This is a genomic window from Burkholderia sp. APQ4-4ca, from assembly GCF_057837105.1.
Map to the genome: position 1 here is coordinate 1 of NZ_JBYQCG010000140.1, position 42,870 is coordinate 42,870.

At 66.2% G+C, this 42,870-nt stretch carries 46 protein-coding genes, 1 tRNA gene, 1 pseudogene and 1 riboswitch; of the genes and pseudogenes, 7 read left to right on the forward strand and 41 right to left on the reverse strand.

What is annotated here, in order from left to right:
- Nucleotides 1–173: 173 nt before the first annotated feature.
- The 8 genes from AC3IFE_RS17485 to AC3IFE_RS17520 all read right to left on the reverse strand — a co-directional run bounded on the left by AC3IFE_RS17485 (nt 174) and on the right by AC3IFE_RS17520 (nt 6,704).
- Entirely contained in the window at nt 174–1,391 is a 1,218-nt protein-coding gene (locus tag AC3IFE_RS17485; protein ID WP_025404679.1) for a tyrosine-type recombinase/integrase, read from the reverse strand.
- A gap of 174 nt (nt 1,392–1,565) precedes the next feature.
- A tRNA-Thr gene (locus AC3IFE_RS17490) sits at nt 1,566–1,641 on the reverse strand.
- An 18-nt stretch (nt 1,642–1,659) separates the two neighbouring features.
- Entirely contained in the window at nt 1,660–2,181 is a 522-nt protein-coding gene (locus tag AC3IFE_RS17495; protein ID WP_489191336.1) for a ClpXP protease specificity-enhancing factor, read from the reverse strand.
- 69 nt (nt 2,182–2,250) lie between these two features.
- Nucleotides 2,251–2,862 (reverse strand): glutathione S-transferase N-terminal domain-containing protein, encoded by a 612-nt coding sequence (locus tag AC3IFE_RS17500; RefSeq protein WP_006400565.1) that lies wholly within the window; start codon nt 2,860–2,862, stop codon nt 2,251–2,253.
- A gap of 94 nt (nt 2,863–2,956) precedes the next feature.
- Nucleotides 2,957–3,715: a cytochrome c1 gene (locus AC3IFE_RS17505; protein ID WP_301738951.1), complete on the reverse strand. Its 759-nt coding sequence runs from the start codon at nt 3,713–3,715 to the stop codon at nt 2,957–2,959.
- A gap of 21 nt (nt 3,716–3,736) precedes the next feature.
- The gene (locus tag AC3IFE_RS17510; RefSeq protein WP_089466507.1) at nt 3,737–5,119 is read right to left on the reverse strand and encodes a cytochrome b; all 1,383 of its coding nucleotides are present in this window, start codon (nt 5,117–5,119) and stop codon (nt 3,737–3,739) included.
- On the reverse strand, nt 5,119–5,739 hold the full coding sequence (petA, locus tag AC3IFE_RS17515) for a ubiquinol-cytochrome c reductase iron-sulfur subunit (protein ID WP_089466506.1): 621 nt from the start codon (nt 5,737–5,739) through the stop codon (nt 5,119–5,121). The genes AC3IFE_RS17510 and petA overlap by 1 nt, the downstream gene beginning before the upstream one ends.
- A 218-nt stretch (nt 5,740–5,957) precedes the next feature.
- Nucleotides 5,958–6,704, reverse strand: coding sequence for a Nif3-like dinuclear metal center hexameric protein (locus AC3IFE_RS17520; protein WP_089466505.1), 747 nt, complete (start codon nt 6,702–6,704; stop codon nt 5,958–5,960).
- Between the two features lie 21 nt (nt 6,705–6,725).
- Between AC3IFE_RS17520 and AC3IFE_RS17525 the strand changes: the two genes are divergently transcribed.
- Nucleotides 6,726–7,931 (forward strand): Do family serine endopeptidase, encoded by a 1,206-nt coding sequence (locus tag AC3IFE_RS17525; protein WP_089466504.1) that lies wholly within the window; start codon nt 6,726–6,728, stop codon nt 7,929–7,931.
- A gap of 195 nt (nt 7,932–8,126) precedes the next feature.
- Here AC3IFE_RS17525 and tatC read toward each other — a convergent pair whose 3' ends face one another.
- From tatC to AC3IFE_RS17670, 29 genes are all read right to left on the reverse strand, one after another.
- Nucleotides 8,127–8,915 carry a twin-arginine translocase subunit TatC gene (gene tatC, locus AC3IFE_RS17530; RefSeq protein WP_301738949.1) on the reverse strand — a complete coding sequence of 263 codons (789 nt, stop codon included), beginning with the start codon at nt 8,913–8,915 and terminating at the stop codon, nt 8,127–8,129.
- 41 nt (nt 8,916–8,956) lie between these two features.
- Nucleotides 8,957–9,490 (reverse strand): Sec-independent protein translocase protein TatB, encoded by a 534-nt coding sequence (gene tatB / locus AC3IFE_RS17535; RefSeq protein ID WP_489191338.1) that lies wholly within the window; start codon nt 9,488–9,490, stop codon nt 8,957–8,959.
- A gap of 26 nt (nt 9,491–9,516) precedes the next feature.
- Nucleotides 9,517–9,747 carry a Sec-independent protein translocase subunit TatA gene (tatA, locus tag AC3IFE_RS17540; protein WP_006477115.1) on the reverse strand — a complete coding sequence of 77 codons (231 nt, stop codon included), beginning with the start codon at nt 9,745–9,747 and terminating at the stop codon, nt 9,517–9,519.
- A 93-nt stretch (nt 9,748–9,840) separates the two neighbouring features.
- On the reverse strand, nt 9,841–10,206 hold the full coding sequence (locus AC3IFE_RS17545) for a histidine triad nucleotide-binding protein (RefSeq protein WP_489191339.1): 366 nt from the start codon (nt 10,204–10,206) through the stop codon (nt 9,841–9,843).
- Between the two features lie 31 nt (nt 10,207–10,237).
- On the reverse strand, nt 10,238–10,630 hold the full coding sequence (locus tag AC3IFE_RS17550) for a DUF4870 family protein (RefSeq protein WP_089466501.1): 393 nt from the start codon (nt 10,628–10,630) through the stop codon (nt 10,238–10,240).
- A gap of 69 nt (nt 10,631–10,699) precedes the next feature.
- A complete protein-coding gene (locus AC3IFE_RS17555; protein WP_011546603.1) occupies nt 10,700–11,065 on the reverse strand; it encodes a phosphoribosyl-ATP diphosphatase in 366 nt (121 codons plus the stop codon).
- On the reverse strand, nt 11,062–11,478 hold the full coding sequence (gene hisI, locus AC3IFE_RS17560; protein ID WP_069619436.1) for a phosphoribosyl-AMP cyclohydrolase: 417 nt from the start codon (nt 11,476–11,478) through the stop codon (nt 11,062–11,064). The genes AC3IFE_RS17555 and hisI overlap by 4 nt, the downstream gene beginning before the upstream one ends.
- A complete protein-coding gene (hisF, locus tag AC3IFE_RS17565) occupies nt 11,478–12,251 on the reverse strand; it encodes an imidazole glycerol phosphate synthase subunit HisF (RefSeq protein ID WP_089466500.1) in 774 nt (257 codons plus the stop codon). The genes hisI and hisF overlap by 1 nt, the downstream gene beginning before the upstream one ends.
- Nucleotides 12,252–12,357: 106 nt before the next feature.
- Nucleotides 12,358–13,113, reverse strand: coding sequence for a 1-(5-phosphoribosyl)-5-[(5-phosphoribosylamino)methylideneamino]imidazole-4-carboxamide isomerase (gene hisA, locus AC3IFE_RS17570; protein ID WP_006477123.1), 756 nt, complete (start codon nt 13,111–13,113; stop codon nt 12,358–12,360).
- Between the two features lie 164 nt (nt 13,114–13,277).
- Complete coding sequence (gene hisH / locus AC3IFE_RS17575; RefSeq protein ID WP_301738947.1) at nt 13,278–13,919, reverse strand: imidazole glycerol phosphate synthase subunit HisH; 642 nt, start codon at nt 13,917–13,919, stop codon at nt 13,278–13,280.
- On the reverse strand, nt 13,916–14,536 hold the full coding sequence (locus AC3IFE_RS17580; RefSeq protein WP_050013125.1) for a YchE family NAAT transporter: 621 nt from the start codon (nt 14,534–14,536) through the stop codon (nt 13,916–13,918). Before AC3IFE_RS17580 ends, hisH begins: the two co-directional genes overlap by 4 nt.
- Before the next feature lie 60 nt (nt 14,537–14,596).
- Nucleotides 14,597–15,184, reverse strand: coding sequence for an imidazoleglycerol-phosphate dehydratase HisB (gene hisB / locus AC3IFE_RS17585; RefSeq protein WP_006477126.1), 588 nt, complete (start codon nt 15,182–15,184; stop codon nt 14,597–14,599).
- Between the two features lie 65 nt (nt 15,185–15,249).
- The gene (gene hisC / locus AC3IFE_RS17590) at nt 15,250–16,323 is read right to left on the reverse strand and encodes a histidinol-phosphate transaminase (RefSeq protein WP_489191342.1); all 1,074 of its coding nucleotides are present in this window, start codon (nt 16,321–16,323) and stop codon (nt 15,250–15,252) included.
- Between the two features lie 134 nt (nt 16,324–16,457).
- Complete coding sequence (gene hisD / locus AC3IFE_RS17595; protein ID WP_489191343.1) at nt 16,458–17,774, reverse strand: histidinol dehydrogenase; 1,317 nt, start codon at nt 17,772–17,774, stop codon at nt 16,458–16,460.
- 24 nt (nt 17,775–17,798) lie between these two features.
- Complete coding sequence (gene hisG / locus AC3IFE_RS17600) at nt 17,799–18,452, reverse strand: ATP phosphoribosyltransferase (RefSeq protein ID WP_050013128.1); 654 nt, start codon at nt 18,450–18,452, stop codon at nt 17,799–17,801.
- On the reverse strand, nt 18,449–19,711 hold the full coding sequence (gene murA / locus AC3IFE_RS17605; protein WP_489191355.1) for a UDP-N-acetylglucosamine 1-carboxyvinyltransferase: 1,263 nt from the start codon (nt 19,709–19,711) through the stop codon (nt 18,449–18,451). The genes hisG and murA overlap by 4 nt, the downstream gene beginning before the upstream one ends.
- A gap of 101 nt (nt 19,712–19,812) precedes the next feature.
- Entirely contained in the window at nt 19,813–20,052 is a 240-nt protein-coding gene (locus AC3IFE_RS17610; RefSeq protein WP_006477131.1) for a BolA family protein, read from the reverse strand.
- A 55-nt stretch (nt 20,053–20,107) separates the two neighbouring features.
- Nucleotides 20,108–20,929 (reverse strand): ABC transporter permease, encoded by an 822-nt coding sequence (locus AC3IFE_RS17615; protein ID WP_256979550.1) that lies wholly within the window; start codon nt 20,927–20,929, stop codon nt 20,108–20,110.
- On the reverse strand, nt 20,926–21,852 hold the full coding sequence (locus tag AC3IFE_RS17620; RefSeq protein WP_089466494.1) for an ABC transporter ATP-binding protein: 927 nt from the start codon (nt 21,850–21,852) through the stop codon (nt 20,926–20,928). Before AC3IFE_RS17620 ends, AC3IFE_RS17615 begins: the two co-directional genes overlap by 4 nt.
- Nucleotides 21,853–22,044: 192 nt before the next feature.
- On the reverse strand, nt 22,045–22,320 hold the full coding sequence (locus AC3IFE_RS17625) for an STAS domain-containing protein (RefSeq protein ID WP_011546610.1): 276 nt from the start codon (nt 22,318–22,320) through the stop codon (nt 22,045–22,047).
- Entirely contained in the window at nt 22,317–22,946 is a 630-nt protein-coding gene (locus AC3IFE_RS17630; protein WP_489191346.1) for an MlaC/ttg2D family ABC transporter substrate-binding protein, read from the reverse strand. The genes AC3IFE_RS17625 and AC3IFE_RS17630 overlap by 4 nt, the downstream gene beginning before the upstream one ends.
- A gap of 111 nt (nt 22,947–23,057) precedes the next feature.
- Nucleotides 23,058–24,014 carry an MlaA family lipoprotein gene (locus AC3IFE_RS17635; RefSeq protein ID WP_489191356.1) on the reverse strand — a complete coding sequence of 319 codons (957 nt, stop codon included), beginning with the start codon at nt 24,012–24,014 and terminating at the stop codon, nt 23,058–23,060.
- Between the two features lie 30 nt (nt 24,015–24,044).
- Nucleotides 24,045–24,608: an outer membrane lipid asymmetry maintenance protein MlaD gene (mlaD, locus tag AC3IFE_RS17640; protein WP_301738943.1), complete on the reverse strand. Its 564-nt coding sequence runs from the start codon at nt 24,606–24,608 to the stop codon at nt 24,045–24,047.
- A 24-nt stretch (nt 24,609–24,632) separates the two neighbouring features.
- Entirely contained in the window at nt 24,633–25,400 is a 768-nt protein-coding gene (mlaE, locus tag AC3IFE_RS17645; protein ID WP_089466492.1) for a lipid asymmetry maintenance ABC transporter permease subunit MlaE, read from the reverse strand.
- The gene (locus AC3IFE_RS17650) at nt 25,397–26,218 is read right to left on the reverse strand and encodes an ABC transporter ATP-binding protein (protein ID WP_301738942.1); all 822 of its coding nucleotides are present in this window, start codon (nt 26,216–26,218) and stop codon (nt 25,397–25,399) included. The genes mlaE and AC3IFE_RS17650 overlap by 4 nt, the downstream gene beginning before the upstream one ends.
- Before the next feature lie 84 nt (nt 26,219–26,302).
- Entirely contained in the window at nt 26,303–27,427 is a 1,125-nt protein-coding gene (gene thiE / locus AC3IFE_RS17655) for a thiamine phosphate synthase (protein ID WP_301738941.1), read from the reverse strand.
- Nucleotides 27,424–28,239, reverse strand: a complete 816-nt coding sequence (locus AC3IFE_RS17660) for a thiazole synthase (RefSeq protein WP_069619428.1) — start codon at nt 28,237–28,239, stop codon at nt 27,424–27,426. Before AC3IFE_RS17660 ends, thiE begins: the two co-directional genes overlap by 4 nt.
- 38 nt (nt 28,240–28,277) lie before the next feature.
- Nucleotides 28,278–28,475 carry a sulfur carrier protein ThiS gene (gene thiS, locus AC3IFE_RS17665; RefSeq protein ID WP_027783340.1) on the reverse strand — a complete coding sequence of 66 codons (198 nt, stop codon included), beginning with the start codon at nt 28,473–28,475 and terminating at the stop codon, nt 28,278–28,280.
- 32 nt (nt 28,476–28,507) lie between these two features.
- Nucleotides 28,508–29,644, reverse strand: a complete 1,137-nt coding sequence (locus AC3IFE_RS17670) for an FAD-dependent oxidoreductase (protein ID WP_489191348.1) — start codon at nt 29,642–29,644, stop codon at nt 28,508–28,510.
- A 231-nt stretch (nt 29,645–29,875) separates the two neighbouring features.
- Nucleotides 29,876–29,999: riboswitch (TPP riboswitch) on the reverse strand.
- Nucleotides 30,000–30,269: 270 nt separating this feature from the next.
- On the opposite strand from AC3IFE_RS17670, the gene AC3IFE_RS17675 reads away from it, so the two are divergent.
- The 4 genes from AC3IFE_RS17675 to AC3IFE_RS17690 all read left to right on the forward strand — a co-directional run bounded on the left by AC3IFE_RS17675 (nt 30,270) and on the right by AC3IFE_RS17690 (nt 35,512).
- Nucleotides 30,270–32,039: an ABC transporter ATP-binding protein/permease gene (locus AC3IFE_RS17675; RefSeq protein ID WP_089466487.1), complete on the forward strand. Its 1,770-nt coding sequence runs from the start codon at nt 30,270–30,272 to the stop codon at nt 32,037–32,039.
- Nucleotides 32,036–32,812 (forward strand): SDR family NAD(P)-dependent oxidoreductase, encoded by a 777-nt coding sequence (locus tag AC3IFE_RS17680; RefSeq protein WP_489191349.1) that lies wholly within the window; start codon nt 32,036–32,038, stop codon nt 32,810–32,812. The genes AC3IFE_RS17675 and AC3IFE_RS17680 overlap by 4 nt, the downstream gene beginning before the upstream one ends.
- Nucleotides 32,813–32,940: 128 nt before the next feature.
- On the forward strand, nt 32,941–34,203 hold the full coding sequence (locus AC3IFE_RS17685; RefSeq protein WP_489191350.1) for an MFS transporter: 1,263 nt from the start codon (nt 32,941–32,943) through the stop codon (nt 34,201–34,203).
- A gap of 25 nt (nt 34,204–34,228) precedes the next feature.
- Entirely contained in the window at nt 34,229–35,512 is a 1,284-nt protein-coding gene (locus tag AC3IFE_RS17690; protein WP_489191351.1) for a D-amino acid dehydrogenase, read from the forward strand.
- 78 nt (nt 35,513–35,590) lie between these two features.
- Here AC3IFE_RS17690 and AC3IFE_RS17695 read toward each other — a convergent pair.
- Nucleotides 35,591–35,844, reverse strand: a pseudogene (locus AC3IFE_RS17695) (hypothetical protein).
- Nucleotides 35,841–37,331, reverse strand: coding sequence for an alanine/glycine:cation symporter family protein (locus AC3IFE_RS17700; protein WP_489191352.1), 1,491 nt, complete (start codon nt 37,329–37,331; stop codon nt 35,841–35,843). The pseudogene AC3IFE_RS17695 and the gene AC3IFE_RS17700 overlap by 4 nt, the downstream one beginning before the upstream one ends.
- 882 nt (nt 37,332–38,213) lie before the next feature.
- Between AC3IFE_RS17700 and AC3IFE_RS17705 the strand changes: the two genes are divergently transcribed.
- Both AC3IFE_RS17705 and AC3IFE_RS17710 read left to right on the forward strand, forming a co-directional pair.
- Nucleotides 38,214–39,110, forward strand: a complete 897-nt coding sequence (locus AC3IFE_RS17705) for a lipid II-degrading bacteriocin (protein ID WP_301738934.1) — start codon at nt 38,214–38,216, stop codon at nt 39,108–39,110.
- Between the two features lie 50 nt (nt 39,111–39,160).
- Nucleotides 39,161–39,535, forward strand: a complete 375-nt coding sequence (locus tag AC3IFE_RS17710) for a hypothetical protein (protein ID WP_301738932.1) — start codon at nt 39,161–39,163, stop codon at nt 39,533–39,535.
- Between the two features lie 123 nt (nt 39,536–39,658).
- Here AC3IFE_RS17710 and AC3IFE_RS17715 read toward each other — a convergent pair whose 3' ends face one another.
- Both AC3IFE_RS17715 and AC3IFE_RS17720 read right to left on the reverse strand, forming a co-directional pair.
- A complete protein-coding gene (locus tag AC3IFE_RS17715) occupies nt 39,659–41,125 on the reverse strand; it encodes a glutamate synthase subunit beta (RefSeq protein WP_301738930.1) in 1,467 nt (488 codons plus the stop codon).
- Between the two features lie 85 nt (nt 41,126–41,210).
- On the reverse strand, nt 41,211–42,870 hold a 1,660-nt coding region (locus AC3IFE_RS17720), incomplete at its 5' end, for a GltB/FmdC/FwdC-like GXGXG domain-containing protein (RefSeq protein WP_489191353.1).

Here is a 42,870-nt window from a genome sequence, read left to right on the forward strand (position 1 = left end):
CCTGCGTCTAGGGCAAAGACGCGGGGGCTCACACCCGCGCTTTTTCTCTACCCCAGAGACGCCAAGGGGGGTCATATTCATACCGAAATGCAGGGAGTCGGTAGCGTCTGACCAAGTACTGGACAATGGTGGGAGGGGCGTGACAAGGGGGTCATACGTGTGGCGGCACGGGTCTATCTTGCCGCCGCGATTGGGATGATCTTCGCCCCACCCTGTTTGTCGAGATAGTCCGCCCACCACTGCATCATGCGATGGCGCTCGGACAGATACTCGGCGTGGTTGTATGCCGCCCGCACACCGTCCTGCTCGGAGTGCGCGAGCTGACGCTCGATCCAGTCAGAATTGAAGCCCTTCTCGTTCAAGATCGTTGAGGCAAGGCCACGGAACCCGTGCCCGGTCATGCGACTGCGATAGCCCATCCGGTATAGAGCGTACAGAATCGTGTTCTCGCTCATCTGCTGCAACGGTCTACGGCTGTTCGGGAACAGCCAGCGACGGTGGCCCGTCAGCGCGCGCAGCTCGGAAAGCAGTGCGATCGTCTGCTCGGCGAGCGGCACGATATGCACGCGGCGCATCTTCATCTTCTCGGCCGGAATGCGCCACTCTCGGCGCTCTAAGTCGATCTCCGTCCACTCGGCCTGCCGCAGCTCGATGGTGCGAACGAACGTCAATGCCAGGAATCGCAGAGCGAGCCGGGTCTCGGGCTCGCCTTCATAGGAAGCGATCGAGCGAAGCAACTCCGGCAACTCGTTTTCGCCGACTCGCGCCATATGCTTGACGGGCACCGCCTTCAATGCACCTCGCAGGTCCGGCGACGGATCTCGCTCGGCACGGCTCGTTGCAACGGCATAGCGAAAGACTTGGCCGCATGTCTGCAACGTCTTGCGTGCAGTCTCGAACGCCTCTCGACCTTCGATTCGTCGAATGACCGCGAGCAAATCCGGTGCGCCGATCGAAGAAATCGGACGCTGGCCGATCAGGGGAAACACCTCGCGATCGAGCTGTTTCTTGACTCGGTTCGCGTGCGAAGCACTCCATGTCGCTTGCTGCGCCTCGTACCACTCGAGCGCGACGGCCTCGAAGGTGTTCTGTGCGGCAATGGCGCGAGTCTGCTTCTCGACGTCACGCTCGAACGCAGGGTTCTTCCCTTCCGCTAACAGCCGCTTCGCTTCGTCACGCCTCGACCGAGCATCGGCGAGCGACGTCGCGGGATAGTCGCCGAACGTCAGCAGGTTTTCTTTGCCATTGAACCGGTATTTGAGCCGCCATTTCTTCGAACCACTGGAGCGCAGATCGAGATACAGGCCGCCGCCGTCGAAGAGTTTGTTTCCCCCCGCCTCATCGAATCTAGCGTTGCGGCACTTGGCGTCGGTAAGAGGTTTGGTTTTCATTATTCGTCGGGGGTACGGCATACCCCCAAATCCGGGAAGTCATACCCCGAATCTTACCCCCAAATTTTCGGGATGCCCCGGTTCCACTCGGCACTTCCAGAAACGAAAAACCCGCGTCAGCGCTAGGCTGGACGCGGGTTTTGGGACTTCCCGGAACTACTTGATACTAGTGTTTGGTGCCGGCTGCAGGACTCGAACCCGCCACCTGATGATTACAAATCAACTGCTCTACCAGATGAGCTAAGCCGGCGTAGCGCGAGATTCTACCTCATTTCACGATCTTGAGGCGAGGTCTGCTGCCGCCTTTCGAGCCGTCGCCGTCGGTTTTCGGCGGTTCGTCGGCGCCTTCGGACGGTTCCTCGTTCGCGCCGCTGTCGGCGACGGGCGCCAACGGCGATACGGACTCGTCACGCTGCGCGTCATCAGCTTGCACGGCATCATCGTCGAACGCGCCCGAATCCTCGCCTTCGCCTGCGACCGCATCGACCTGGAACGCCATGCCCTGCCCGTTCTCGCGCGCATAGATCGCGAGCACGTTGGCAACCGGAATCTCGATCTTGTGCGCCTTCCCGGAGAACCGGGCCGTGAACTCGATCCACTCGTTACCCATCTGCAACTGGCTCGTCGCCTCGAAGCTGATGTTGAGCACGATCTCGCCGTCACGCACGAACTGACGCGGCACGCGCGTCGAGTTGTCGACCCTCACCGCGATATGCGGCGTGTAACCGTTATCGGTGCACCACTCGTACAACGCGCGCAGCAGATAAGGCTTCGTTGAAATCTCTTGCATCACAATCCTCGAACCCGGAGCGGGTGCGCGGCACGCCGCCACCCGCTCCGTCATGCCTTCATTGCAACATTAACGACGCATGACCTTTTCGGACGGCGTCAGTGCTTCGATGTAGGCCGGACGGCTGAAGATCCGTTCGGCGTACTTCATCAGCGGCGCGGCGTTCTTCGACAGCTCGATGCCGTAGTGATCCAGGCGCCACAGCAGCGGTGCGATCGCGACGTCGAGCATCGAGAACTCTTCGCCGAGCATGTACTTGTTCTTCACGAAGATCGGCGCGAGCTGCGTCAGGCGATCGCGGATCGCGAGGCGTGCCTTCTCGTGATTCTTCTCCGCCGCCTTGCCCTTCTCGTTCTCGAGCGTGCTGACGTGGACGAACAGTTCTTTCTCGAAGTTGAGCAGGAACAGGCGCGCACGGGCGCGCTGCACCGGGTCGGCCGGCATCAGTTGCGGATGCGGGAAGCGCTCGTCGATGTACTCGTTGATGATGTTCGATTCGTACAGGATCAGGTCGCGCTCGACCAGGATCGGCACCTGACCGTACGGGTTCATCACCGAAATGTCTTCCGGCTTGTTGAACAGGTCGACGTCGCGGATTTCGAAGTCCATGCCCTTCTCGAACAGCACCAGCCGGCAACGCTGGGAGAACGGGCAAGTTGTGCCGGAATACAGAACCATCATATTTGCGTTTCCTCAAAAAAGCCGAGGGCCGGCACGCGGCGAAACCCCTTTCACGGGTTCCGCCTTGCGCCGGCCCCACGCCGGTCAGGCGTGTTTACTTGATATCTTTCCAGTACGCGGCATTCAGCCGCCAGGCCAGGAAAGTCAGGACACCGAGAAAGATCAGCACCCACACGCCGAGGCGTTTGCGGGTCTGCTGGGCCGGCTCGGACATCCATGTCATATAGGCCACCAAGTCGGCCACCGCAGCATCGTAGTCGGGCGACGACAGCGTGCCCGGCGTGACCTGCTGGAAGCCGACGAGCGTGTGGACCTTCTCGCCCGTCTCCTCGTCCGTCTTGTCTTCGAATTTGGCAACGCGCTGCCCCTGCAGTTGCCACAACACATGGGGCATGCCGACATTCTCGAACACCGCGTTGTTCCAGCCGGTCGGCCGCGTATCGTCGCGGTAGAAGCTTCGCAGATACGTGTACAGCCAGTCGCGGCCGCGCGCCCGCTCCTCGACCGACAGGTCGGGCGGCGTGGTGCCGAGCCAGTTCTTCGCGTCGTCGGGCCGCATCGCGACGGACATCGTGTTCCCGACCTTGTCGGTCGTGAACAGGAGATTCGTTTCGATCTCCTTCTGGGATATGCCCAGATCCGTCAGACGGTTGTAGCGCATCAGGTTCGCGCTGTGGCAGTTCAGGCAATAGTTTACAAACAATTGCGCGCCGTGCTGAAGCGAAACGAGATTTTCCGTGTTATCGGGCGCCCGGTCGAGCGGAAAATTACCTTCCGCCCGCACGGCCGGCGCCGCCAGCAGCGCACAGGCGGTCGCCCCGATCAGCGCGAGTGTCGAAAGCAGTTTCTTCATGTCGTTCTCTCCTCGCTCACGTTAATGGGGCTTGAAGCGCACCCGTTCCGGCGGCTGCTTGAACGTGCCAAGCGGCGTCCAGACGGGCATGCCGAGGAAGAACGCGAAGTAGATCAACGCGCAGAACTGCGCGATCAGCGTCGCCGCCGGCGAGGGCGGCCGCGTGCCGAGGAACGCAAGGGTCAGGAACGCCGCGACGAAGATCCCGAGGAACACCTTGTGGAACAGCGGCCGGTAGCGGATCGACTTCACCGGGCTGCGGTCGAGCCACGGCAGGAAGAACAGCGTGATCACCGCCGAGCCCATCACGACGACGCCCCAGAACTTCGACTCCGTCAGATACATGAACACGACGATCGCGGCGGCCAGCACCGGCAGCCCGATCTTCCACTTGCCGCGCGCGCGGATCAGCGCGAGCACGCCGAGCAGCGCGATCACGATCATCAGCACGATCTTGAACGGGTCGGTGGTGGCGCGCAGCATCGCGTAGAACGCGGTGAAGTACCAGACCGGCGCGATCTCGGGCGGCGTCTGCAGCGGGTTCGCCGGGACGAAGTTGTTCGCCTCGAGGAAGTAGCCGCCCATCTCCGGCGAGAAGAACACGATCAGCGCGAACACCATCAGGAACACGCACACGCCGAGGAAATCGTGCACCGAGTAGTACGGGTGGAACGGGATGCCGTCGAGCGGGATGCCGTTCTCGTCCTTCTTCGCCTTGATTTCGATGCCGTCCGGGTTGTTCGACCCGACTTCGTGCAGCGCGACCAGGTGCGCGACGACGAGGCCGACCAGCACGAGCGGGATCGCGATCACGTGGAACGCGAAGAAGCGGTTCAGCGTGACGTCGGACACGACGTAGTCACCGCGAATCCACAGCGACAGGTCCGGGCCGACGAACGGGATCGCCGAGAACAGGTTCACGATCACCTGCGCGCCCCAGAACGACATCTGGCCCCACGGCAGCAGATAGCCGAAGAACGCCTCGGCCATCAGGCACAGGAAGATCGCGCAGCCGAAGATCCAGACGAGCTCGCGCGGCTTGCGGTACGAGCCGTACAGCAGCCCGCGGAACATGTGCAGGTACACGACCACGAAGAACATCGATGCACCGGTCGAGTGCATGTAGCGGATCAGCCAGCCCCACGGCACCTCGCGCATGATGTACTCGACCGACGCGAACGCGAGCGTCGAGTCGGGCTTGTAGTTCATCGTCAGGAAGATGCCCGTGACGATCTGGTTGACGAGCACCAGCAGCGCGAGGGAGCCGAAGAAGTACCAGAAGTTGAAGTTCTTCGGCGCGTAGTACTCGGATACGTGCTTCTTCCAGGTGGAGGTGAGCGGGAAGCGCTGGTCGATCCAGCCGGTGAAACCTGTCGTGGAGACTTCCTTGTTGTCGGCGGCCATCACGCTTCTCCTTTCTCGTCCTTGCCGATCACGAGGGTCGTCGCCGACGTGAACATGTAGGGCGGGATGTCGAGATTCTGAGGCGCCGGCTTGTTCTTGAACACGCGGCCGGCGAGATCGTAGGTCGAACCGTGGCACGGGCACAGGAAGCCGCCCGGCCAGTCGTCCGGCAGGTTCGGCTGCGGACCCGGCGTGAAGCGTTGGCTGGGCGTGCAGCCGAGATGCGTACACACGGCCATCACGACGAGAATGTTCTTGCGATCGGCCCGCGACCGATATTCGTTCGCGCAATACGCGGGCAACGGCATCGAATACGGGGATTTCGTGGTCGGATCGGCCACTTCCTTGTCGGCCTTGACCACGTCGGACAGCATCGCATCGGTGCGATTCAGGATCCAGACGGGTTTGCCGCGCCACGGCACGGTGACCATTTCGCCGGGCTTCAGGCCGCTGATATCGACCTCGACCGGTGCACCGGCCGCTTTCGCTTTCGCGGACGGCGCAAGCGACGCCGCGAAAGGTATGACGGTGGCGACGCCTCCTACGCCACCTGCTACGGATGTCGCAATCAGCCAGGTACGGCGGCCGCTGTCGACGCGTTTCTCTTCCTTGTCTCGCATCACACGCCCCACTTCTGAGTTGGATTTTCCGTCACGACTTTCCATTCCGCCGCTAGTTTGCGCGAATGGAGTCGCCATTTACAAGGCCCGGAGATGAAAATCCCTTCGAAGTGTTTGATAGTTAAGGGTTATCCCCCACTATCGGAGCGATTAAATCATTTCTCTTTTAAGTGGATGCTACATTGAGAAATTTCGATGCACCGCCGCAAATCCGTCGCTCAGACCGGATTATGAATATCGATAAAAAGGTGTTCGAGATCGAATTCCTCGGACAAGTGGCGCCCCAGCGCCTGGATTCCGTAGCGCTCGGTCGCATGGTGCCCCGCCGCAACGAACGCGACACCGCTCTCGGCCGCCGCGTGCGTGGTCGACTCGGACACCTCGCCGGTCAGGAACACGTCGGCGCCGGCATCGATCGCCGCGTCGAAATAGCTCTGCGCGGCGCCCGTGCACCACGCGATGCGGCGCAGCTGCGTGTCGGGATCGCCGAGCACGAGCGGCGTGCGGCCCAGCGTGCGCTCGACCTTCGCGACGAAGTGCTCGAGCGTGACGGGCATCGGCAGCGTCGCCATCCAGCCGAGATCGCCTTCGCCGAAACGCTGCTCGCCGATCAGGCCGAGCTTTTCGCCGAGCTGCGCGTTGTTGCCGAACTGGGGATGCGCGTCGAGCGGCAGGTGAAACGCGAACAGGTTCAGGTCGTTCGCGAGCAGCAGCTTCAGCCGCTGATACTTGCGGCCGGTGATCTGCGGCGCCTCGTTGCGCCAGAAATAGCCGTGATGGACGAGCACGGCATCCGCCCCCCATTCGAGCGCGGCTTCGAGAAACGCGACCGACGCCGTCACGCCGGTGGCGATCTTCTCGATCTTGCGGCGCCCTTCGACCTGGAGGCCGTTCGGGCAATAGTCCTTGAAGCGCGCGGTTTCAAGGGTATTGTTCAAGTACAATTCGAGTTCGATCCGATCCATATAAACCTCTAATCCATTCAGATGCTTAGACGCTTCTGGCTGTTCTTCGCGCAGGCGGTGACCGTACTGCTCGCGCTGATGTTCATCGTCGTGACGCTCAAGCCGCAATGGCTGCAACGGCAAGGACAGCTCGGCAAGCAGCTCGCCACGCCGATCGTCGCGCTGCGCGAAGTCGCGCCCGGTATCGGCGGCGCACCGGCGACCACGTCGTATGCCGAAGCCGCGCAGAAGGCGATGCCGGCCGTCGTCAACGTGTTCTCCAGCAAGGACGGCTCGCTGCCGCCCGACCCGCGCGCGAAGGATCCGCTGTTCCGTTACTTCTTCGGCGACCGCAACGCCCGCAAACAGCAGGACGAGCCGGCCGCCAACCTCGGCTCGGGCGTTATCGTGAGCCCTGAAGGTTACATTCTAACGAACCAGCACGTCGTCGACGGCGCCGACCAGATCGAAGTCGCGCTCGCCGATGGCCGCACGAGCACCGCGAAAGTGATCGGCAGCGATCCCGAAACCGATCTCGCGGTGCTGAAGATCAACATGACGAACCTGCCGACGATCACGCTCGGCCGCTCCGACCAGTCGCGCGTCGGCGACGTCGTGCTCGCGATCGGCAACCCGTTCGGCGTCGGCCAGACGGTCACGATGGGGATCATCAGCGCGCTCGGCCGCAACCACCTCGGCATCAACACGTTCGAGAACTTCATCCAGACCGACGCGCCGATCAACCCCGGCAACTCCGGCGGCGCGCTGGTCGACGTGAACGGCAACCTGCTCGGCATCAACACGGCGATCTACTCGCGCTCGGGCGGCTCGCTCGGCATCGGTTTCGCGATTCCGGTCTCGACCGCGCGCACGGTGCTTGAAAGCATCATCACGTCGGGCTCGGTCACGCGCGGCTGGATCGGCGTCGAGCCGCAGGACGTTACGCCGGAGATCGCCGAGTCGTTCGGGCTCCAGCAGAAATCGGGCGCGATCGTCGCGGGCGTGCTGCAGGGCGGCCCGGCCGACAAGGCCGGCATCAAGCCGGGCGACATCCTGGTGAGCGTCAACGGCGACGAAATCACCGACACGACCAAGCTGCTGAACACCGTCGCGCAGATCAAGCCTGGCACGCCGACCAAGGTGCACGTCGTACGCAAGGGTAAGCAATTCGACTTGAACGTCGTGATCGGCAAGCGCCCGCCGCCGCCGAAACAGACGCTCGACGAGCAGGACGGCGATAGCGAATGAGGTTCAGCGGGCGGCACCGCCTGCCGGTCATGACGCGACGCGGAAACGGAAAAGGGCAGCCGGGGCTGCCCTTTTGCTTTGCTTCAAACGACGACCGGTGCCGGAAGGTCGCTTCGCGATGCGCTGGCTGGCGGCCCAGCGCGGTGCCGGGCCCTTCGGCCGGGCCGGAAAGCCGCCCCGGCGCCGCGCCCCCCGTCAACTCGCGGCTTCGCCGTTGCCCGCCTCACCCTCTTCTACCGGCTTCTTCGGCACGAAGAATCGCGCGGCCAGGAGCCCGATCTCGAACAGCACGATCAGCGGCAGCGCGAGCATCAGTTGCGAGAACACGTCCGGCGGGGTCACGACCGCCGCGACCACGAATGCGCCGACGATCACGTACGGCCGCATCTCCTTCAGCTTCTTCAGGGACAGCACGCCCATCCGGACGAGCAGCACGACGACGATCGGCACCTCGAACGTGACCCCGAACGCGATGAACATCCCCAGCACGAAGCTCAGGTAGTTGTCGATGTCGGTGGTCATCTCGGCACCGAGCGGCGCGTTGTAGTGCGCCATCACGCGGAAGATCGTCGGGAACACGAGGAAGTACGCGAACGCCATCCCGCACAGGAACAGCACGTAGCTGCTGCCGACGAGCGGCGTGACGAGCTTCTTCTCGTGCTGGTACAGCCCCGGCGCGACGAACGCCCAGATCTGGTACAGCACGACCGGCAGCGCGATCACGAGCGCGACGAGCATCGTGACCTTCATCGGCACGAAGAACGAGCCGGTGACGTCGGTGACGATCATCTTGCCGTCTTTCGGCAGGTTCTCCATCAACGGCCGCGCGAGCAGCCTGAAGATGTCCGGCGCCCAGTAGACGAGCCCGACGAACACGACGATCACGGCCAGCCCCGCGCGAATGATGCGATCGCGAAGCTCGACGAGATGGGAAATGAAGGTTTCTTCCGGGGCGTCGCCCGGGTTCTGCTGGGGGTCGCTCACACCGGCCCTCGGTAGGATTGACGAGCGAGCATGCGCTCGGCTCAGAAGAAGCGCGTCGGCCGGCGCAGGCTGGCCGGCTGGTGGCGCGCGACACGCGCGGCGCCCGACTGCACGTGCGTGCGGCGGGTGGTCGCGCGCTTGTACCAGACAGGCGTCGCCGCCTGCTTGACGCGCCAGTTGCGACGCTTCGGCGCAAGCGCGGCCGTGCTGCCGCCACGCCACGACGGCGCCGCGGGCGTGTCGCTACCGTACGTGCCGGCATCGACCGAGCCTTCTTCGACACCGCCGACCGCGGAATGCCACGTGTCGTTCAGTGCCTTCTCGTGCTCGCGCAGGTTGTCGTGAATCGTCGTCTCGACATTGCGCGCGGCCGATTCGAAATCGGTCTTCATCGTCCGCAGCGCGTCGAGTTCGATTTCGCGCGAGACCTCGGCCTTCACGTCGTTGATGTACCGCTGCGCGCGGCCGAACAGCGCGCCCGCCGTACGCGCGACGCGCGGCAGGCGCTCGGGGCCGAGCACCACGAGCGCGACGACGCCGATCAGCGCCATCTTCGAAAGACCGAGATCCAGCATCGCGAATGCCTGTCAGCGTGCCGGCGTTACGCCTTGTTCGAATCGGAACGCGTCGTTTCCTTCGCGTTGACGTCGACCGCGCCCGAGCGCGGCAGTTGCTGCGCATCGGCCGGCGTCTCGCCTTCCTTCATGCCGTCCTTGAAACCCTTCACGGCGCTGCCGAGGTCGTTGCCGATGTTGCGCAGCTTCTTCGTACCGAAAACCAGCGCGACGATCAGCAGCACGATCAGCCAGTGCCAAATGCTCAATCCACCCATGATGAAACCTCTCCTCAACCACGCCGCGGTGCGGCGTAAATCGCCGGCGACGCGCCGGCTTCGACTATCGATGCGGGGAAACGCCCCGCTGCGTCAACCCATCCGCTGCCACGGGCGCGGGCCAGCCAGGATATGCGCGTGCAAGTGGTAGACCTCCTGCCCGCCGCCCGGGCCCGTGTTGATCACCGTGCGAAAACCGGTTTCGCCGCCCGTATACGCGACGCCGAGCTGGTCGGCCAGACGCGCGACGAGCAACATCAGCCGGCCGAGCATCGGCGCATCGGCGTCGACCGCCGCGGACAGCGTCGGCAGGTGCCGGCGCGGAATCACGAGCACGTGCGTGTCGGCCGCCGGGCGGATGTCGCGGAACGCGACGAATTCGTCGTCCTCGTACACCTTCGTGCTCGGGATCTCGCCTGCCGCGATCTTGCAGAACAGGCAATTCGGATCATGACTCATGTTGCTCCTGCAAACGCCCGCGTGCCGCCGGTCAGAACCACGCCTGCGGATCGAGCGTCTTGTTGTCGTTCAGGTACAGCCAACCCTTGATGATACGGTACAGCGTCCAAATCCACGTGACAAACATGATCACGAATCCCACCACCACGAACATCAGCGCGAACCCGATCACGTAAGCGATCAGCGCGCGCCAGAACGTGCGGATCTGCCACTCGAAGTGATCGGCGTACGGCGTGCCGGCCACGTCGCCGCGCTTCACGTAGTTGATGATGATCGCGATGATGCCCGTGACGCCGCCCGTCAGCCAGTGAATCGCATAGAGGCCGTACAGCACGTGGGTCAGCGTGCGCAAACCGTTCAGGCGTTCGGCATCCGCGGCCCCCGCCACCGCCGGCGTCGGAAACTGATTCGACGTATCGTTCATGATGCTACCCCCGTTAGATGACAATTCTTACAGCTTACCGCACTGTTGCCACCGCGGCGGGCCTGTTCGTCATCCGCCGTTTTCCTCGCGCTCGCGGCGCTTGCGCAGCGCTTTTTCCTCGATGCCCGACAAGCCTTCGCGGCGCTCGAGTTCGGCGATCACGTCCGCCGGGCTGAGGTCGAAATGCGACAGCATCACGAGGCAGTGGAACCACAGGTCGGCCACCTCGCCGACGAGCGCGCTCGGCGCGCCGCCCTGGCGCACGTCCTTCGCGGCCAGCACGACTTCCGTCGCCTCTTCGCCGATCTTCTTCAGCACCGCGTCGTCGCCCTTGTGGAACAGGCGCGATACGTACGATTGATCGGGATCGCCGCCCTTGCGGCTGTCGATCACGGCCGCGAGGCGCAGCAGCGTGTCTTCGGTCGATTGCGTCATTTGTAGATGTGTTCGGGGTCTTTCAGCACCGGCTCGACCGCGACCCAGTCGCCGCTGTCCACCGTACCTTCGAATTTCTGGAAGAAGCACGAATGCCGGCCGGTGTGGCACGCGATGCCCGACACCTGCTCGACCTTCAGCAGCACGACGTCCTCGTCGCAGTCGAGCCGCACCTCGTGCACGTGCTGCACGTGGCCCGACTCCTCGCCCTTGAACCACAGGCGCTTGCGCGAACGCGAATAGTAGACCGCGCGCTGCGTCTCGATCGTCTTCGCGAGCGCCTCCCGGTTCATCCACGCGAACATCAGCACGTCGTTCGTCGACGCTTCCTGCGCGATCACCGGCACGAGGCCGTTGTCGTCCCAGCGGACCTTGTCGAGCCACGCGGGCACGGATTTCGTTTCGGTATTCATCACAGCCTCACCGCGATGCCCTGGTCGGCCATGAAGCGCTTCGCCTCGCCGACCGTGTGCTCGCCGTAGTGGAAGATGCTCGCGGCCAGCACCGCGTCGGCGCGGCCGTCCTTGATGCCGTCCGCGAGATCCTGCAGGCAGCCGACGCCGCCCGATGCGATCACCGGCACCGGCACCGCGTCCGACACGCCGCGCGTGAGCGCGAGGTCGAAGCCCGATTTCGTGCCGTCGCGGTCCATGCTCGTGAGCAGGATCTCGCCCGCGCCGAGCTCGGCCATCTTGCGCGCCCATTCGATCGCGTCGAGGCCCGTGTTCTTGCGGCCGCCGTGCGTGAACACTTCCCAGCGCGGCGTCTCGCCGTCGGCCGACACGCGCTTCGCGTCGATCGCGACGACGATGCACTGCGAGCCGTACTTGTCGGCCGCATCGCGCACGAGCTGCGGGTTCGCGACCGCCGACGAATTCATGCTGACCTTGTCCGCGCCCGCGTTCAGCAGGCGCCGCACGTCCTCGACGGCGCGCACGCCGCCGCCGACGGTCAGCGGAATGAAGACCTGCGACGCGACGGCTTCGATGATCGGCAGGATCAGGTCGCGCTGGTCGGACGTCGCGGTGATGTCGAGGAAGGTCAGTTCGTCGGCACCCTGGTCGTCGTAGCGGCGGGCGATTTCGACCGGGTCGCCGGCGTCGCGCAGCTCGACGAAATTGACGCCCTTGACGACACGCCCGGCGGTCACGTCCAGGCAGGGGATGATGCGTTTAGCTAGAGCCATGATGTTGCGCCAAATGCCGCGCTGGGACGGCCGGTTGCGGAAGCCTCGCGCGAGGCTTCCGGTCGGGGCCGCCCGCGGGCAGCCCCGGCGAACGGGACGATCGCGGTTACGCGTTGTCGAGTTCGCCGTTCAGTTCGTCCGCGCGCTTTTGCGCGGCCGCGAAATCGAGATCGCCGGAATAGATCGCCCGGCCGCAGATCACGCCTTCGACGCCGTGCTCTTCCACTTCGCACAGGCTCTCGATGTCCGTGAGGTTCGACAGGCCGCCCGACGCGATCACCGGGATGCCGACCGCCTGCGCGAGCTTCACGGTCGCGTCGATGTTGATGCCCTGCAGCATCCCGTCGCGGCCGATGTCCGTGTAGACGATCGATTCGACGCCGTAGTCCTCGAACTTCTTCGCGAGATCGATCACCTCGTGGCCGGTCAGCTTGCTCCAGCCGTCGGTCGCGACCTTGCCGTCCTTCGCGTCCAGCCCGACGATGATGCTGCCGGAAAACGCGGTGCACGCGTCCTGCAGGAAGCCCGGGTTCTTCACGGCCGCCGTGCCGATGATCACGTAGGACAGGCCGGCGTCGAGATACTTCTCGATCGTCTCGAGGCTGCGGATGCCGCCGCCGAGCTGGACGGGGATTTCGTCGCCGACTTCGTCGAGGATCGCTTCGATCGCCTCGAGGTTCTTCGGCTTGCCGGCGAATGCGCCGTTCAGGTCGACGAGATGGAGCCGCCGGGCGCCGAGATCGACCCATTTGCGGGCCATCGCCGCCGGGTCCTCGGAGAAAATCGTGGCCTGGTCCATATCGCCCTGTTTGAGGCGCACACACTGACCGTCTTTGAGGTCGATGGCCGGAATCAGCAACATAGCAATCGGGTGTCGTCGTGGAAAATGAAAAGAATCAGGCGCGTACCGGCCAAACCGGTGCCGCGCCGTCTCGCTAGTTTAGTACAACTCTTTCGGTGCTTAAGCTTGTGCGCCATACGTGACAGGCCGTTCGGCCAGGTCGACTGTGGCTGGCGCACCACGTTTTACGGCTTCCAGTGTACGAAGTTGCGATACAGACGCAACCCGACCTCCGCGCTTTTCTCCGGATGGAATTGGGTCGCGAAGATGTTGTCCCGCGCGACCGCGGACGTAAACGGCGCGCCGTAGGCCGTTTCGCCGACCGTGTGCGCCGGGTTGTCCGGGCTCACGTAATAGCTGTGCACGAAGTAGAAATACGCGTCGTCGGGCACGCCGTCCCACAGCGGGTGCGGCCGCGCCTGGCGTACGCGGTTCCAGCCCATCTGCGGCACCTTGAAGCGCGAGCCGTCGTCCTGCACGCGGCCGTCGAGCTCGAAGCGCACGACCTTGCCGGGCAACAGGCCGAGGCCCTTCGTGTCGCCTTCCGCGCTCCAGTCGAACAGCATCTGCTCGCCGACGCACACGCCGAGCAGCGGCTTCGTGCGCGACGCCTCGATCACGGCCTCCTGCAGGCCCGATTCACCGAGGCAGCGCATGCAGTCGGGCATCGCGCCCTGGCCGGGCAGCACGACGCGATCGGCCGCGCGAATCGCGGCCGGCGTGTCGACGATCGCCACGTCGGCGGCCGGTTCGGCCTTCTTGAGCGCCTGCGCGACCGAGCGCAGGTTGCCCATCCCATAATCCACAATCGCAATCGAAGTTTTCATCTCAGTGCAGGCAGTAGCGCCCTCAGTCCATTGACGATGAATTCCACCGCCAGCGCCGACAGCATCAGACCCATCAGCCGCGTGGCGATGTTGATGCCGGTGCGGCCGATCCAGGTCGCGATCGGCTCGGCGAGCCGCATCGCGACGAAACACAGAAAAGCCAGGACCGCGCCGATCGCGACCAGCCCGGCCCGTTCATACCAGTGATGCGCGTTCGCCGCATAGATGATCACCGTGCTGATCGAGCCGGGGCCCGTGAGCAGCGGAATCGCCAGCGGCACGACCGCGATGTTGTCCTTCAGCTCGGCTTCGTGGCGCTCCTCCGGCGTCGATCGCGTGTTGCCGATCTGCGCGTTCAGCATGTTGATCGCCATCAGCAGCATGATGATCCCGCCGCCCACTTCGAGCGACCCGACCGAAATGCCGAAGAAGTTGATGATCTGCTGCCCGAGCAGCGCGGTCACCGTCATCACGCAGAACACCGACACCGATGCGATCCGGATCGTGCGCCGCCGCTCGTCGTCCGTCTGCTGCGCCGTCAGGCTCAGGAAGAACGGCACCGCGCCGACCGGATTGATCAGCGCGAGCAGCGAAATGAACGATTTGAGCAGATCCATCGCAAGCCGGCGCGCCGCGCCGAAGCCGTGAGGTTGTCCTTGACGTCGTCCGTTCGGAAGTTAGAGGCTGCCTTTGGTCGACGGAATCTGCCCCGCCGCGCGCTCGTCGAGCTCCACCGCCGCGCGCAGCGCGCGGCCGAAGGCCTTGAACACCGTCTCGAGCTGATGGTGCGCGTTGATCCCGCGCAGGTTGTCGATGTGCAGCGTGACGCCCGCGTGGTTCACGAACCCGCGGAAGAATTCGATCGACAGGTCCACGTCGAACGTGCCGATCCGCGCCCGCGTGAACGGCACGTGGAATTCGAGGCCCGGCCGGCCCGAGAAGTCGATCACGACGCGCGACAGCGCCTCGTCGAGCGGCACGTACGAATGGCCGTAGCGGCGGATGCCCTTGCGGTCGCCGATCGCCTTCGCGACAGCCTGACCGAGCGTGATGCCGACATCCTCGACCGTGTGGTGATCGTCGATATGCGTGTCGCCATGCGCTTCGACCTCGAGATCGACCAGACCGTGCCGCGCGATCTGGTCGAGCATATGATCGAGAAACGGCACGCCGGTGGCCAGCTTCTGCTGGCCGGTGCCGTCGAGATCGAGCTTCACACGGATCTGCGTTTCGCTGGTATTGCGAACGACTTCCGCCACACGCATGGCAATTCCTTGATTGAGTCTGATGTAAATGGGGATTGATCGTCGCGCGCCGCCGCGCCCTGGGCTCAACCGGGCAGCGCGAGTTTCAAGGCGGCCAGCAGGCGGGCGTTTTCGTCGGGAGAACCGACGGTCAGCCGCACGCATTCGGCCAGTAACGGATGCATTTTACTCACGTTTTTGACCAGCACCCGCTCGGTGAGCAGCGCATCGAACACGGCGGCGGCGTCCGGCACGCGCACCAGCAGGAAATTGCCGGCGCTCGGGAACACCGTCGCGCCCGGCAGCGCGGCCACCGCCTGCGCGAGGCGCGCGCGTTCCGCACGCAATTCGGCCGCCTGCGCATCGAGCACGTCGAGGTGATCGAGCAGGAAATCGGCGGTCGCCTGGGTCAGCACGTTGATGTTGTACGGCGGGCGCACCTTGTCGAATTCGTTCAGCCACGCGGGCGTGCCGACGAGATAGCCGAGGCGGATGCCCGCGAGGCCGAGCTTCGACACCGTGCGCATCACAACGACGTTGTCGAACTCGCCGGCGCGCGGCAGCCACGAACGCTCGGCGAACGGCTGGTACGCCTCGTCGATCACGATCAGGCTGTGCCGCGCGGCCGCGACGATCCGCTCGACGTCGGCGTCGTCGTACAGCGTGCCGGTCGGGTTGTTCGGATACGCGAGATAGACGATCGCCGGCTGGTGCTCGGCGATGGCCGCGAGCAGCGCGTCGGCGTCGAGCGTCAGGTCCGCCTTGAGCGGCACGCCGACGAACTCGAGCTGCGCGAACTTCGCCGAGAGCTCGTACATCACGAAGCCCGGCACCGGCGCGAGCACTTTCGCGCCCGGCTTCGCGCACGCGACCGAGATCATGCTGATGATTTCGTCGGAACCGTTGCCGAGCAGCACGTCGCAGCCGGCCGGCACGCGCATCGCGTGGCGCAGCTTGTCGAGCAGCGCGGCCGGGCGCGGCGCCGGGTAGCGGTTCAGCGCGACCTGCGCGAGTCGCTCGCCGAGCGCCGCGGCGAGCGGCGTCGGCAGCGAATACGGGTTCTCCATCGCGTCGAGCTTCACGAACCCGCTCGCGTCGGGAACCGGATAGCTCGTCATCGCGAGCACGTCACGGCGGATGATGTCTTGTGGCGTCGTCATGATCTCAAGCCGGCGTGCGTCGCGCCGGCGTCAAATGGTCGGCAAGGCGGCGGCTGCCGCCCTGCGCTCGTCCCCTGCCCCGATCCGGGGCGGCCGGCGCCTCGGCGCCCGCCCGGCCCGCGCGCCCTGCGCGGTCAGCCCTTCATCCGGAACTCGGCGCTCCTTGCATGCGCCTGCAGCCCTTCGCCGTAGGCGAGCTCGGACGCGATCTCGCCGAGCGTCTGCGCGCCTTCCGCGCTGACCTCGATCAGGCTCGAGCGCTTGATGAAGTCGTACACGCCGAGCGGCGACGAGAAGCGCGCGGTGCGCGACGTCGGCAGCACGTGGTTCGGGCCCGCGCAGTAGTCGCCGAGGCTCTCGCTCGTGTAGCGGCCGAGGAAGATCGCGCCCGCGTGGCGGATCTGCTGGCCCCATTGCTGCGGCTCGAGCGCCGAGATTTCGAGGTGTTCCGGCGCGATGTCGTTCGCAATCCGGCACGCCTCGGCCATGTCGCGCACCTTGATCAGCGCGCCGCGGCCTTCGAGCGACGCGCGGATCACGTCCTGGCGCGGCATCGTCGGCAGCAGTTCGCCGATCGCCTTCTCGACGCGATCGAGGAACGCGCCGTCCGGGCACAGCAGGATCGACTGCGCGAGTTCGTCGTGCTCGGCCTGCGAGAACAGGTCCATCGCGACCCAGTTCGGATCGGTCGTGCCGTCGCACAGCACGAGGATTTCCGACGGCCCGGCGATCATGTCGATGCCGACCGTACCGAACACGCGGCGCTTCGCCGACGCGACGTACGCGTTGCCCGGGCCGCAGATCTTGTCGACGGCCGGCACCGTGGCCGTACCGTACGCGAGCGCGCCGACCGCCTGCGCACCGCCGATCGTGAACACGCGATCGACGCCGCCGAGCAGCGCCGCGGCGAGCACGAGGTCGTTCTTCACACCGTCCGGCGTCGGCACGACCATCACGATCTCGCCGACCCCCGCGACACGCGCGGGAATCGCGTTCATCAGCACCGACGACGGATACGCGGCCTTGCCGCCCGGCACGTACAGGCCGACGCGATCGAGCGGCGTGACCTTCTGGCCGAGCACCGTGCCGTCGCTTTCCGTGTACTGCCAGCTATGCGTGCCGCACTCGATCTTCTGCTTCTCGTGGTATGCGCGCACGCGCGCCGCGGCCGCTTCCAGCGCCGCGCGCGCCTTCGGCGCGAGGCCGTCGAGCGCGGTCTGCAGCGCGTCCTGCGGCAGTTCGAGCGCGGCGACGCTGTTCGCGCTCAGCCGGTCGAAACGGTTCGTGTACTCGAGCACCGCGGCGTCGCCGCGCGACTTCACGTCGGCGAGGATCTGCGCGACCGACTGCTCGATCGCTTCGTCTTCGCTCGCCTCGAACGCGAGCACGGCGCGCAGCGCGGCGCCGAAGCCTTCGTTCGTCGAATCGAGCTTGCGGATGGTGATGGCCATGGGAGTTCCGTTACGGTGATGCGCTCAACCGCCATTCTGCGACGCGCGTTCGAACGCGTCGAGGATCGGCTTGAGCGCCGCGCGCTTCAGCTTGAGCGCGGCCTGGTTCACGACGAGGCGCGACGAGATCGCCATGATCTCCTCGACCTCGACCAGATTGTTCGCCTTCAGCGTGCCGCCCGAGCTGACGAGGTCGACGATCGCGTCGGCCAGCCCGACCAGCGGCGCGAGCTCCATCGAGCCGTACAGCTTGATCAGGTCGACGTGCACGCCCTTCGCGGCGAAGTGTTCGCGCGCCGTTTCGACGTATTTCGTCGCGACCCGCAGGCGCGCGCCCTGGCGCACCGCGTTCGCATAGTCGAAACCGGCGGACACGGCCACCGACATCCGGCAGCGCGCAATGTTCAGATCGATCGGCTGGTACAGGCCCGAGCCGCCGTGCTCGACCAGCACGTCCTTGCCGGCCACGCCGAAATCGGCCGCGCCGTATTCGACGTAGGTCGGCACGTCGCTCGCGCGCACGATGATCACGCGCAGGTTCGGATCGGTCGTCGGCAGGATCAGCTTGCGCGACGTCTCCGGATCCTCGGCCACCTGCACGCCGGCGGCGGCCAGCAGCGGCAGGGTTTCCTCGAAAATCCGGCCCTTCGACAGGGCGAGGGTCAGCGGCGCGGTCATGCTTGGCTCCCGGAGAGGCGGCGCACGTTCGCGCCGACGGCGGTCAGTTTGGTTTCCATGCGGTCGTAACCGCGGTCCAGGTGATAGATGCGATCGACGAGCGTTTCGCCGTCCGCGCGCAGCCCGGCGATCACGAGGCTCGCCGACGCACGCAGGTCGGTCGCCATCACGTTCGCGCCGGACAGCTTGTCGACGCCGGTCACGAGCGCCGTGTTGCCGTCGATCGTGATGTTCGCGCCGAGGCGGTTCAACTCCTGCACATGCATGAAGCGATTCTCGAAAATGGTTTCGACGACCTGCGCCGTGCCCGTCGCGACCGTATTGAGGGCCATGAACTGCGCCTGCATGTCGGTCGGGAACGCCGGGTATTCCGACGTGCGGATCGTCACCGCCGACGGGCGGCGGTCCATCTTCACGCGCAGCCAGCTGTCGCCTTCCTCGATCGACACGCCGGCTTCGCGCAGCTTGTCGATCACCGCGTCGAGGATGTGCGGGCGCACGCCCGTCAGCATCACGTCGCCGCCGGCCGCCGCGACCGCGCACAGGAACGTGCCGGCCTCGATACGGTCGGGGATCACCGAATGACGCGCGCCGTGCAGCCGCTCGACGCCCTGGATCACGAGGCGATCGGTGCCGATGCCGTCGATTTTCGCGCCCATCGCGACCAGCAAGTGTGCGAGATCGCTCACTTCCGGCTCGCGCGCGGCGTTTTCGATCACCGTCTCGCCGTCGGCGAGCGTCGCGGCCATCAGCAGGTTTTCGGTGCCCGTCACCGTGATCATGTCGGTCACGATGCGCGCGCCCTTCAGGCGCTTCGCGCGCGCTTCGATGAAGCCGTGCTCGATGCTGATCTCGGCGCCCATCGCCTGCAGGCCCTTGATGTGCTGATCGACCGGCCGCGCGCCGATCGCGCAGCCGCCCGGCAGCGACACCTTCGCCTCGCCGAAGCGCGCGAGCAGCGGCCCGAGCACGAGGATCGACGCGCGCATCGTCTTCACGAGCTCGTACGGCGCGACGAGGTTGTCGACGCGCGACGCGTCGAGCTGCACGCGGCAGCCGTCGGTCTCGCTCTTCACGCCCATCTGGTTCAGCACCTTCAGCGTGGTGCGCACGTCCTTCAGGTTCGGCACGTTGTCGAGCTCGACCGGCTCGGCGCTGAGCAGCCCCGCGCACAGGATCGGCAGCGCGGCGTTCTTCGCGCCCGACACGACGATCTCGCCCGACAGGCGCTTGCCGCCTTCGATCACGAGCTTGTCCATCCCCTGTCCCTGCGATTCCCCGTTGGCGGCCGGGTGTGCCGTGGCGACGCTCTGGACGGCGTCGCGCTCGTTGACGGTGACTTGCACTCAGTGATTTCCGTTTATGCGTTCTGCCATTCGGCGGGCGTCAGCGTCTTCATGCTGAGCGCGTGAATTTCCTGCTTCATGCGATCGCCGAGCGCCGCATAGACGAGCTGGTGCCGCTGGATCGGCCGCTTGCCTTCGAAGGCCGCCGACACGATCGTCGCGAAGAAATGCTGGCCGTCGCCTTCGACTTCCAGATGCGTGCAGGCGAGACCGCCGGCGATGTATTGCTTGACCTGTTCGGGAGTCGGCAACATGGTGTAAGGCTCCTGTCGGCGCGCGCCGCCCGGGGGCAGCCGCGGCCTGTCGATATCAATGACGCAGTTTGTAGCCGGTCGCGAGCAGCCGCATCGCGATCAGCGCGAGCAGCACGAAGAAACCGGTGACGATCGCGAGGCTCGCGAACGGGTTGATGTCGGACGCGCCGAAGAACCCGAAACGGAAGCCGTCGATCATGTAGAAAAACGGGTTGAGACGCGACACTTCGCGCCACACGGGCGGCAGCGAGTGCGTCGAATAGAACACGCCGGACAGGAACGTCAGCGGCATGATCAGGAAGTTCTGGAACGCGGCGAGCTGGTCGAACTTCTCGGCCCAGATCCCGGCGATCAGGCCGAGCGTGCCGAGGATCGCCGAGCCGAGCAGCGCGAACGCCATGATGAACAACGGCGCCGCGAAGTGCATCGGGATAAACCAGATCGTCACGACGAACACGCCGGTGCCGACCGCGAGCCCGCGCACGACGGACGCGAGCACGTACGCGCCGAAGATGTCGCGGTACGACAGCGGCGGCAGCAGCATGAACACGAGGTTGCCGGTGATCTTCGACTGGATCAGCGACGACGAGCTGTTCGCGAACGCGTTCTGCAACACGCTCATCATCACGAGGCCCGGCACGAGAAAGCTCACGTACTCGACGCCCGGATACACCTCGACGCGGCCCGACAGCGCATGGCCGAAGATCGTCAGATAGAGCAGCGCGGTGACGATCGGCGCGAGCACCGTCTGGAACGACACCTTCCAGAAACGCAGCAGTTCCTTGTAGAACAGCGTTCTGAACCCGCTTCCCGGCACGCGCCGGGCCGCCCCTTCGAGCGACAGCGAACGCAGTTCGCGTGGGGAGTGTTGATTCATGCCAGACCCTCGATCACCTCGGCGCCATTCATTATCTGGACGAACACATCCTCGAGGTCGGCCTTGCGGACCTCGATCTCGTCGAACGTGCAGCCGGCCGCGCGGCATTGCGCGAGGATGCGTTCGACTTCGTCGTAGCTCGCGAGGCGCAGCAGGTGCTCGCCCGGCGCGCGCGCGGCCGGGTCGGTCTCCAGCCCGCGCAGCTCGGCCGGCAGCGCGCCGGTCGCGAACCGCAGGTACAGCTGCAGGCCCGCGAAGCGGCGCAGCAGCGCGTCGGTGCGGTCGAGCGCGACGACTTCGCCGCGGCGCAGCATCGCGATGCGGTCGCACAGCGACTCGGCTTCCTCGAGGTAATGGGTGGTCAGCACGATCGTGTGACCCTCGCGGTTCAGGCGCGAGATGAACTTCCACAGCGTCTGACGCAATTCGACGTCGACGCCGGCGGTCGGCTCGTCGAGCACGATCACCGGCGGCCGGTGCACGAGCGCCTGCGCGACGAGCACGCGGCGCTTCATCCCGCCCGACAGCGCGCGCATGTTCGCGTCGGCTTTCTCGGTCAGATCGAGATTGGCCATCACTTCGTCGATCCAGTCGTCGTTGCGGCGCAGCCCGAAATAGCCGGACTGGATCCGCAGCGTCTCGCGGACGGTGAAGAACGGGTCGAAAACGAGTTCCTGCGGCACGACGCCGAGCGCGCGCCGCGCGTTGCGGAAGTCCTGGACGACGTCGTGACCGCGCACCGAGATACTGCCTTCGTCGGCCCGGGCGAGCCCGGCGAGGATACTGATGAGCGTGGTCTTGCCTGCGCCGTTGGGGCCGAGCAGACCGAAAAACTCGCCTTCCTCGACCGACAGGCTGACGCCCTTGAGCGCCTGAAGCGACTTGTAGCGCTTCTTGACGTGACGGATTTCTATGGCTGACATGACTGTGCGCGACGCCAGGGCCGCGACGCCTATTCTGTGCTTGCTGCGAAAGAAAATGGGGGCCGGACGCCGATTGGCTGCCCCGCAAAACGCTTGATTATAGGGCAAACCGGCAGGGGGAGCCGGCGCCGACGGCGCGCGGCCCGAAGCGTGCGCGCGCCGGCTGGCGCGGCAGACTTCGATCGGACAGGGTCAATGTCGGCCGGTGCCTTCGATGAGCGCGTCGACGCCGTAGGCGCGCGCGAGGCTGGCGAGCTTCGGAGGGAGATTGAGGATGTCGAGGGCCGCGCCGCGCGCTTGGGCGGCGCGTTGCCATGCGAGCAGCACGGCGAGCGCGGACGAGTCGAACTGCGTGAGCGCCGCGCAATCGACGGCGGTCGCACCCGCGCCGATGCGCGCAAGACCGTCAGCGAGCGCCGACTTCGCGCTCGCGACGGTCAGCGAGGAACCGGCTTCGAAGCCGCTCACGACGCTTGCTTGCCGGAGGCAAGTTGCTGGTTACGCTGCGTCAGGAACTGGATCAGCCCTTCCACGCCGCTTTGCTGGATCTTCTCGTTGAACTGCTGCTGGTACGTCTGGATCAGCCACGCGCCGAGCACGTTCAGGTCATACACCTTCCAGCCGTTCGCCGTCTTGTACAGGCGGTAATCGATCTGGACCGGCTGGCCGTTGTTCATCGCGACCGTCTTGACCACGACGTCGGTGTCGGCCGGATCGGCGCGGAACGGCGGGTACTGGATCTGCTGGTCCGGCTTCAGCTGCGCGAGTGCGCCCGAATACGTGCGGATCAGCAGCAGCTTGAACTGCTCCTGAACCTGCTGTTGCTGCTCGGCCGTCGCCGTGCGCCAGTTGCGGCCCATCGCGAGCTGCGTGGTGCGACGGAAATCGGTGTACGGCAGGATGTCCTTGTTGACGATCGAGATGATGCGGTTGGTGTCGCCCTGCTTGATCGTCTGCTGCTTGACTTCGTCGAGCACCTGCTGCGTCGCCGTCTTGATCAGCGCCTGCGGGTTCGACTGGTCGACTTGCGCGTGAGCCGCGCTGCCGAACGAGAACAGCGCCGCGAAAACGGGGATCAGGAACAGTTTTTTCATCATAGTGGCCTGCATGAATGAGTCGATGCGAAGGTTGGAGCAGGTAGCTTACGCGCAAGTTCGCCTACGCTACCGACTGAATCGTTTCCGGCTGTAACGAATGTAAATCCGTCAGTGCAGCCGGATGCTCGGGAACCGGAGCCCGCCCGGCGACGGCGGCGCCACCTGCATCGCCGGCACGTTCGTCTCGCTGGCCGGATTCGGCGATTCGGCCGCACCCGAGGCCGGTGCAGCAACCGCCGCGCCCGATGCCGGCGCCGCGCCGCCCACCGCTGCCGCCCCCGCCGTACCGGCCGCGCCGGCTGCCGCCGGTGCCGCGCCGTCTTCCGGCAGGTCGTACTTCGGCAGCGCGTCGTTGCTCGACGTCACGGCAGCCTCGCCGCGCGCGTTGCTGATCAGCATCTGGCGACGCTGCAGGTACGCGTTGCGCACGAACGAATACTTGTCGAGCGCCGCGGCATCGAGCACGTCGCCCGCGCCGAGCAGGTTCGCACGCGTGTTGACCAGGTTCACGCCGAACAGGCCCCAGCTCAGGCCGTCCGGCTTCACGTAGGTGAGCGGGTTGCCGACGTAGTCGACGCCGAGGCCGGCCGTGTCGCGCAGCGTGCTCGGGCCGAGCAGCGGCAGCACGAGATACGGGCCCGACGGCATGCCATAGCGGCCCATCGTGATCCCGAAGTCGGCCGTGTGCTTCGGCAGCTTCGCGATCGTCGCGACGTCGAACAGGCCGCCGACGCCGAACACCGTGTTGATCACGACGCGCATGATGTCGCCGACGCCGTCCGCGATCCGCAGCTGCACGATGTTGTTCGCCGCGATGTAGACGTCGCCGATGTTCGAGAAGAAGTTCGTCACGCTGTCGCGCACCGGCTGCGGCACCACGTACTGGTAGCCCTTCGCGACCGGCTTCAACGCATACGTGTCGACGGTATCGTTGAACTTGTACATCGTCCGGTTGAAGCCTTCGAGCGGATCGCCCTTGGTCGGCGTCTGCACGGTCGCGCAGCCGCTCAACGCGGCGACTGCCGCCATCGCCAGCGCGGCGTGCCTGATGCGGATCGTGTGCATGGTCATTCCCTCTTGTTTTCTCTCGTGTGGTTATTGGCCGGCCGAACCGGACACCGCCGACGCCGGCACCGCCACCGGCGCCGGTGCGGCGGGCGCGGCGGCCGATGCGCCGGCTGCCGGCTTCGCACCGCCCGCATCGGCGGCCTTGCTGTACAGGAACTGGCCGATCAGGTTCTCGAGCACGATCGCCGACTGCGTCATCGTGATCGTATCGCCCGACTTCAGCATTTCGGTGTCGCCGCCCGGCTCGAGGCCGATATATTGCTCGCCGAGCAGGCCCGACGTCAGGATCTTCGCCGACGAATCCTTCGGGAACGGGTATTGGCCGTCGACGTCGATCGTGACGAGCGCCTGGTACGTGTTGGTATCGAAGCCGATCGACTTCACGCGGCCGACCACGACGCCCGCGCTCTTCACGGCCGCGCGCGGCTTCAACCCGCCGATATTGTCGAATTTCATTCTCACCGAGTAGGTCGGCTGAAACGACAGCGAACTCATGTTGCCGACCTTCAGCGCCAGGAACAGCACCGCAAGGAAGCCCACCACCACGAACAGGCCGACCCAGAAGTCGAGAGCAGTCTTTTTCATCGTCATCCCAAAATTTGGCTTGGCTGAGGCTTAGCTGAACATCAGCGCGGTCAGCAGGAAATCGAGGCCGAGTACGGCGAGCGACGCGAACACGACCGTCTTGGTGGTCGCGCGCGACACGCCTTCGGGCGTGGGCTTCGCTTCATACCCTTGAAACAGTGCAATGAAGGTCACGGCGAACCCGAACACGACGCTCTTGATCACGCCGTTGCCGACGTCGGCCCAGACCTGGACCCCGCCCTGCATCTGCGACCAGAACGCGCCCGGATCGACGCCGATCAGCACGACGCCGACGAAGTACCCGCCGAGCACGCCGACCGCGTTGAAGATCGCGGCCAAGAGCGGCATCGCGATGATGCCTGCCCACATGCGCGGCGCGATCACGTTCTTGATCGGGTCGACCGCCATCATCTCGAGCGCGGTGAGCTGCTCGCCGGCCTTCATCAGGCCGATCTCGGCCGTGAGCGACGTGCCCGCGCGGCCCGCGAACAGCAGCGCGGTGACGACTGGCCCGAGCTCGCGCACGAGCGACAGCGCGACCAGCAGGCCGAGCGCCTGCTCGGAACCGTAGCGGTTCAGCGTGTAGTACCCCTGCAGGCCGAGCACGAAGCCGACGAACAGCCCCGACACGGCGATGATCACGAACGAATAGTTGCCGAGGAAGTGAATCTGCTTCGTGACCAGCCGCGGCCGGCGCAGCAGCGGGAAGAATTCCAGCACGAGGCGCACGAACAGGCGCGTGCCGTAGCCCGCCCGTTCGAGGCCGCCGATGACGTAACGTCCGATCGCGCTGATCATGCGCGCCCTCCGCCGAGCCCGAAATCCGCTGCGAGCGGCGGGCTCGTGTAATGAAATTTGAACGGGCCGTCCGGCGCGCCGTCGATGAATTGCCGCACGCTCGGATCGGTCGACGCGCGCAGCTCGTCGGGCGTGCCCTGCGCGAGCACGCCGCCATTGGCCAGAAAATACACGTAGTCGGCGATCGCGAACGATTCCGGCACGTCGTGCGTGACGAGGATCGACGTCGCGCCGAGCGCCTCGTTCAGCGTGCGGATCAGGTTCGCGGTGATGCCGAGCGAGATCGGATCGAGGCCCGCGAACGGCTCGTCGTACATGATGAGCTGCGGATCGAGCGCGATCGCGCGGGCGAGCGCGATGCGGCGCGCCATCCCGCCCGACACCTCGGACGGCATCAGGTCGCGCGCGCCGCGCAGCCCGACCGCGTTCAGCTTCATCAGCACCAGGTCGCGGATCAGGTCGTCGGGGAGGTCGGTATGTTCGCGCAGCGCGAATGCGACGTTCTCGAACACCGACATGTCGGTAAACAACGCGCCGAACTGGAACAGCATGCCCATCTTGCGGCGCAGCGCATACAGGCCGTCGCGCGTTTGCGCACCGACGTCCGCGCCGTCGAACAGCACCTGGCCGCGATTCGCGCGCACGAGGCCGCCGATCAGGCGCAGCACGGTGGTCTTGCCGCAACCCGAGCCGCCCATGACCGCGACGACCTGCCCGCGCCCGAAGCGCAGGTTCAGGTTGGACAGGACGAGGCGGTCGCCGTAGCCAAAGTCGACGTCGCGAAGTTCCAGCAGGGTCTCGGTAGGAGTGGGGCTCACGGAGCTGACAGTCCTTTTACGCAGAACGCGGAATTATAGGGCCTGCATTGGAATGATGTCGTGACGGCGTTGCGGGCCCTGCGGTCAATGATTGTCAAATTGTCCGGCAAAGCACTGCTGCAGCGCAACAAGCGCCGTCCGATAGTCGGTCGCGCCGGTGACCGCGCTGACCACCGCGACGCTGCCGACGCCCGTCGCCAGCACGGCCGGCAGCGTGTCGAGCCCCACCCCGCCGATCGCGACGAGCGGCGCGCTCGCGCCGGCGACGCGCGCGTAGCGGGCAATCCGCGCGAGGCCTTGCGGCGGCGCGGCGACGGCCTTGGTGGCGGTCGCGTACACGGGGCCGAGCGCGAGATAGCTCGGCCGCTCGTGCAGCGCCCGCACCATCTCGTAATAACCGTGGCTCGAAAGTCCGAGCCGCAGGCCCGCGCGCGCGATCGCGGCCAGATCGGCCGTTTCGAGGTCCTCCTGGCCGAGATGCACGCCGTACGCGCCTTCTTCTGCAGCGATCTGCCAGTGATCGTTGATGAACACGCGCGCATCCGGATAGCGTCGCCCGGCGGCCACCGCGCGCGCGATTTCGTGGCGCAGCGCGTCCGGCGCCGCATCCTTCACGCGCAGTTGCACGGTTCGCGCGCCGCCGTCGAGCACGCGTTCGACCCATTCGGCGCTCGGCACGACCGGATAGAGGCCGAGCCGCGCGGGGCACGGCGCGAACGCGGGCTCCGGCGGGGGCGGCAGCCCGGCGACGCGCGGGAACCGCGCGGCATCGACCGGCCATGCGTCGGCGGCGCGCGTCTCGTCGCCGTCGCGCCACGCCAGCGCGAGCACCAGCGCGTCGACCGGCGCGAAGCCGCAATCGAGGAACGCGGCGAGCGCCGCGATCCAGTCGTCCGCGAGCGGATGCGCGGCGTCCAGTGCGTAACGCACGCCGGCCGCATGCAGCACGGCGCCCTGCTCGTCGAATTCGATCGCCACCGCGTCCGGCGACGCAGGCCGCGACACGGCCGACGCGCGCGCCTGCGCGGCACGATCGCCGGCCGATACGATCAGCACGTCGCCGTCGGCGGGCACGTCGGGCACCGCCACGCAGAGCCGCCACGGCGCCGCGCCATCCGGCCAGTCGCCGAGCCGCGCGCGAATCCGCTCGGCCGCTTCGGCCAGCTCGTCGGCCGGCGGCCAGAACGCGTCGGCGAAGCGCGCGCTCATGCGCCGCCCCCGTCCTGGTGCCAGAACGGCATCCCGACGACCGGCGTGCTCGCGTGCGCGGTTTCGCGCGCATCCATCGGGCCGGCGAGATACGCCGCTCGGCCGGCCTCGACGCCCTGCGCGAACGCGCGCGCCATGATTTCCGGGTGCGTGGCCTGCGACACGGCCGTGTTCAGCAACACGCCGTCGAAGCCCCATTCCATCACCTGGCACGCGTGCGACGGCACGCCGAGCCCCGCGTCGACAATCAGCGGCACGTCCGGCAGCCGTTCGCGCAGCACACGCAACCCGTACGGGTTCACGACGCCCTTGCCGGTGCCGATCGGGGCGCCCCACGGCATCAGCGCCTCGCAGCCGACGTCGAGCAGGCGCCGGCCGATCACGAGATCCTCGGTGCAGTACGGCAGCACCTTGAAGCCATCCTTGACCAGTTGCGCGGCGGCTTCGATCAGCCCGACCGGATCGGGCTGCAGCGTGTAGTCGTCGCCGATCAATTCGAGCTTGATCCAGTCGGTGTCGAATACTTCGCGCGCCATGTGCGCGGTGGTCACGGCTTCGGCGACGGTCTGGCAGCCCGCGGTGTTCGGCAGCAGCGGCACCGCGTGGCGCTTGAGCAGGTCGAAGAAGCCGGCTTCGGCCGTGCCGCCCGTCATCTGGCGGCGCAGCGCGACCGTCACCATCCCGGGGCGCGACGCGGCGATCGAATCGGACAGCGACTGCAGCGACGGATAGCGCGACGTGCCGAGCAGCACGCGGCTTGCGAAGGTTACGCCGTACAGCGTCAGCGCGTCGGCGGAGGGGTGGGACGTCATGTCGTTTTCCTGGAAGAGCGGGGACGAACCGGCGGCGCTCAGCCGCCCGCGACGGGGTGCACGACGTCGAGCTTGTCGCCCGCCGCGAGCGCGCGCGCCGCATGCTGCGTGCGCGCGACGAAGTTGCCGTTCAGCGCCACCGCGTACGGCGGGCGCGCGCCGTACGCGGCCAGCGCATCGGCCACGGTCGCGCCGTCGGGCAACGTCAGGGTCTGTTGATTGATCTGGATATCCATGAGGCTGGGTCGGATTCGGTCGGCGGCGCGCGTCAGGCCGGCTGGCGCGCGTCGTCGCGGTGATGAAGCAGCGTCGGCCAGCGGGCGGCGTCGCGCCACGCGGCGAACGCGTCGGCGTCGCCGAGCTTGCCGCCGAGCGCGGCTTGCGCGAACGCGACGGCCGCGTGCGCGACTTCCGGCGCGATCATGAAGCCGTGCCGGTACAAACCGTTGACGGCGAGCGTCGATGCGCCGTCCCAGATCACCGCCGGGCGATGATCGGGCAGCGTCGGCCGGCACTGCGCGTTGAGTTCGAGGATGCGCGCCTCGCCGAACGCCGGATGCACGGAGAACGCCGCGCTCAGCAGTTCGAGCGCGGAGCGCACGCTGACGGGCGACATGTCCTCGCCCTCCACCTCGGTCGCGCCGATCACGTAGAGATCGTCCTGCTTCGGCGCGACGTACAGCGGGTAGCGCGGATGCAGCAGCCGCACGGGCCGGGTCAGCCCGATGCCGGGCGCGTGCACGCGCGCGACTTCGCCGCGGATGCCGCGCAGCGCGGGCAGCGCGGGTTTCGCGCCGAGCCCGCGGCAATCGATCGTGAAATGCGCGGCGGGCAGGTTCGCGTCGTCGACCGGCGCGTGCCAGTGCAGCGCGACACCGCGTTCGGCGAGGCCCGCCGCGAGCGCGCGCAGCGCCTGGCGATTGTCGAGCTGCCCTTCGCGCGGCAGCATCAGCCCGCGCGCGAAGCGGCCCGCGAGCGCGGGTTCGGCCGCATCGACCTGCGCGCCGGCGAGCGTCACGAAGCCGCCGTCGAACAGCTCGGCCGGCGCATTCGCGCGCACGCGCCGCTCGAACAGCGGCGCCTCCGCGCGGTCCGCGTGATGCCAGACGACGAGCGTGCCGTGCTGCTGGAAAAAAACGGGTTCGGGCAATTCCGCGAGCCACTGCGGCCAGCGCGCGAGCGACGCGACGCCGAGCTCGGTGATCAGCAGTTCCGCGCTCGCCGCTTCCGCGAGCGGCGCGAGCATCGCCGCCGCGATCCACGCGGCCGACTGCTCGCCGTCCGGGCCGCCGCGCTCGTAGAGCGCGACGCGATGCCCGTCGCCCGCGAGGCGCCACGCGATCAGGCGGCCGACGAGACCGCCGCCGAGCACCGCGAAATCGGGTCGTGCATCGCGGATGTTCATCGCACACCCTCCGCGCGGTCACACGCGACGAACGCCGACGCGGACATGCGCCCGCCGCCGCATGCGAACGCGCGCGGCATCGGGGCGGGAGCCCTGCAAAAGACTGAAGATTGTGCGGCCATCATTCCTTCCGTAACGCGCAATGCGCGTACCCAAAAGGACGAAACCGGCAGCAAAGGCCGGCCGGGCGGGACTCGGGCGCTGACCATGTGGGATGGCGGCCAGCGCGGCCCGGCGGGATCAGAAACTTCCCTCGCCGGTATTACCCGGATCGGGTGCGAAGGGTCTTTCTCAGCCTCGCCGCGCTGCCCGGAACATCCGCCGGCCGCGCCACGAAGCACCCCTGTTTCGTCGTCGGCCATTAGACCATAAAAGCGGAAAGCGCCGCAAACTGTCCCCCTTGCGGCAAATTCGCCGGGCTGCCGCACCGCTCTGGCACAATGCCCGCAGGCCGGCCGCGCGAGCGGCCGGTTGCCGCGTCACCGCCGGTTTTTAAGTGCCGTTTAAGACGCACGGGCGACCATCCGGACGCCCGCCGTCAATCGGCGCCGCGCCCCGGCATGCCGTATCGCGGCGCGCGCCCGGTTTCGCCCGGCCCGCGCGCCGGCTCATCATCAGGAAGCACATGACCCAATCGATCGATCCCGTCCGCTCCGCCTCCGACGCGCCGCAGGACGAGCGCCCGGTATCCGCATGGAGCCTCATCAAGCCCTACTGGGTATCGTCCGAATGGAAAATCGCGTGGGGGTTGCTGGTCACGATCATCGCGATCAACCTCTGCGTGGTCTGGATCAACGTCCGGCTCAACAAATGGAACGCGCAGTTCTACAACGCGCTGCAGTCGAAGGACGTCCACGACTTCCCGAACCTGCTGATGCAGTTCTCCGCGCTCGCCTTCGCGTTCATCATCCTCGCCGTGTACGGCCGCTACCTGCGGCAGATGCTCGGCTTCCGCTGGCGCCAGTGGCTCACCGACCGCTTCCTCGGCCAGTGGCTCGGCGATCGCGCGTTCTACCGGATCGAACGTGACCGCCTCGCGGACAACCCCGACCAGCGGATCACCGACGACCTCCAGTCGTTCGCGACCACGACGCTCGCGCTGTCGCTCGACCTGCTGTCGACGGTCGTCACGCTCGTGTCGTTCATCACGATCCTGTGGTCGCTCGCCGGCGCGCTGACGTTCACGCTCGGCGCGACGCCGATCGCGATTCCCGGCTACATGGTGTGGGCCGCCGCGCTGTACGCGGTGGTCGGCTCGCTGATCATCCAGAAGGTCGGCCATCCGCTCGTGTCGATCAACTACCAGCAGCAGCGCGTCGAGGCCGATTTCCGCTTCGGGCTGATCCGCGTGCGCGAGAACGCCGAGCAGATCGCGTTCTACGACGGCGAGAAAACCGAGGCCGGCAACGCGCAGACTCTCTTCATGCGCATCCGCGACAACTGGTGGCGCGTGATGAAGTACACGAAGCGGCTCACGTTCGTGCTGAGCTTCTACGGGCAGATCGCGATCATCTTCCCGCTCGTCGTGGCCGCGCCGCGCTACTTTGCCGGCGCGTTCTCGTTCGGCGTGCTGATGCAGATCTCGTCCGCGTTCGGCACCGTCAGCGATTCGTTCTCGTGGTTCATCAACAGCTACTCGACCCTCGTCGAATGGCGCGCCACCGTCAACCGTCTGCGCGAATTCAAGCGCGTGATGGGCACGTCGCACCTGAAGGAAAGCCTGTCGCCCGCGACCGAGCACGGCGGCATCAACCTGCACTACGTCGACGCCGCGAAACTGTCCACGTCGTCGCTCAAGCTCGCGCTGCCGAACGGCAACGCGCTCGCGAACATCGGCGACGTCACGATCGAGCCCGGTTCGCGCTGGCTCGTGATCGGCAAGTCGGGTTCCGGCAAGAGCACGTTCATGCGCGCGCTCGCGGGCCTGTGGCCGTTCGGCGACGGCGCGATCGACGCGCCGGTCGGTGCACGCATGATGTTCGTGCCGCAAACCAGCTATTTGCCGATCGGCACGCTGAAGGCCGCGCTCACCTATCCGGCGACGCCCGACGCGTTCAGCGACGAAGCGTGCCGCGACGCGCTGCGCGCGTGCCGCCTCGAGGATTACGTCGGGCGTCTCGACGAGACCGGCCACTGGACCCGCGTGCTGTCGCCCGGCGAGCAGCAGCGTCTGGCCGGCGCGCGCGTGCTGCTGCACAAGCCGGACTTCCTGTTCCTCGACGAAGCGACCAGCGCGCTCGACGCCGACAACGAAGGGCGCCTCTATCACCTGTTCGCCGAACGGCTGCCGAAGGCCGCGATCGTCAGCATCGCGCACCGCGAGTCGCTGGCCGCGTTCCACGTCGGCACGATCAACGTCGAGCGCGTGAACGACGACGACAAGGTCGCCGCGTGAACCCACGCGCCGCGCACGTCGCGCGGATCGCGCTGATCACCGGCGCCGGTTCGGGGATCGGCGCGGCGCTCGCGCGGCGGCTCGCGGCGCCCGGCGTCGCGCTGGCGCTGCATGCGCGCGGCGCGGACGACGCGGCACGCGCGCGGCTCGCCGACGTCGCACAAGCGTGCACGGCTGCCGGCGCGGAATGCCTGACGCTGACCGGCGATCTCGGCGAACCGGGTATTGCCACCGAGATCGTCGATGCCGCCGCCGCCCGCTTCGGCGGGCTCGACCAGCTCGTCGCGAACGCCGGCTTCGCCGCGCGGCAATCCTTTTCCGACCTCTGCGCGGATGCGCTCGCATCCGCGTTCGCGGCGATGCCCGGTGCGTTCTCCGCACTCGCGGGCCGCGCGCGGCCGCTGCTCGAAGCATCGGCCGCACCGCGGATCGTCGCGGTCAGCTCGTTCGTCGCGCACCGTTATCGCGCCGATGCGCCGTTCGCGGCGACCGCCGCCGCGAAAGCCGCGCTCGAGTCGCTCGTGCGTAGCGCGGCCGCCGAATTCGCCGCGCACGGCATCACCGTCAACGCGGTCGCGCCGGGCTTCACGCGCAAGGACCACGGGCCGAGCGCCGGCAATGCCGCCGCGTGGGCGCAAGCCGAACAGGCGACGCCGCTCGGCCGGATCGCCGAACCCGACGACGTCGCCGCGCTGATTGCGTTCCTGCTGTCGGACGCGGCGCGGCAGATCACCGGCCAGGTCATCCACGTCGACGGCGGCCTGACGCTCTGACGCGTCTTTCCGCCTGCCTGCTTTCCCGCACGACCCTGCCTCCGCCTTTTTGGCGCGCCGGATCGCGCCCGTAAAATAACCGCGACGCGGCAGCGCGGCACGAGACAAGACGAGAGGGGGCGGCAAGCATGCAGGCATTCCAGTGGTTCAACGAATTGTCGACGCGCGAGCGCCGGACGCTGTACGCCGGCTTCGGCGGCTATGCGGTCGATGCGTTCGACTTCATGATCTATTCGTTCCTGATTCCGACGCTGATCGCCACCTGGGGCATGACGAAGAGCGAGGCCGGGATGATCGCGACCAGTTCGCTGATCTCGTCGGCGATCGGCGGCTGGGTCGCCGGCATCCTCGCCGACCGCTACGGCCGCGTGCGCGTGCTGCAGTGGACGATCGCGACGTTCGCGCTGTTCACGTGCCTGTCCGGCTTCACGCATTCGTTCTGGCAGCTCCTGGCGACGCGCACGCTGCAGGGTTTCGGCTTCGGCGGCGAATGGTCGGTCGTGACGATCATGATGGCCGAGACGATCCGCTCGCCCGAGCATCGCGCGAAGGCCGTCGGCACCGTGCAGAGCAGTTGGTCGTTCGGCTGGGGCGCCGCCGCGATCCTCTACTGGGCGTTTTTCGCGCTGCTGCCCGAGCAGGCCGCGTGGCGCGCATGCTTCTGGATCGGCATCGTGCCCGCGCTGTGGATTCTCTACATCCGCCGCAACGTCAGCGATCCCGACATCTACACGGCCACGCGCCGCGCACGCGACGAAGGCCGCGTGTCGGGCCACTTCCTCGAAATCTTCTCGCCGCCGCACCTGCGCGCGACGCTGTTCGGCAGCGCGCTGTGCACCGGCATGCTCGGCGGCTACTACGCGATCACGACGTGGCTGCCCACCTATCTCAAAACCGTGCGCCACCTGTCGGTGTTCAACACGAGCGGTTATCTGGTCGTGCTGATCGTCGGCTCGTTCGTCGGCTACGTGGTCGGCGCGATCCTGTCCGACCGGCTCGGCCGCCGCGCGTCGTTCGTCCTGTTCGCGATCGGCTCGTTCTCGCTCGGCATGGCGTACACGATGCTGCCGATCACCGATACCGCGATGCTGCTGCTCGGCTTTCCGCTCGGCATCGTCGTGCAAGGAATCTTCGCGGGCGTCGGCGCGTATCTGTCGGAGTTGTATCCGGGTGCGATCCGCGGCTCGGGCCAGGGCTTCTGCTACAACCTCGGCCGCGGGCTCGGCTCGTTCTTCCCGATTCTCGTCGGCGCGCTGTCGCAATCGATGTCGCTCGTGAAGGCGATCGGCCTCGTCGCGGGCGGCGGCTACCTGCTCGTGATCGTCGCGGCGCTCGTGCTGCCGGAAACGCGCGGCAAGTCGCTCGCCGACGATCCGGCCGTCGCGTCGTGAGCCACCGCCTCGTTCCGGACTCCGCATGCACGTGATCGTTCTCGGCGCCGGCGTGATCGGCGTCACCACCGCCTGGCACCTGCGCGAAGCAGGCTGCGACGTCACCGTGATCGAACGCGAGGCCGACGTCGCGCAAGCGACGAGCCTCGGCAACGCGGGCGTGATCGCGCCCGGCTACGTGACGCCGTGGGCCGCGCCCGGGATGCCCGGCAAGATCCTCAAGTACCTGTTCAAGCCCGCGTCGCCGCTGATCTTCCGGCCGACGCTCGATGCCGCGCAGTGGCGCTGGATCGCGCGCTGGCTGCGCGAATGCGAATTCGAGCGGTTCCGCGTGAACAAGCAGCGGATGCAGCGCATCGCGTATTACAGCCGCGCGTGCCTGCATGCGTTTCGCGAGCGTTATCCCTTCGACTACGGCGCGAGCCGCGGCTACCTGCAACTGCTGCGCGGCGCGTTCGACGTCGAGATGGCGCAGCCCGCGCTGAAGGTACTGCGCGACGCCGGCATCGCGTTTCGCGAACTGGACGCGGCCAGCTGCACCGCGATCGAGCCGGGCCTGCGCTGGGCCAGGCAGGCCCCCGTCGGCGGCATCTACCTGCCCGACGACGAAGCCGGCGACTGCGCGCGCTTCACGCGCGAGTTGCGAGCGCTGTGCGAAGCGAACGGCGTGACGTTCCGGTTCCGCACCGCGATTCGGGCGCTCGATGTCGCGGACGGCAAGGTGCGCGGCGTGCGGGTCGACTCGCTCGACGCAGGCGCGGCCGTTCAACGCGATGCGCGGCTCGCCGCCGACGCGATCGTCGTCGCGCTCGGCGTCGACAGCGCCGGCCTGCTCCGACCGCACGGCATCGACGTGCCGCTGTATCCGGTGAAGGGCTACTCGGCCACGCTCGCGGTCGTCGACGACGAAAAGGCGCCGTGCGCCGCGCTGATGGACGAATCGCTGAAGACCGCGATCACGCGCTTCGGCCCGACGCTGCGCGTCGCGGGCACCGCGGAGCTCGGCAACCGCCACGCGACGCTGCGGCAACAGGCGCTCGACACGCTGATGAAGGTGCTCGACGACTGGTTCCCGCATGCGGCCGACCGCGCGTCCGCGCGTTTCTGGGTCGGGCGCCGGCCGATGACGCCCGACGGGCCGCCGCTGCTCGGCGCAAGCGGGATCGACGGCTTGTGGCTCAACGTCGGCCACGGCTCGACGGGCTGGGCGATGTCGATGGGGTCGGGAAAGGTGGTCGCGGATCTCGTCACCGGGCGCGTGCCGGAGATCGATCTGGCGGGGCTGACGCTCGCGCGCTACGACGGGTAGTGCAGCCGGCGGATCATACCGTCGATGCGATGCGCGGTCGCGACCGGCGGCATGGCGCGCGGCCGTCGGCGCATGTCGCTACCGCGGCGTTCGCCGGCCTTCGGTCGCGGCGATCGGCGCCGACACGATCGGCCGATGCGACACGCCCGCCTGCGACAGCCGGCTTTCGAACAGCGTCAGCGCTTCGATGCGCAGCTCGACGGGCCGCCCCGGCGCACCAGCGCCCCGGCGCACCGCCGTGCGCCACGGGCGACCGGCAACGCGTGCAGCGCGTCGCGCGACGCCGCATCGGGCATCAGCGGGACGAACGCACGGAGCCGGTCGCCGTTCATGACTCGCGCACCGTCACGCGCACTTCGGCCACCGCATTGGCCGACGCCTGACGCTGCGGCAGCGGACCGTGCTCGCCCCACACGTCGGCCGGCAACACGCGCGCGAGCTCGGGGATCGTGTTGCGCGTGAACACCGGATCGGCGACGCCCGCCGCGCGCTGGCGGCGATAGTCGGCCCACGCGGCGTGCGCGTACTTGCCGAGCGCGAGAATCGCGATCAGGTTGAGGATCGCCATCAGCCCCATGCTCGTATCGGCCATCGCCCACACGAGCGGCAACTGCCCGACGCTGCCGAACATCACCATGCCGAGCACGGCAATACGGAACAGCGGCAGCACGCCGCGCCGCTTCGTGATGAATTCGACGTTGCCTTCCGCATACGCGTAGTTGCCGATCACCGACGAAAACGCGAGGAAGAAGATCGCGACGGCCATGTAGATGCCGCCCCAGCCGCCGACGTGGCTCGAGATCGCGCGTTGCGTGAGCGCCGCGCCTTCCATCCCGGTGCCGAGCGCGTACTCGCCCGACAGCAGGATCACGAACGCGGTCGCGCTGCAGATCACGATCGTATCGACGAACACGCCAAGCATCTGGATCAGCCCCTGCGTGACGGGGTGGCGGGTGCTGGCGGTCGCGGCCGCGTTCGGCGCGCTGCCCATCCCCGCCTCGTTCGAGAACAGCCCGCGCTTCACGCCGATCGCGATCGCCTGGCTGACCGCATAGCCGGTCAGGCCGCCGGCCGCCTGCTCAAAACCGAACGCGCTCTTCACGATCAACGCGATCACGCCGGGCACCAGCGCGATGTGCGTCGCGACCGCGTAGACGGCGAGCGCGAGGTAGCCGATCGCCATCAGCGGCACGATCACCTGCGCGACCGTCGCGATGCGACGGATGCCGCCGAAGATGATCGGCGCGGAGAGCAGCACGAGACCGACACCGACCGTCTCGCGGCGCCAGCCGAACGACGTATGGAACGCGTCGGCGATCGCGTTGGCCTGCACCGCGTTGAACACGAAGCCGAACGCCAGGATCAGCGACAGCGAGAACAGCACGCCGAAGCCGCGCGAGCGCAGGCCGGTCTGGATGTAGTACGCGGGGCCGCCGCGATAGCTGCCGTCCGCGTGCGACACCTTGAAGATCTGCGCGAGCGTCGCCTCGACGAACGCGGACGACATCCCGACGAGCGCGGTCATCCACATCCAGAAGATCGCGCCGGGGCCGCCGACCGTCAGCGCGACCGCGACGCCGGCGATGTTGCCGGTGCCGACGCGGCTCGCGAGCCCGGTCGCGAACGCCTGGAACGACGAGATGCTGCCCGGTTCACCCTTGCTGCCCACCAGCTTCATGCTGAGGAACAGCGCCTTCAGCTGGATCATCCGGAACCGCAACGTGAACCACGCACCCGCGCCAAGCAGCAGCGCGATCAGCACGTAGTTCCACAATACGCCGTTGACGGCGTCGATCAGCCCATGCGCGAATGCTTCCATCCAGAGTCCTTGTCAATAGCGTCAGTCATGTGCGACGACCGCGAACGCGGCCCGAGGGGCGACATGATATGACAGTTTTCAAGGATTATTACAAAATGAAAGGCTACGGGATCACGAAAAATCAGTGCCAGATGTGATCAGGTTAGGCGACGCTTCGGGAAGATGCGGGCTGCGCAGCGGAGGAATGAATGCCCGGGATTGAGGCCCCCGCCGATCGCCCTTCACGTGGAGTACTTGACTCGGTGCCAAGTAGCAATCCAAAGCAAAATACTGCTGCTGGAAATTCGCGACCTTTGACACTCGGAAACATTTGAAATAGCGGACTGCCAAACCGGCTACGCAATGTGCCTCTCTTCTCCTCGTGCTGCTCACACGAGCGGACCAGTTGTCTATCGATCGTCCAAAAGTGTCGCAAGCAATACCGCCGTGCCACGCCGGAGAAGCCTCACCACGCGATTGGGCCAATCCTCAATGCTGGCGCCCCCTGTCTGCCACTTCGACGCAAATCGTGTGTATCCAGTCCAACTGGTGACGAAATCAGCACATCTTCTCCGTTTCAAAGATAGCGATACATAAAGCTCCGCTTGCAGCGACACACACAAAAAGCGAATGCTATCCGCTTCGGACTACAAATCTTTTTCACAGACGGGGTAAAACATGAGGAAATCAAACCATTCATTGGAACGTGTTGTCCGTGCCGAACAGACACAACGACATAAGAGACGAATACTCGTCGCGGGGGCTGCATCCCTTCCCATCTATGCGCTGCTGAAACAATCAATATGTTTGGCACAAACGAACGTCTTGCCAGAAATTTCGGTGACCGCACCGCGCCTCCCCAGTCTGGACGGATTCTCAAACAAGGTTGGTGGTGGAGGCTCAATGTCTGAAGCCGCACTGGGCTATCCCAAACTACTGTGCTTCGGCAGATATTGTTCCGCGACCGAGATGTTCAACAACGCAGACCACGGCGACATGATTTCGGTCACCGAGGAGTTCTTCAAATTCCTGTTCGAGCACCGCAACGAGATATTCTGGCGCAACCAACTGACTCTGGTCGGCGAATTTACTGGATGGTTGGCACGAGGCGGTTATCAAAACTTCCCTGGAGCGAACTCATACAGTCTCAATGTCGCCCTGGGTCGATATGGTGATGTATCGACACTGTTCGGTATCTATGCAAATCAGCTGAACGGGATCCGCCCAGTCTCCGAATTCCAGTTCTACGGCAACCCCTTTATGTTCATCGGGGCCGTCTACTACTGGGTATTCGGAAACGGCGAGCGGAGGTCGATCAATCTCGAATCCATGAACTTGAGAATGAGTGTCTCCGATTTCAAGTTGATCCAGGACAGCATCGATAATCCAGGATATGGTCCGGGCACCTACTCGATCGACGGGCCATTTAGCACAAACGTGTTCAATCACGGGGCCCACGATTTCTGGTCCGCCACGACCGTAGGGCGCGTCTCGGGGCACGTACGAGGGACTCTGACGATGCAGGAGGACAACAGCTATCGCTTCACCGGCTCCTACACGTTGAATCCCGACAAGTTCGATGCAGATAGTTCCAATCGACCGTTCCTGCAAGAGTGGATGACTACCGTTTTGAGAGAAGTGGGCTCGGTTCTCGGACATGCCGACTATCAAATCTACTTTACCGGGGAAAAGGAAGTGTCGTTCTCGGGCCAAAGAGCGGTTCAGAATGCGCAAACACGTCCCCCGCAGGCAGTTCACCGGCCATCGTTTGGCGGCCTTATGCGCCCTGGACGCCCATAGACCTCAATGGGCGCGACATTCAACTTCCCCTTGTCGGGAGCGACAGCCCCATGATCTCGATCGTTACTCGACGCGTCATTGGTATTGTTCTTACAGTCGTCGCGATGACCGTCGCGATCTTCATCGCATTTCTCGTCGTTGCAGGAATCGCAAGATACGAGAAAGACGACGGCTACTGTCCGGACATACCCCCTGGAGAACTTGAGGCAAAAATTGTGGCATTCGCCAACGAACAGCACATATACCCGGATGGAGCGGAATTCGTCGGCATGCCGCGTTACCATGCGGAAACGTACGGCTGGTGGGCTTTCGATCTGAGCGCACCGGACGGAAACTACGTCGCGACGATCGATTGCCACGGTCGCGTCACCAGCTTCGGGAAGGTTCAGAAACTTCCACGTGTGCCAGCAACGCCGGCACGATGAATCCGTTCACTAGCGGCATCGGGCCGGCTTCTCCGGCAGTTATCTCGCCTTTGGGTTCCACAAAAAAACCGGGCGCCCTCTCGGACGCCCGGCTTCCATCGAAACCCGCTCGCGCGATTCAGCTCAGCGCGGCAGTTCCGAATGCCCCATCAAGTACGCATCGACCGAGCGCGCGCACTGGCGGCCTTCGCGGATCGCCCACACCACGAGCGACTGGCCGCGACGCATGTCGCCTGCCGCGAACACCTTGTCGACCGACGTGTAGTACGAACGATCGCCTTCGGTCGCCGCGCGTGCATTGCCGCGCGCATCCTTCGCGACGCCGAACGCGTCGAGCACCGGCGCGGCCGGCTGCGTGAAGCCCATCGCGAGCAGCACGAGATCGGCCTTCATCTCGAACTCGGAACCCGGCACTTCCTGCATCTTGCCGTCCTTCCACTCGACGCGCACCGCGATCAGCTTCTCGACCTTGCCGTTCTTGCCTTCGAGACGCTTCGTCGCGACCGCCCAGTCACGCTCGCAGCCTTCGTCGTGCGACGACGACGTGCGCAGCTTGATCGGCCAGTACGGCCACACGAGCGGCTTGTTTTCCTCTTCCGGCGGCTGCGGCAGCAGCTCGAACTGCGTGACCTGCTTCGCGCCATGACGGTTCGACGTGCCGACACAGTCCGAACCCGTATCGCCGCCGCCGATCACGATCACGTGCTTGCCCTTCGCGAGCAGCTGGTCGACGAGCTTGTCGCCCGCGTTCACGCGGTTCTGCTGCGGCAGGAAGTCCATCGCGAAATGAACGCCCGCGAGCTCGCGGCCCGGCACCGGCAGGTCGCGCGGCGTTTCCGAACCGCCGGCGATCACGACCGCGTCGAATTCTTCCTTCAGCGTGTCCGGCGAAATGGTTTCCTTCGCGAGGCTGCCGATCGACTCGGGCAGCGGATCCTTGCCGATGAACACGCTGGTGCGGAACGTCACGCCTTCCGCTTCCATCTGGCGCATGCGGCGATCGATCAGCCACTTCTCGAGCTTGAAGTCGGGAATCCCGTAACGCAGCAGGCCGCCGATGCGGTCGTTCTTCTCGAACACCGTCACGTCGTGGCCCGCGCGCGCGAGCTGCTGCGCGGCGGCGAGGCCCGCGGGGCCCGAACCGACGACCGCGACCTTCTTGCCCGTCTTGTGTTCGGCCGGCAGCGGCTTCACCCAGCCTTCCGCCCAGGCCTTGTCGATGATCGCGTGCTCGATCGACTTGATGCCGACCGGGTCGTCGTTGATCCCGAGCGTGCACGCCGCCTCGCACGGCGCCGGGCAGATGCGGCCCGTGAACTCGGGGAAGTTGTTGGTCGAATGCAGGACTTCGATCGCCTGCTGCCAGTCCTGGCGGTAAACGAGATCGTTGAAGTCCGGGATGATGTTGTTGACCGGGCAGCCGTTGTTGCAGAACGGGATGCCGCAATCCATGCAGCGCGCGCCCTGGATCTTCGCGTCCGCGTCGGTCAGCGCCGCGACGAATTCCTTGTAGTGCTTCACGCGCGTGAGCGGTGCTTCGTACGCCTCGTGGCGGCGTTCGAACTCCAGAAAACCGGTTGCCTTGCCCATAAGGTGCTCTTCTGTTCGGTGTATCGGGTGGGGGAGCCGCGCGCGGCCGTCAGGCGCGCGCGGCATTCGCTATGTCGTTCGTCGCTCAGGCGGCCAGCACTTCCTTCGCCGCCTTCTTCGCACCGATCTCGCCCAGCGCGCGCTTGTATTCGTGCGGGAACACCTTCACGAACTGGCGGCGCGCCGCGTCCCAGTTTTCCAGCAGCGACTTCGCGCGCGGCGAACCCGTGAACTGGAAATGACGCTCGACGAGCCCCTTGAGCAGCGCTTCGTCCGTCGTGCCTTCATGCCAGAGCGCGCGGTCGACCGTGCGCTCCTGCTCGGCCTGCTGCAGCACCGGCTCGAGCGCGACCATCGACTTGTTGCACTTCGCCGCGAACGTGCCTTCCGGATCGTAGATGTACGCGAGACCGCCCGACATGCCGGCCGCGAAGTTGCGCCCGGTCTCGCCGAGCACGACGACCGTGCCGCCCGTCATGTATTCGCAGCCGTGGTCGCCCGTGCCTTCGACGACCGCCGTCGCGCCCGAGTTGCGCACGCAGAAGCGCTCGCCGGCCACGCCGCGGAAGAAGGCTTCGCCTTCGATCGCGCCGTACATCACCGTGTTGCCGCAAATGATGTTTTCCTCGGACTTGCCGCGGAAGTCGTTGGTCGGGCGGATGATGATCCGGCCGCCCGACAGCCCCTTGCCGACGTAGTCGTTGCCGTCGCCGACGAGGTCGAGCGTCACGCCCTTCGCGAGGAACGCGCCGAAGCTCTGGCCGGCCGTGCCCTTCAACTGGATGTGCACCGCGTCATCGGCCAGGCCGTCGTGGCCGTGCTTCTTCGCGATCACGCCCGACAGCATCGCGCCGACCGTCCGGTTCACGTTGCGCACCGGCTGGATGAACGACACATGCTCGCCGTTCTCGATCGCGGCCTTCGCCTTCTCGATCAGCACGTGGTCGAGCGCGCGCTCGAGGCCGTGATCCTGCACGTCGACGTGACGCGGCACGACGTCCTCGCATTCTTCCGGCTGGTAGAACACGCGCGAGAAGTCGAGGCCCTTCGCCTTCCAGTGCTCGATGCCCTTGCGCGTGTCGAGCAGGTCGGCGCGGCCGATCAGGTCGTCGAACTTCGCGATGCCGAGCTGCGCCATGATCTCGCGCACTTCCTCGGCGACGAAGAAGAAGTAGTTCACGACGTGCTCGGGCTGGCCCTTGAACTTCGCACGCAGCACCGGATCCTGCGTCGCGACGCCGACCGGGCACGTGTTCAGGTGGCACTTGCGCATCATGATGCAGCCTTCGACGACGAGCGGCGCCGTCGCGAAGCCGAATTCGTCCGCGCCGAGCAGCGCGCCGATCACGACGTCGCGGCCCGTTTTCATCTGGCCGTCGGCCTGCACGCGGATACGGCCGCGCAGGCGGTTCAGCACCAGCGTCTGCTGCGTTTCGGCGAGGCCCAGCTCCCACGGCGTGCCCGCATGCTTGACCGACGACAGCGGCGACGCGCCCGTGCCGCCGTCATGGCCGGCGATCACGACGTGATCGGCCTTCGCCTTCGCGACACCGGCCGCGACCGTGCCCACGCCCACTTCCGACACGAGCTTCACGGAGATGCTCGCGCTCGGGTTCACGTTCTTCAGGTCGTGGATCAGCTGCGCCAGATCCTCGATCGAGTAGATGTCGTGGTGCGGCGGCGGAGAGATCAGGCCGACACCCGGCACCGAGTAACGCAGCTTGCCGATGTATTCCGACACCTTG

Coding starts and splice junctions, on each gene's coding strand:
- AC3IFE_RS17510 (WP_089466507.1), bottom strand. CDS start 5,119: ATGGCCGCCGACAACAAGGAAGTCTCCACGACAGGTTTCACCGGCTGG.
- thiS (WP_027783340.1), bottom strand. CDS start 28,475: ATGGATATCCAGATCAATCAACAGACCCTGACGTTGCCCGACGGCGCG.
- AC3IFE_RS17495 (WP_489191336.1), bottom strand. CDS start 2,181: ATGCAAGAGATTTCAACGAAGCCTTATCTGCTGCGCGCGTTGTACGAG.
- AC3IFE_RS17700 (WP_489191352.1), bottom strand. CDS start 37,331: ATGGAAGCATTCGCGCATGGGCTGATCGACGCCGTCAACGGCGTATTG.
- hisG (WP_050013128.1), bottom strand. CDS start 18,452: ATGACCGCGCCGCTGACCCTCGCCCTGTCGAAGGGCCGGATTTTCGAG.
- AC3IFE_RS17635 (WP_489191356.1), bottom strand. CDS start 24,014: ATGCACACGATCCGCATCAGGCACGCCGCGCTGGCGATGGCGGCAGTC.
- AC3IFE_RS17630 (WP_489191346.1), bottom strand. CDS start 22,946: ATGAAAAAACTGTTCCTGATCCCCGTTTTCGCGGCGCTGTTCTCGTTC.
- AC3IFE_RS17690 (WP_489191351.1), top strand. CDS start 34,229: ATGCACGTGATCGTTCTCGGCGCCGGCGTGATCGGCGTCACCACCGCC.
- AC3IFE_RS17580 (WP_050013125.1), bottom strand. CDS start 14,536: ATGGATCTGCTCAAATCGTTCATTTCGCTGCTCGCGCTGATCAATCCG.
- AC3IFE_RS17715 (WP_301738930.1), bottom strand. CDS start 41,125: ATGGGCAAGGCAACCGGTTTTCTGGAGTTCGAACGCCGCCACGAGGCG.
- AC3IFE_RS17615 (WP_256979550.1), bottom strand. CDS start 20,929: ATGAATCAACACTCCCCACGCGAACTGCGTTCGCTGTCGCTCGAAGGG.
- AC3IFE_RS17505 (WP_301738951.1), bottom strand. CDS start 3,715: ATGAAGAAACTGCTTTCGACACTCGCGCTGATCGGGGCGACCGCCTGT.
- tatB (WP_489191338.1), bottom strand. CDS start 9,490: ATGCTGGATCTCGGTCTTTCGAAGATGGCGCTGATCGGCGTCGTCGCG.
- petA (WP_089466506.1), bottom strand. CDS start 5,739: ATGCGAGACAAGGAAGAGAAACGCGTCGACAGCGGCCGCCGTACCTGG.
- AC3IFE_RS17525 (WP_089466504.1), top strand. CDS start 6,726: ATGCTTAGACGCTTCTGGCTGTTCTTCGCGCAGGCGGTGACCGTACTG.
- AC3IFE_RS17710 (WP_301738932.1), top strand. CDS start 39,161: ATGATCTCGATCGTTACTCGACGCGTCATTGGTATTGTTCTTACAGTC.
- hisC (WP_489191342.1), bottom strand. CDS start 16,323: ATGACGACGCCACAAGACATCATCCGCCGTGACGTGCTCGCGATGACG.
- AC3IFE_RS17660 (WP_069619428.1), bottom strand. CDS start 28,239: ATGACGTCCCACCCCTCCGCCGACGCGCTGACGCTGTACGGCGTAACC.
- AC3IFE_RS17485 (WP_025404679.1), bottom strand. CDS start 1,391: ATGAAAACCAAACCTCTTACCGACGCCAAGTGCCGCAACGCTAGATTC.
- murA (WP_489191355.1), bottom strand. CDS start 19,711: ATGGACAAGCTCGTGATCGAAGGCGGCAAGCGCCTGTCGGGCGAGATC.
- AC3IFE_RS17620 (WP_089466494.1), bottom strand. CDS start 21,852: ATGTCAGCCATAGAAATCCGTCACGTCAAGAAGCGCTACAAGTCGCTT.
- AC3IFE_RS17670 (WP_489191348.1), bottom strand. CDS start 29,644: ATGAACATCCGCGATGCACGACCCGATTTCGCGGTGCTCGGCGGCGGT.
- mlaE (WP_089466492.1), bottom strand. CDS start 25,400: ATGATCAGCGCGATCGGACGTTACGTCATCGGCGGCCTCGAACGGGCG.
- hisA (WP_006477123.1), bottom strand. CDS start 13,113: ATGTTGCTGATTCCGGCCATCGACCTCAAAGACGGTCAGTGTGTGCGC.
- thiE (WP_301738941.1), bottom strand. CDS start 27,427: ATGAGCGCGCGCTTCGCCGACGCGTTCTGGCCGCCGGCCGACGAGCTG.
- AC3IFE_RS17520 (WP_089466505.1), bottom strand. CDS start 6,704: ATGGATCGGATCGAACTCGAATTGTACTTGAACAATACCCTTGAAACC.
- AC3IFE_RS17555 (WP_011546603.1), bottom strand. CDS start 11,065: ATGACGCAATCGACCGAAGACACGCTGCTGCGCCTCGCGGCCGTGATC.
- AC3IFE_RS17610 (WP_006477131.1), bottom strand. CDS start 20,052: ATGTTGCCGACTCCCGAACAGGTCAAGCAATACATCGCCGGCGGTCTC.
- mlaD (WP_301738943.1), bottom strand. CDS start 24,608: ATGACGATGAAAAAGACTGCTCTCGACTTCTGGGTCGGCCTGTTCGTG.
- AC3IFE_RS17550 (WP_089466501.1), bottom strand. CDS start 10,630: ATGAACGATACGTCGAATCAGTTTCCGACGCCGGCGGTGGCGGGGGCC.
- tatA (WP_006477115.1), bottom strand. CDS start 9,747: ATGGGTGGATTGAGCATTTGGCACTGGCTGATCGTGCTGCTGATCGTC.
- AC3IFE_RS17705 (WP_301738934.1), top strand. CDS start 38,214: ATGTCTGAAGCCGCACTGGGCTATCCCAAACTACTGTGCTTCGGCAGA.
- hisI (WP_069619436.1), bottom strand. CDS start 11,478: ATGAATACCGAAACGAAATCCGTGCCCGCGTGGCTCGACAAGGTCCGC.
- hisF (WP_089466500.1), bottom strand. CDS start 12,251: ATGGCTCTAGCTAAACGCATCATCCCCTGCCTGGACGTGACCGCCGGG.
- AC3IFE_RS17545 (WP_489191339.1), bottom strand. CDS start 10,206: ATGAGTCATGATCCGAATTGCCTGTTCTGCAAGATCGCGGCAGGCGAG.
- hisB (WP_006477126.1), bottom strand. CDS start 15,184: ATGCGTGTGGCGGAAGTCGTTCGCAATACCAGCGAAACGCAGATCCGT.
- AC3IFE_RS17685 (WP_489191350.1), top strand. CDS start 32,941: ATGCAGGCATTCCAGTGGTTCAACGAATTGTCGACGCGCGAGCGCCGG.
- AC3IFE_RS17675 (WP_089466487.1), top strand. CDS start 30,270: ATGACCCAATCGATCGATCCCGTCCGCTCCGCCTCCGACGCGCCGCAG.
- hisH (WP_301738947.1), bottom strand. CDS start 13,919: ATGAAAACTTCGATTGCGATTGTGGATTATGGGATGGGCAACCTGCGC.
- AC3IFE_RS17500 (WP_006400565.1), bottom strand. CDS start 2,862: ATGATGGTTCTGTATTCCGGCACAACTTGCCCGTTCTCCCAGCGTTGC.
- hisD (WP_489191343.1), bottom strand. CDS start 17,774: ATGGCCATCACCATCCGCAAGCTCGATTCGACGAACGAAGGCTTCGGC.